Origin of the sequence: Paenibacillus sp. SYP-B3998, assembly GCF_010820665.1 — a bacterium.
Classification (GTDB): domain Bacteria; phylum Bacillota; class Bacilli; order Paenibacillales; family NBRC-103111; genus Paenibacillus_E.
In genome coordinates, this window is sequence record NZ_JAAIKC010000010.1 from 57,672 (window position 1) to 115,342 (window position 57,671).

The following is a 57,671-nucleotide window of genomic DNA, read 5'->3' on the forward strand; positions in this document are numbered from 1 at the left end:
CTGACCAAGATAGCCCAGACACCAAAACTTTTCAACCAATCAACTAACTTGTCCAAATCAAAAAGTAAGTCCATCCAACTGATTACCCTTTCTATTTTCATATATACTACAAATTGTAGTAAATTGCGTATTAGGATGTCAAATCCAAGTTCTAATCTATTAAATATAGTCATAATCTATTAATAGACTAAGGAGGCTTATCATGATGAAAACTACCGTTAATGATCAGAACACCTTCGTGCAACTTGTCCTAAATCATTGTAAACATCTACTTCGTCTATTTTCCTATTTAAGCTTGGCAACTGTACTAGTATTTACCATCATTGGACTTATTGTTTACTTCCAGAATCAAAAAACGCGTTTTCTGCTAATGATACATTTTGCTTGCGTTCAGCAATATACAATTCTACACTAGCACTTCTAACTAAGGTTTGATTATTAACATTCCTCTTAAGAATCACCCCATCAATTTGTTTAGTTTCGATAAATTCATTTAGCCTACTTGAAGAAACACCCATTTTTCCATGATAAGTTTCTGCATTAAGTTGTTTATACAAAATTTCATAAAATTGTCCAAAGTCCTTTTTTAGTCCAACAGCATGTTTTTCAGTTTTTGGGATACCCTTTAGTTCTTCTATAAAGTAAAAAACGAATTTGGCCAATTCTTGAAAATTCTAAAAATATGACTTGTAATTTCATGGATTTTCAATATATCAAGTTGTCTACTAAATGAAAATCTTTCACGATAAAAATACCCGGAAATTCGAATTAATGTCTGTAAAAGTAAATAAATTATTGAAACCAAGTCCATGTCTTTTAATGGGTTATTTTCATAATTGATTATTTTTTTCTGATCAAATTTATCTGAGAGAAGTCTAGATAGTTCTGCTTCACTCTGATTCACGAAAATTACTGGGGAATTTATCAGATTATATCCACATCTGCAATAATGATAACTTGTAGTATCCAGCTTTAGTCTTTTATTACATTTTGGACAATTATGCAACATTAAACAATTATGAATATGACAACATGTATAAAAACCTACTTCCCATCTTTTCCTGATATAACGTTCTTCTTTCAATCATAATGTGCATACTTGATTGTATTTAGTTTTCAAACCAAACCTAAATATTGTATTTACTTCATTAGTTCTATCCTGATAATATCTTCCGAACTCGTTGTAAAATGTTACTTTTTTTAATGAATCAATACTTTTATTAGTCATCCCGCTAAGTTTCTCTAACGAAATGTTCTGATTTTTAATCATAGAAAAGTTCTCTAACCCTTTTCCAGCAGTTAAACCGACGGCTGTACATACATTATATATACTTACTATCATATTTTCGTTTGCTGTACGTATAATGTAACTTTTTAAATTTTCATCTGAAATTGTTTTCAGTCTAATTAAAAAACTGCACATTTTTTGCTCTCCTATCCCTGACGTGTTCTCCTCAAAAAAAACACGTAATAATTTTAGTGCACTTCAACACCTTATCAATTTTAGACATAGTTTCATTGAATTAGACAGAAGGAACATTAGTCACTTCTTTATTCTCTTCTTTTTTCAATGTACCTAAGTATTTACTTAATGAGTCCAATATCAATATTCCGGGACGCCCTAAAGCATAACCCTCTTTTTTACTTTTAAGAATCGTAGACAAGTATAAGGGTTGCATACACAAGAGTAATCTACCACTCTCGTTAAATCATTGCGTTCCGATCATCATAAAGCTTTTCTAACTAAACCTATTTGTTAAACTTAAGTGTTCACATAAAAATAAGCCCGTGCCATAAGACACGGAGCTTCTATAACCACCTACAAAATAATCTATAATGTATAGCCATGCATAATTATGAATTTCTCAATAAATCTGAAATTACTGTCTCACTAATTCCGAAAATTTTCTCAATAATTATGACACCACACAACCACCCAGCTGTGATATTCCAGAATTAATTAGAAAACGGATCCCGCAAACCCGCGTAGCTCCGTTTTTGTTGTTTCAGAATTTGTTAGAAACTGAACTCGCCAGCGGCGAAGATGAGTGTTTGTTGCAGAATTCGTTAGAAAATGTATTTTAGCCGCTTTAAACATGTATGCATAAATATACATTCACACCAACCGACTGACTTTAACTTCTTTGTCATCTTCCTGAAGTCTCTTTACAACGAAGACAAAGTATTATTAGATTATCCGAGCCAGTAGAAGTGATGCTTTTATTTCATTAGTATTTTACTACGATCCTGTGTCAGATATTGCAGAGTCGCACTACATTTGAAGTACTTTTTATCTGGTATCACGTAAATAATTAGTATCAAAATAAGATAAGCATTCTTCATAAACTTCGATAACTCTTCAGTTATTGCTTTATACATCTAAATTCGGCATACTCAAAAGATTAGTGCATGTTTCACAATTCGATCCATTTTCGATTATACTGCTTTTATTACAAATTAAACATTTACGTATATTATGTTGTGTACCACAAGTGGCACATTTACCGACCGGAAAAATATAATCTTCTAGGCTAACTGTGATATTTCCACATTTATGGCATGGGTCGTCACATACAGGGCTATCTTCACCATCTCTAAGTGTACTGGAGGATCTATATTCCAAAAGTTTAACGTAGTTTTTAAATTCTTTTTCAATTGTATCCATAATTATATCAGCTAAAGTATCTAAATCTTTGTCGTATAAGGAATCATAAGTCTTATGAGTAAACCTCCCTCCATCCGAGTCCCATTCAGCATTTCCATTTGTCCATAAAAGATCAATCTCACCTATAAAATAGTCAAATAGTGCTGTTGCTTTAACTAAGAAGGCACTCGTTTCACCAGGGCCTTCATTAATATGTTTTTTCATAGCATGGATTCGTATTATTTTATTACTTATCTTACTTTCAATAGTACAGAATGTAACAAACTCCTCCTCAGGGAATTCAATATTAACACCATAATTGAACTCCAAATCATTTCGCGAGAGTTCCTCCATTATCTGCTGGGAAAATTTATTTAGTCTCCAAATAACTTTCTCAATAATTTCAATTTCAGACAACACACGTACTCCAGCTTGTTCGTACATTCTTTTTTCTAACTTAAATTCAATTATAAGATTCTGTGCTTCTTTTCGTTTTTCATCAGAAATTGTTGACGTACTGAAGCGCTTTATTGCATCATTTAAAATCCCCTCAACTAAATTGACATTATTAAGTATCATCTTAAATGCATGTTCATCTAGAAGTTTATTATGAGCAACGTGATTTCGATAGCTACAATATTCATCCCATGCATTTAGAAAATCAACACCATCTTGTTCCATGTGATCTTTTACTGTTGCGAATTTTCTTTCATTTTCTTCTAACAAATTATTTTCAGTTAAATGTTGTTTAAATAAAGTGTCCCATAAGTTTCTTTCATCTTGAAGTTGGCTCTTTAAGAGAGATATTATACGTCCATTGTCGTTCTGCTGACCTCTTTGAAGTAAAGATTCAATCTCATCATTATAAGTTGGAATCCATTTTTTAGTCGTGTGTGTCATAATATCTTTTAGGTGGTCAGTGTCAACTGCCAACAAAAAATCTTCCACATTCCTAAAATCTTTTGTTACTCTTTTATAGCTTGGTTTTCTAGCATCATATTGTGTTTTAAGTCGCAGTGGGACCATTTTTTCCCACCACTCTATTCCGATTGAAGTAATCATGATATGGTTAATAAAGCTACGTAACAAATTCTCTACATGATACATACGCCCGTATAATTGCTCTGCAAATCGATTTGATTGTTCATCAAAAAGCCAAACACATTTACTCCAGGTTTTCATTAAGAGATTTTTAATTAATACTTTAACCCTATGCAACTCTTCATCAAAATCAGTAGTTTCTTTTTTAGCATCAATGTTAACCACTAACTGGCCCAATTGGTCATAACTATTAAATGCTAGGGTCATAAAATATATTGGACCGCGCTTGCTTATAAGTCTGAAACTCCATTCATTTTCCGATGAATCGTAAATCATAGCTGAAATACCATTATCATTTGTGTTAAGACTTGCTAGTATTGTCTGCTTTATGTAAGTATCATCTACTTCAACTGTAGATTTAACAACCAAAAATCTAATCAATGGGATCTAGCCTCCTGAAGGTTGGTGACGCATGATTTGCTAATTTATATAAAGGTAAGGAGCAATTACTGCAAACTTAATAAATAAGGGCCAAGAATCTGGCCCTGTTTTTCACTTCAAATTTTTATCAATAGGAAGTAGTTAAAGTAGATTGTCCTAAACTACACTCTCACCAATGAATTTTGTAAAATCCCCAATTATCTTGTATGTTATTATATCATGCTAGATAATATTAAGATTCTTCTTGGCATAAAAACAGAATTAATTAGAAAACGGAGCCCCGTATAATCGAGTGAGTCAGTCTTAGTTATGTTAGATATTTGCGGTGTGACGCGGCGGACAAGGAGGTTTGTTGCAGAAATTCGTTAGAAAATAAATATAAACATAAATAGCGTTTATTCATCATTCGCTAAACACCGAAATATTAATCCAAGGTCTAGTTTTTGATTCCCTGACATCCGTTAGAGAAAAAAGCCAATATGAAAACGAGTGAAAGGTCTCTTTCTTCATTTATTCCGAATCTAAATCTTATTTGAAGCATTGTAAAATTGTAATCTTAATTTCTCAATTTGAAAAGGGATCAAATACAGTTGTGTAAAGTAAAGGTTTCTTTTGAACTAAAGAACACAATTCATTAAATTTTGTATACTTCATCAACAGTTGGCTTCCAATTAAATAAGGAATTTTATCGCTATTATTCTCTGTATCTGAGAAGCCTACTTCCCACCTGAAATACTTTAATACTTCTTCACCATCTTCTAAGATCCCAACTATCCCACATCCAGTATCTATCATATTAATACCCAGATTCTGTAATACACCTCCTCTTATGCCAAGATATTGTTTAGTATTGAAAGTAAGATAGGGATCACTATATAGTGAAATATTCGAAGTGAGAAACACTTCCAATTTATTAAAATATCCAGGGAATATTGGAAACTCTTCATTCTCTTCAAGGAAACTGTATTCCTCGCCCAATTTTATAAATGGTACCATCGGGCTCTCCGCTCCAAAACCAACACCCGACAGAACTGTTATCGCTTCAGTATTCTCCCCGAAATTCTCTTTGTATTTTTCAAGTTTGTTAAACCATTTTTCAGAATGTGCGATTCGTACCCAATCAGAGACTTCAACTTCTGTAACTCCTTCTTTAGCGAATTGTGGTAACACCAGATCTTGGGGTCGAGGAATAATTGAAGTTTGTTGAGCAACAATTAATGATATATCATCTAAAGCTATCTTATAGATCTCTCCTTCAATTTCATTAAAGAAAGGAGTTCCAGAATAGTTTTTTAGAAACTTCTCAACTTCCATTCCAATTTGGCTTGTTAATAAATCGTAAAAATATACATTTGGAATAAGTACATGATACATTCTGTTAAACAAGATCTCTCGATATTCTTTAACAAAAGATTCGGTAAAGATTTTATGGGTATAATCTTGTATTACACACTCAACATCTAACCCATATTCCTCCAGTAAGGTCACCTTGGAATCGATTCTCTTAATTCGATCTAGGAAGTAATGAGTTCTTTCGTTATATGAACTATGGTTTTTTCTGTATTCACAATAGATATTCTTTGTTTCTTTGTGAATAACTGCTCGAATTAAAAAGTTAGTCACCATATTTTTTGTTGGGTAGATTTGTTCAAGAGCATCTTTCATAAGCGTTTGGACTAACTCCTCAAACTTATACTGCTTACATATAAGAAATAATAACAAAACCAATGAATAATCGATGTAGTTATCCTTTTCTTGTATGAACTGAACAAAGGGCTTAACAAATTTTTCTCTATTTACTTTATCTTCTAGTAGCAAATTCATTTCACTTATAATCCATTTATATCTATTTGCCTCCCCATATTTAAATCTTGATAGTAGAAGTGAAAAGAGTTTTTCTTCGTTATCAAAAAGCTCAGTCTGACTTTTTACAGCATCCCAGTCATAATCAATTTGTCCCGACAGCCTAAAGTTAATAATATCAAAGAGCCTATCCCAATACTCTAAAATTAGTTTTTTGTCATAATTAATAACTGCTAATGAGTTGATTATCTCCCCCCCTACCGCCAACGAATAATCAACGGTACTTAAATTGTTATAGATATACTCGAAAAAAAGTTCCTTTGCTACATTCGAATTATATTCATGCGCTTTCCTAAAAAACTCAATTTCCGTAAACTTATGATACCAACCATCAGTATGTAATAAAAACATTTGCATATAGAGAAATGCCATGACCTCATCGTTTAAATTAAGGTTATTGACTATCTCCAAAAGTCTGTTACTTGAAGGGTCATTTGTTCTTTTTTCAAAACAAGATTTAACTATTCCACTTAAAAAAGCCTTAGTCTCATAATTAAGATCTTTTATCCTAATACTTAAATAATAAAAGATCCCTTTAGAATCTTCTCTTCTAGCACCATTCTCATTTAAGTAATCTAGCAACTCCGCGTGAGTAAATTCATCAAAATTTTTTCGATGTACATATAGTGAAGGAGTAACAGACACAGAACCATTTAAGCTTCTTTTCCTCTTTGATTGGATCTTCTCATTCCATTCAATGTCAAATGAGTGACATAATTCTTTCAGCCTAACAATCAAATTATGATTCATATAGTTCATTTGGTCTTGAGCATCAAAACGGCTCATAAGTTCTGCTAGTGATCTTCTTGCTGGTAAATATAAATTATTCTCAAACAACCACTCAATATTCTTAACATATGCTTCGATAAAATCTTCTGATATATTATTTGGAATTGTTTTAAATAACACACTTTCTATGATTGGAGCCATTTCACTATTACAAGCGATCAACAGTGATTCCAGGCTATCCTCGAGTATCCAATGATTTACATGTAACGCAAGTTCATTTCTAAGATATGTTACTGCTAAGTCAATTCTCGTTTTTACTAGTAGTTGAAACCATTCATTCTGATATCTTTTCGTACTCTTACCATCAGTATGATGTACAACAGCGTCCGCCAATGGTTTCAACTTCAAAATATTTTTAAGGCCTATTTCATTATCAAGTTTGTAAGTGGTTAGGACACTATCAAGTAGATGACTAAGCGTACGATCCTTACGGAAAGAATATGACAATAAATATTTTACACCTTGCTTAAATTCTTTTTGAGAAATATCCTCTTTACCTGCTTTGGATAAAATAATTGCGTGTTTAAAACTGTAATCAGCCAGATAAGAGTAAAATCTATATTTATCTTCCTTCCCAATCTTTTTACTAATTATCTCCAGAATTATTTCAATATTGTCTTGATTTGCCGAATCCATAAACAAATTCAATAATTTATATGTAGGAAGTGGGCCACCGGTTGATCCCTGTAAAAGAGTAGTTGTTTCTTCTGACATTAATTTAATGGTTTCCAGGATTATTTCCCATGTGTCTTTTGTCTTGATGTAGTTCAACGGTGCCTTAATTGTCGCATATATAATACTTTCGTATTTATAAAGATCACATGTTCTGGGGGTCCCTTTAAAGGGCTCTAAATCATTTGTTAACCATAAATAAGCATTGGACAGTTTTGTATCGAATTCTATATTACCCAAATCAAGAAGAACTCGGTTAACCTCGGCAATATATCTTATCCAATTATAAAACCAATTCCTGTCTTTTATAGTTTCTAGAAATGCATCTAATTCATTACTTCGATTTTCTAGTAACCATTTAATATTTTCTATATAGAATATTAAAGACGACATAGTAGCAACAGAATATGAATCTGCCACTTCCAAACAGGAAAATGTTTTGGTTACAAGATTCTCATCAATTTCTATCCTACCTGTATAAGTAGCAATACTCTTTTTCCAATATTCATTAATGGATATCTCATCAATTAACATAGTTAGTTTATTGAGTTCATTTCTTCTGCTGTATTCTTCAATAACAATCTTACGGTAATCTCCTGCCTCTTCAGCACATATTTTAGATAATCTTTCTACCATTTCCCAATCCAAATCTATGCATGCACAAATATAATATCTGTACAATTCTTTTTCATCATCAGAACTATGATTTTGACTTGAAGTTGTTCTTGCCTGAATTAATTGATCAATATAAGGTTCCCACTCTGGGACAATACTGTTTTTTGAACACAAATAACAGACTCGCAGACCCTGTTTTAAATCAAGTGCCATATTGCCTTCATACATTAATGTCTCTTTTAGACTAGAATACCCATTTATTAATCCAAGTCCCATATAATACAATTCAGAGTTTTCGTCAAATGAATACTCTAAACTATAGATCATATTGCTTAGTTCAGTGCAAACAATTAATGCTCCATAATCTTTCATCATACAAGCAGTCTTAATAAGTAATTCGAAGTTATTTTTTAATGAACTAACATTGTTTCCAAAAAAAATACTATCAACAACAAATTCCTTATTGCAGTACGAAAGAATTTCTTCATATCTTTTTGATTCAAATAGCAAAATAAATAAATTTAGATATGACTTTCTGTTCTGATAAAACCCTTTTCTTTTTAACCATTCAATTAAATCATCATAAATTATCTTTTCTACATTTACTTCTTTCCTTTCAAGTGTTTCTAGTATATATCTTCTAAAACTTTCATGGTAAATTGTATAGCCACCATTGCAGACATTTATTTTGAGTATACTCTGAATTGCTTCGAGACTTTGTCCTACATATTGACCTAAAAAGGTAATTTCGCGCAAGTCTTCTTCAGTTAAATAAAAAGGAGCACCTGCTAATACCTGCGGTACCTTATGACTCTCAGGTATTTGAGTCATTATATAATCGTAATAATTCGATAAATCCCCATTATATGGAGGGAAATTTTCGAAAAGTTCAACCGATAAAAGAAATGAATTATAGCGCTTTATTTCGTTAATTAAATAAGTCAGATACAATGGGTTCCCGTTACTTTTATTAAGTAAAATGTCAGAAAGAGTTGTATCTCTATTTATGGACCGATTCTCTATATTACTTTTTAATAATAACTTTTCTACATCACTTCTATCCCAAGGTTCAATGTTAAATATTTTGTAACCTTGATCAGATAGATTAATCACCTCAGTTACTGGTTGCGATGCTAGTATTACATGAAAATTTTCGGGAAATTCCAATTTCGATAAAACTTTAATGATTTCCGTTTCAACTTCATTTATTAATGTCCTATGAAAATTATAAATTCTACTAATATGATCTAGCCCATCAATAATTAATACAGTATCTTCCTTCACATTGTCTATAAGAGTCTGCAACTCATCAATGTCTACGCCATATTTTGTGCTTTTGTACGTTGATAAAGCAGGGTAGGTATCGATAATATCATTAATTAAATTTGCTAAAAAAACATTTATTGTAATCCTCTCTTTTTCGTAAATATCATCTAAAGCTGTATAACAGTAATGTTGAACCACATTTATATCCTTTTTCTTTAAAAACTTAATGTAATTTTGTATGAACCATGATTTACCCGCACCAGGTTCACCAATTAACATTGTCTTTCTATTGACAAATACAAAATTATAAAAAGAATGATATCGATCTTCATTAATTACATTCATGTCCTCATCAATATCAAAGTTCTGCTGGATATTTCCAAAACCACTCTTAAGCCCCAATTTATACACTATCCTATTAAGACTAACTTCCTCACCGTTTGCCCTTGAACTTTTTATTATATGTGTTAAATTTAATAAAACATCTCCTACAGCTTTCAAATGATTTGGATATTTACCAACGCCGAATTGTTTTAATTTTAGTAAAACTAATTTTTCCAAATCAGCGGGATTTGAAATGTCATGACTAGCTTTAGGTAAATTTGTTTCGATTATTAGATCATTAAGAAACGACGCGAACTCCTCTCTATCAATATTATGATTTTGGCTTCTTAATCTTCTCCATGTAGATATGGGCAATTGCCCATTTGCCCATATCTTGTCGATATCAATTTTCAAAAACTTTACATTGTCGTCGTTATAGATATTTTCACAGTCTATAGTTTTCAAAAAATCTAATTCTTCGTTGCTCTCAATGTATTCCCACGCTAGACAAATCCTCAAGTCGATATTCTTTGACCCAACTGTTTCTTTCCAAGACTTAAATAATATATCCAATGCTAAATCGTAGGTGGCTGATGAGAAATCAGCTTTAGCAAGCACCTTATCTTCACTATATTTAATTTGTCTCTTAATAGTCTTCGATTGAAACATTATTGTAATATCATCGAATTTATCATTAGCACTTTCTTTTTTATCAATTTTTACTGTTGCATTAACATCTTTTAGTAAATGTTCAATTATAAATAATGCTGATAACAAGTCTTGATATTCATATCCTTTATGTGCATGCTCCAAACCCATTATTATCATTCCTTTATTTAGCTATTTATTAATCATACGTTGCGTAAAATTAAGAGCAAATTAAAGCACCGGACTAGTCAATCTGCAAATATAATACAATTACCGTGAATCACCAATAAAATAATACCTATTTCGACAGATACAGAGGAAAATCCTACCTTTTTTTCTTCAATGACAAATTAAGTGCTTGTTTTTTAATTCATTATTCTTTTATACTCAGCATCGATTGGTATTAATAAAATTCTTAAAGGCGTCAACATTACATATCAGATAGATTTTAGTAACGTCTTCTTTCGATAGCTCCTAAGTGATAAGTGACTACTTACAAAGTCAATGACTTCCATTAACCTTGGCTTATATATATTGGTAACTTTTGCGTATTGAGCTCATCTTAAAAATGATTCATTTATTACTTTCATTAATTTTGATCAAGCAGTATTAGATGTATTCTTTTTAATTACCAAAGAGTCAATCGTACTTTTTGCAAATAGGTAACGATTCCGGCCGTCCTTAAGAATCACTACTTGATCTGGGACTAGGATTCCAGCTTCAATCCATTTCCAAGCCTTCTTCTCACTAATTTTTAGAATTGCCATTACATCTTTTAAAAAGTAGCCAACTGCAAGCTGCTTCTCCTTTTTTATGATCTCAATACATTTAGTAAGCTCATCTTCAATATAATAGTTTTGCGTAAAATTTCCATTCTCATTATCAGTCAAAGGATTCAATAGTCCCTCACGTGTGAAATGATTTATTTTTGCAATGCTTAATCCGTTAACTGAATAGGTAATTAAAGCATCATGTAGTCTCAATCCCTTTATATCTCGAGTATCAACGACTTTACCGCGGCATTCATCCATCAACTGTTTGACCTCAGTATGTGACAATAATTCAAAGCGACTCGAACTCTTCCGATATGTTTTCAAAAGACCAGCAGCAATAAGCTTGGGCACGGAATCCTTTTGAATCCCCAGCATAAGAGCAGCTTCTTTTTTTGTTATTAGATACTTCATCGAATCCAACGCATCATTATAGGATCTCTTATTCACGAGATACTTGGTCTTATTACCTTTTTGTGAGATGACCATATCAATCTCATTCAGTTCACTTAATTGTGTCATTTTTGCATAACTCATCCCATTAGTAGTACGAATTTCATCTTTCCTTAAATAATCACGTTGTTCTAATAGTTCGGGGTTCTTTTTAAACACAGAGAAATCCCTCCGTATAGTTCCCTGATTGATCTTATCAAGCCAAAAAACATTATAGGCTTTGGAAACTTCCCTTAATTGTTCAAACTCAAATATTTTTTCGAATTGCCCCTTTTGCTCATACGTTATCGGAGGACGCTTTTAGCACACAATAAAAATTGTGGGGAAAATCTTGATACATCCAAAAAGCATTATTAAAAGCATGGGATTGATTATTGCTACTTCTATGACCGTTCTTTTTTTTGTTAAAGTATGAAATCGCTTGACTATCTCCTAAGTAACTGTGCATTCCTTCAAGTAAGTGATAACTAAAGTCAGCTAGGATTAAGCAGTCATGTAACGTAAGACCGAGCATTGAATGGGTGCTAGCTTGATCAAATAAGTTATGAAATAAATACAATTGAGGGTCTAATATTAATTCATGTAATTCGATCTCTCCTGGACTAGCAGTTGCGTAAACAAAACCACATCTATCACAAAATCCAGCCATAAAGCTGGTTAAAGAAATTGTAGAGTCACATCCGCAACATTTGTCAATGAGAATTATTTTATGCTCGAAACAAACATTGAGCTGCAGCATGTTCCAGGGTAATTTATGGACTATATTTTCTTGAATACATAGCGGACAATATTTAACTCGATTTTTCAAAACAGACTTATTTGTAAGCTCTCGACCAATTGATTGTTCATAAAAATCATTTGAATGAAGCTGAAGTATTTCATTGGGTATTCCTGTTAGATTGCTAATCGAAGTTAATTGATTAGGAGTGAATGAATTATTGTTTAAATATGGAACAGTCATTTTAATATCAGATGCAATAATTGAAATTGATGGGTAGTGATTTATAACAGAAACTTTATGTAAATATCCTGACAAACTTTCCTGATTATCAATATCCGGACGGATACGAACCGGTCTCATGTCTACACACCGCGCTTCTTATTTTTTCGTCTTTTTAATTTCCATTTGCTCTTTAAAACATTAATTACTGAATGATACGCTTCAAGAACGTCTGGATTCAATGGTTTTGAATCCACTTTTTTGTAAGCTGGAACCATCCCAACATGATCAACTAGCAATAACAAGAAATTCGGATCCTCGGGATCGAAACAAACTGATATCCTCCTAACATCATTGTCAACCGAGCGAAAGAACCATTGCTCCTTAATTGCTAAAGGGCAATTATAGATCATTCCATTATAAAGAATACCTTCTGTTGTTATTGTCGCTGTATCCATTGGGAGTAAGTTGGGTAAATTCATTTTCGTCACCACCTACTTAGATTCTATTAAACTCTCTAGCATTATTATTGCCTTAATAGATTTAATTGATACAAATAAATATCAATTATTGTTTTGATATAAAACGACGGATGTTTCTTCATTTTGCGTTTGTCTACACTTCTTTTTAAAGAGGTGTAGTGATGTCCGATAACATTTTAAGATATGTTGGAGCCAGGATAAGGGATCTTCGTAAGGAAAGAGGACTATCACAAGAACAATTAGGTGAGAAAGCCGGTTTCCACTTCTCCTATATCGGCGGGATTGAAAGAGCAGAGAAGAATATTTCGTTAATAAATTTGTCCAAAATAGCGGATGGTCTGGGTGTTGGTATACATGAATTGTTTAGCTACTCTCATAACATAAACTACAGGGTAACTGAGAAGGAAGAGGATATTAAGGAAGTAGTGGAACTGCTTCGCCACGATTCAAAGGATGTAAAAAAGGCGAAGGCGATTATTAAAGAGGTTTTTAAAGATTAGCAGACTGTATAGAGACAAAGGCAAGATTAGAGTGATCATTCACCTAATTATGTCTTTGTCTTCTTTTATGAAACTTGTATCTTGCTATTCCGTTTTTTGGTATTCTATATAAAAACAAATAATAGGCTGGTGACCAAATGTTTCGAAGGTTTGTTCTTATTTTAATTACGATGACTGTATTTTGCTTTACTTATGTCAAAGATGCAAAAGCTGATGAACCTATTCGAGTTTTCATTAACGGCTATCAGATATCATTTACTCAACTTCCAATTGTCGAAGATGGAACTACGCTTGTGCAATTTAGACCTCTATTTGAAAGTCTAAATTATAAGTTAACATGGAATGAAGATAAGCAATCGATTACTGCAAAAAACGGAAAAGCCGATATCGAGCTCAATATTGGAAGCAATAGCGCGTTAGTGAACAATGAATCCAGTGAATTAACTCTTGCACCACGCATTATTAATGGTGATACATTTGTTCCATTAAGGTTTGTAGGAGAAGTGAGTGGCGGAGATGTTACTTGGGAACAAAAGACAAATCATGTTAACATTGTTACGGACAAGGGGTACTATCTCATTCATGCTTGTTTAGACAATGACATTGATAAAGTAAAGTATTGGTTAGATCAAGGGGCGAATCCGAATTATTATAGTCATATGGATAGTATCCCATTAGGGTGGGCTATTCACCATCACAACACTGATATGGCGAAATTACTTCTACAATATAAAGCAGATCCTAATTATGAATACAAGTTCGTTACAAACCTCTTACATACAGCGATTTATTATAAGGACCCTGATATGGTTCAAGCCCTGATTGACGGTGGGGCAGACATTTGGAAGAAAAATTCTGAAGGGAGTGCTGCCCTTGCTTGGACAAATTTTTATTTAGAAACAGCTCAAAACGAAACAGATAAAAACAATCTTTTGAAAATCCAATCAATATTATTAGAGCTAACAAATAAACAAGCAAAAATATGGTCTGAAAAAGCTTCTTTTGATTCACGAATTCTTGAAATTGTGCGTCAAGATTTTAAAGGGGATATCGACCCTTTTAGCAATGAGAAATCGCAAGCTATCTATGGATTGCAGCTTTCTGTGCAACGAGGAATAGTTAAAGAAACGGTCAATCAACTTAGAAGTAAGTTAATTCCATTGGGTTATAAAGTATTTCGTACTGGAGCCATTTCTGAGAAAAAGCTGCCCGAGCAAGTAGTAATTATTAAAGGAACAGATGCTGATTTTTTGAAACAGTTGGGTGAAATCGGTACAAAATATGACTCTAATGCTGTAATTAAACAACTCGATAAGTGGAACACATCCACTAAGTTGGAGGTAGCGAGTGCGAGTTCTAACTGGGTTGTTGTTCAATTATTAGAGAAACCAAAGGACTTTCTGGCATTTGCCAAAGAAGTTTATGCTTTTAACCCCGATTACGTTGATCGTGGTACAGGTTCAGTTGAAACGTTTACAAAGGAAATTGAAAAAGCACAGGGTTTCATATTATGGTGGCCCAATTAATTGAAAAACGAAAGCGTGAGTTTAATGCTCACACTTTCGTTTTTTTGTTTGCCTTCTGTTAGAATTTTTTCTTCGTTTCTTGGATCTTCATTTCAATAATTTGTAACAACTCTTCATTTTTGATGTCATTCTTTATTTCCTCAAGAATAGAGATGCGTCTATAGATATCCCAGGTTTTCCATTCAGATACCAAAAAGTCATCGATTGCTTCACCAGCAAAATTAAACATCATTCTGTAATAACCAATATATTGATCCGAATAATTCATATCCAGAGTCATTTGAACGAACTCACCTCGATAGCTATGAACCATGAGGCTATATGAATCAAGTTTTATTTCTAATTTGCTCTTGTCAAAATCACCGAACATTTGCCTACATTCTTTGGGTTCCTCAATTAGGTAATGATTAAACGATTTCCAGAATCCCTCAATCGTTTTCTTATGTATTTGATTTGTTTCAATCCATTGCTTCAACTCTTCAGTTCTCATCTTTAGTCCCCTGATCAGACTATTGTCTGATATCAACTGTTTTTGTATTTGAGTCCCACGTTACTTTCGCGCCAAATGTCTCACTTACCATTCTTACAGGTACAAAGGTATATCCGTTTAAGACTTGTATTGCTGAGTCTAGTTTTACTTCTTTACCGCTTACAATGGCTTTGTTCGAGCCAATTTGTAATTTTAGAGAGACATCTAATTTTTGTGCAGTCACTGTCTCAGAATAACTATCCCAGGTTACATTGGCACCTAGTGCTTCAAAGATTTTTCTCATGGGAACATGCACAGAACCCGAAATATTTTGCGGAGATTCCTCTTCGGAATAGTCTTGAACTTCTTCATTTATTCTTACATATATTCGATCACCGTAAGATACTGCTGCTCCGTTTAATGCCCTATCTTTGAGTTTGCTAATTGAATCTTCATTTAACGGGTTATTGGCCAAATAAATCTCCCAAAGATTTGTTTGATTATCCAGAGAACTAATATCCTGGATTTCATTATTGACTAATGAGATCTTTCTTGGTGTTAATTGAGATAGTATTGATATATCGGAAAGACCATTACCATCTAGATACAAGACATCTAACTTATTTAGGGATTTAATTGGACTTAGATCGTTAATATGGTTATTGCTTAAATCAAGATGATAAATACCACTCTGAGCTTCTATTCCACGTAAATCGTTAATAGAGTTTCTTTCTAGTGAAAGTAAGACAAGTGGAGGCAAGCTCTTCAGAAACTGAAGTGAAGCAATACCGTTTGAGCCTAAATAAAGTGAACGCAATTTAGGTAAGCTTCCTAACAATTCTGGATCGGATATTGAGTTACCGTTAAGTGATAACAACCACAATTTTGGTAATTTACTGATTGGTTTTATGTCTGAAACCCGATTTTGATTGAATTTTAACGTCTCGAGTTCATTCGCATGAGCCAAGGCTGAAATGTCTGAAATCTGATTATTTGACAAATCTATATCCTTTAGTTTAACAAGCTTTTGAAGGCTGCTTATATCGGAAATTTGATTGTTTTCAAGCTGCAGCCACTTCATTTCTGGAAGACCTTCAAGAAAGCTTATATTTGTTATATGAAGAGAACCGATGCTTAAAGTATCAAGTTTAGGGAAATTCTTAATTACACTTAAATCTTGAATTGGATTTCCAGATATCTCGAGACCCCTCAAGTCAGATAAGCTGTTTAGTGAGCTTATATCTTTAACCCAATTATATTTAAGACCAATGAAATCGAGATTTGATAAATTGCTCAAAGGCGAAACATCTGAGATTTGATTTTCTTGTAAATTAGTAAAGGACAATTTATTAAAATTACGCATTGGAGAAATATCATGGACCTGATTCTTGTAAGCGTTAAAAGTAGTTAAGTTGCCAAGGTTCTTTAAAGGTTCAATATCCTGTATCTGATTTTCAGACAAGTCCAGCTTCTTTAAATTGTTAAGGTTTCTAAGAGGGTCTACGTCAGCAATATGGTTTTGACTAATATTTAGACTTTCCAAAGAGCGGAGATTAGCTAACGCGTTAATGTCACTAATTTCATTTTGCCACAAGTTAATATTTTTCAATTTTTTTAATCCGCTTAGAGCGCTAATATCTTCGATTTTATTTTGTATTAATTTTATCTCCACCAAATTTTTGGCGTACTCTAAGCCATTTAGCGTCTTAATGCCTTGCCAATCTGCTGGACCTATTTTTCTAAGACTCTCCATGTCTCCTACCGTTATAGGGCCATCATTTTTATTAAGTTCTTTTCTAATAACTTTTTCAAGTGCTGCATCCTCAATTTTTACTTCTGGGGAATCTGCTAATATTTTTAAAGGTAAAGATAAATTTAGTAAGAATACCATACTTAATGAGAAAGTAACAAACTTAACCTTTTTCAAAAAATTACCTCCAGTATTTAATAGACTAATTTCTTTTACCTGCTGCAAAATCTCCAGGATGTATATCTAATACGACCCGGTTCGGATGGATCAACGAAACCTCATGCCTACAGCTCCATCTCTTTCCTTCAATCCCCTGTATAGTATTTCCGTCTTCAATAACATCACCGTTTAGAAAGATATAGTCACCGTATGTATAAAGAAGATTTGCAACTTCATTTACATCAAGATCATTAAAGTGTACTTGCAGATCCGGTAATCCCAAAGCAGAGAGTCCTAAAGTATCCATAACGGTTTCACTGAATGTGTTTTCTATATTAAAAAGTCTCACATTCATTAAACCGAGCATGATATCGTAGTTAGGCTGATTTGGTTGGTTGGATAGATAGTCATTTGGTTCAATAAATTGTTCACTCACTCTAAAATGAATCGCCTTACATGAACATGATTCCACAATTGCATAAAGGGCCTTTTGAAATAATTCCATTCTTTTCTGAGATTCTAAACCTGAGGCCATAAAATCAGTAATCAATACAGTATATCTACACTTTGTTACTGTGCTCCGCACATCTCTCCATCGCCAAGATTGAACAAAAGATGATTCTAACCTGCTCATATCTTTAAGCTGTTCACTCGATAACATAATTGCTATTTGTGCAGGCATATCTCCTTCTGCAAAAGAAATTAAATAATCTTTAAAGAAAAATAACAGCACATTTTCTTTATTAGTAGCTAATTCAACATTCCCGCAGTAAACTCTTAATGAATCGAGTATTCTATCCGCTGATAACAAAGGGTAATCTTCAAACAAAAGCTCTACACCATAGGTTCTTGCAAATACATTATCAAGATTGTCTTCAAAATTATCATTATTAATAACCATTTGTTTTCTCTCCTTTATTAGCTTCATTTATTTTCTCATATTCACACATAAATTCCTATAATTCCTTCAAAAACCATTAGACATTTTTTCCATTATTACAGTACATTTATAATTAATTAGTTTCTCATATATCCCGTTAATGAAATCTATCATAGTAAAATACGCTTTTAAGAGAGAGGATAGCATATGATTAATTTTGATTTAATCTCCGATATCCATTTAGATTTCTGGATTAAATATTCAGGCAACTTTTCAAAAATGGAAGAACAAATGGATGAATTTATTAAATCAATTCTACCCGATTCACCTTCAAACATTCTTGTAATTGCAGGTGATTTAGGCCATTTTAATCAGCAGAATTTCATCTTTATTAACAAGATGATGGAAATTTATAAAAACATTCTGATAGTGGCCGGGAACCATGATTATTATTTAGAATCAAAATCCATAAAAAATAAGTACAGGAAAAATTCATTAAATAGATGGAATGAAATGAGGCAATTTATTCAACGTTTTTCCAATGTAATGATTTTAGATGGAACATTGGTAGAAATCGATACAATAAACTTTGGCGGTTGTGGAATGTGGTATGATTTCCAATATGGCTATCAAGTCTTAAAGGCTAGTGAGTTAGAAGTTTTTAATCACTGGAAAAGTGTTTCTAATGATTCGGTTTTAATAGAAGGGAAACCAAGACTAGTAGAATTAATGTTTCAAGAGGAAAAGAAAAAACTTAATCAAGTACTAAATAAATCAAATGTTATAGTGACTCACTTCTCACCTGACTGGGCACATGTTCCAATTGATAGAGCTCACGATTTGGCCACAAGCTTTTATTATTTTGATGGTCAAGAATTCTTCAATGGTATCAAGAATAAAATATGGTGTTTTGGACATGTTCATAAAAGAATGGATTATATGCACTATGATTGTAGATTTATTAATGCTTCATTAGGTTATCCAGGTGAAAATAATGGTCTGCCAAGCAAGATAATTAATGTGAATCATTACGCCTAAAAGGATGATTAAGTAAACCATTTATTTTCGAATTAGTGGAAAAATCACTTAAAAATAATTGATGGTCTTATTCAAATATGAAAGGGAATATTAAATGCTTAAAGAAGTTATTAGATGGATTCATCATAGATGTAATAATAATCAAGGGAGATTGTTTACTTTTTTTATTATATGGCTCTCAGGTGTATCACTTAGCATTAGTATTGTTGAGTCTACATATTTCAATATTAACGGATATTCTGAAAGTTTTAGAAATTGGACGTATCTCTGGATACTATTAGCAGTTGCTGGATTCTTCGTTGGGGTATTAACTTACTACATAAAAGGGGGCATATTCTATTTAGGGATAAAACTATCGTAGGGAATAATTACTTATAGTGTAGCAAGGAGATTTTTACTTTTTTCTGCTCTCCCACTTTATGCAACGTCTATAATTATTGAATTGACTAACATGGTAATATACAAAAAATCATATTTCATTTCAAACACTTCAGTAAGTCTTGATATACTTTGGATCATAATAAAATCAATTTCGATTATAGTTTTCTTCAGTATCATATTGAAAGGTGTAATGCAGGTATTCCATACAAGACTTTTAAGAAGTGCTTTTTTTCTTATACTCTTACCCATCATTTTTAATATTTACTCTCTAGCATTTGATAGCAAATACACTGTGGAGTTGGTAAAACTTTATAAGATAATACCATTAAATTTTTAAGGGTATTTGTTACTTATTGGAAACGATATATACCGAGTTAGGTTCCTTTGCTCGGCCTTACATTCTCCTATTAATGCGAAACATACGTTCAATTCCTAATAGAACATATCAGAATTACTCACTCATACGCTTGTGGTGCTACAAGATGTCAAGACAGCTTTTTTAGAATTTTAAGGTGTGAAAAATTGCACAAGGTGCATTTGATCAATTCCAGTGATGCCAGCTAGTTTTGAGGTCTCAATTTTTTCCTTTCCCAGCAGAAATCCCCGAGTTCTTATTTTATTCACATTTATTCCTAGCAACTCATATGTCCAAGCAATATCATGATTATTAGCATGAGATAGTCTATAAATATAACTGATCAGGCTTTCATCATCATAAACTTTAGGTACAAAAGGCAGAATTTTTCTATCCACAATTCCATCTCCATTTATTCTGCGATTATCAAAAAATAGGCAGACGATAAAACATTATCGCCTGCCTTGTTGTATTATTATTCAAATTCATGCATAAACACTAAAATCTAAGGAATTCTGCAACAAACCGTCTAACGAATTATGGAATTTCACACCAGCCAGCCTGGGGCAAAGCCCCCGGCTCCTTCTCACGAACACCTACTGTACCCACAGTTAGCACAATTCTTACACCCCTCGCTGTTAATCAGCGAGGCGGAGCCGCATGACGGACACAGGTCCTTCGACGCGATGCTAATCGCGCTCGCACTTTGACCGTGGCCGTGATCATTACCCGCACCGTCCCCGGCTTGACTGCTTAGTGCAGACGCTGGTGCTGTCGCGTCCAGCACTTCGCTAGTCGCGGTCACGTAGTTCCGCGCGTCGTCTTGCTCGTTCATCACTTCGTCATGCTGTTCGAGTGCCTTGGCAACCGCGTCCGCAATAGACTCGACACGATTGTTGCCGAACCCAATGGCACCAGAACCGCCAATGCCCTTCAGATGCTTCACGAGCAGTTTCACTTTCTCGCCGTGCTCACCGTAGCGCAGGAATAAGGAGCAAACGCGGCCGAGCGCTTCGGACATCGCGAACACGTCAGAACCGGCTTTACCTACGTTGAGAAAGATCTCGCTCGGCGTTCCGTTCATATCGTTAATCGTAATGTATGCCATACCGAATGGCGTATTCACTTTATACGTCGCGCCGCGTAAAATCTGTGGACGGCGCTTGTACTGCTTGTCAAAAACCTGCTCCGTCTTGGCATCCACAGCTACAGAAAGCTTCCCAGAGAGATTGGCGAAGCTATCTCCTTCATTTGAAGCAACTGCGGCAGCATTTGCTAAAGCTGCTATCTTTTCTTTCTCAGCATTCTCCCCACTCACAGCTTTACTCTCGTTCTCATCCTTCTTATCTGAACTCGTGCTCAACACCTGCACATCGCGGCTGCCATCCCGATAAATCGTAACTCCCTTACAGCCAAGATCAAACGCTAGCTCGTACAACCTCTTTGTCTCTTCTACCGTGAAATCAGCAGGACAGTTCGCTGTTTTGGAAATAGAGCTGTCCACCCAGGTTTGAATTGCCGCCTGCGCTCGGATGTGATCCTCCGCCGTTAGTGTCATTGCCGTTACGAAGTAGTCTGGCAGCTCTTGGCCCGGATGCTGGTCTTTCCATTCCTGCGCGATCGGTACATATTGTTTATCGAAGCCGAGCCGGCTTTGGCGGTAATATTCAAAGGCAAAGTAGGGCTCAATCCCCGTTGATGTACCTACCATCGTGCCTGTGCTTCCCGTTGGCGCTTGGGTAATCACAGTCACATTGCGCATGCCTTTTTGCTGAATCGCGGCGCCAACCTCCGGGTATACCTTCGTCATATTTTTCATAAAGCCGCTCTCTAGAAAGCGGTCAGCAATAAAATGTTGAAATGAGCCTTTCTCTTCGGCAATGCTCGCAGATGCGAGATAAGCTTCTTTGGCCATAAAACCATAGATTTTATCCAAGAACTGCAAAGATTCAGGGCTCCCATAGCGAATTTCAAGCTTAATCATTAGCTCCGCTAGTCCCATTGAGCCTAATCCTACCCGGCGTTCGCCTTGTTGATTGATGCGATTTTCTTCAAAATGATAAGGCGTCTTATCGATCACGTTATCGAGAAAACGAGAAGAATAACGAACAACCTTAGCTAAGTCTTCCCAGTCTACATCATGTTTCTCAGCATCATAAAATTTGGAAAGATTAATCGCGGATAAATTGCATACTCCCCATGCCGGAAGTCCTTGCTCACCGCAAGGATTCGTACAAATAATTGGATTGAAATACCAGCTGTTGGACATTTGATTATAGTATTCCATGAATACGATGCCAGGCTCCGCAGATTTCCAAGCTGATTCAATAATCGTATGCCACACGTCGCGAGCGCGCACGGTGCGGTAAGGTTTGACGGTTTTACCAAGCTTTTTCCACGCGTCTAAATTGCCATCCCATTTGTCGTTATAATCGGGATCTGTCGTATCAGGAAACACAAGCTCCCAGTCGAGATCATCCTTCACAGCCTTCATAAATCCGTTACTCACACAGACAGACAAATTTGCATTGGTGATTTGCCCCATCGTCGATTTCACCGTGATAAAATCAACAAGGTCTGGATGCCAGTCATTAATCATCAGCATCAGTGCGCCGCGACGACTCCCGCCTTGCTCAATCAATCCAGTCGTATAGCTAAACAAGCCGCCCCAAGATACCGCGCCACTCGAAGAGCCGTTTACCCCTTTCACGACGGAACGACGAGGACGAAGCGAAGATAGGTTGATACCGACGCCTCCTCCTCGAGACATAATTTCCGTCATTTCACTAAGCGTATTCATAATCCCGCCACGACTATCATGCGGAGATGGAATGACATAGCAGTTAAATAACGTTAGCTCATCACTAGCATCGGCCCCGGCAGCGATTCGTCCGCCTGGGACAAGCTTCCAATCATCAAGAATATATCTGAATCTATCTGTCCATTCTTTTCTTTTTTCGGGCGTCGCTTCGACGGATGCCATCGCGCTTGCCAAACGGTCCCACATTTCTTCTGGTGTTTTTTCTATATTCAACGTAAGCTTCTCAACCGAGGATTCCACGGTTTCTCCACTGCGTGTGATAACTTTGACCCTATCGCCTTCACGACTAACAATTTCGCCTACTTCTTTCGCTGGAAACTTGGGATCATCTTTCGTTAAAACAAGAACGGTATCGCCAACCTTCGCGAGGCTTGTATCCGCGTTTTTAAGTGCATAACGATCCAAAAAAATCTTCTCGCTCAATCCATCTAATCGCTTCTTATCCTTCATCATTTCCAACAACAACACCCTCCCAGATGGCCTTAGATTCAGCAGCAGCTCTATGAATGTCTGTACATGAAGTTTATGTAAATCACAATATATGGTGTGCGTTTATCATTATACATCACTATATGTTGTGCATCGAATAGATAAGAAACCAAATTGGCCGATTAAGACAAGCTTACTTCTCTCTATCTATGATTTTCTTGTAAATACTCTCTTTCTCAAGCGAATTTCTGTTATGGATTGTTACGATTTTCGACACAACCAATTTCGAACTCCGAAGCATGTTTCGCAGTCATTTGGCTTATTTTGACGATCTACAAATCCTCTGCTACCCTATAGTTAGGATACTGGAGGTGTACATGTTGTATTTTTATAAAAATGAATTTATAAAAAAAGAGGAACTGCGCATCTCACCCGATGATCGTGGTTATTATTTTGGCGATGGTATTTACGAGGTGTTTCGCGTTTATAACGGTCAGATTTACGAACAAGAGGGTCATATGCAGCGGCTGCAAAGAAGTGCAAGTGAAGTGCGAATCGCGCTTCCCTACAAACTTGAAGATATTGAGAGCATTTTAACAAAGCTGGTTCATGAAAACCGACTCATTGAGGGCACGATTTACTTGCAAATCACCAGAGGGGAGGCTCCTAGGGCCCATCCTTTCCCTACGGAAGCTCACCCCATCTTGCTAGCTTATTGCAACGAGGTCAAAAGGCCAATTGCGACCATCCGAAGCGGCATCAGCGCGATTGCCTTGGAAGATATCCGTTGGCTTCGCTGCGACCTCAAAACGCTTAACCTGCTCCCTAATGTTATGGCTAAACAAGCTGCAATCGATCATGGCGTGCAAGAGGTCGTGCTTCATCGCAATGGCATTGCCACCGAATGCAGTGCTTCTAACTTGATGATGATCAAGAATAACGTACTGTACACACACCCTGCTAACAATCTCATCCTGCATGGCATCACGCGCGCAGTCGTTCTGCGGATTGCCAAAGCATTGCAGGTCGAAGTACATGAAGAAGCTTTCACACTGGAGCAACTGCTGCAAGCTGATGAGGCTTTTATCACAGGAACGACAGTAGAAATCACACCAATTATCCAGTTTGATGGCAAGCCGATCGGAGCAGGAGAGCCTGGGCAGCTTACCCTCAAGCTGCAAGAAGAGTTTGAGCGTACTTTTGCCATTTAACTTGCCATCAATTCAATAAACAAAGGCACTGACCTTCCTATATCCGGAGCAGGTCAGTGCCTCTTTTCTTTCAAATGACGCTAGCGTCGCAAATTCCACTCATCTGTACCATATTTCTCTCGGACTAACCTTTCAGTAAGCTCCACTTCGTAAGGGGAAAGCTCATCTTCCACCAATTCGACGCCAAGCCCTAAGCCAATTTCACGGTGAAACGCTTCCTCTACCTGCTCTATCGTGACCTCTTGCTTACCCTGAGCCCTAAGCAGATCATTGATAGCGACTGCTTTTTTCAAAAAGCTAGCCTTCATCCGTTCCGCCACTTTCTCATTGGAGAAGCGAAGCATGCGGAACAGTTGATCCGTATTCATATCAAGAAGTATCGAGCCGTGCTGCAATACTACGTCCTTCTGGCGAACTTGCGCACTGCCGGCAACCTTACGTCCTTCAACAACAAGCTCGTACCAAGAAGGAGAGTCAAAGCACGCAGCCGATCCAGCTGAGGCATATTTCTCTTTCTCTTCATCGCTAGCTAGCTGCACCATCTCAGCACCTAGTCCTAGCGCCCGAAATCCTTGCAAGAGCCCTTCGCTCAGCACGCGATAAGCCTCCGTAACATTTCGCGGAATCCCTGGATAATTCTCAGCCACAATAATGCTATACGTTAACTCCTTATCGTGAAGAACAGCTCTTCCCCCTGTAGGTCTTCGAACAAAACCAATACCTTCTCCAGCTACCGCTTCGCGATCCACTTCCTGCGCTTTTTGAAAATAACCAATCGACAATGTCGCTGGATTCCATCCATAGAATCGAACCGTTGGTGAAACTCTGCCTTCGCTGTGCGCCGTTAGGATCGCTTCATCAATTGCCATATTTTCAGCAGGAGAACGATCTCCTGTATGTATAAATCGCCATGCCGTCATCTTTGTACACGCATCCTTTCGCACCTACTTACCATATCCAAGCTCTATCATAACACATTACAGCCTTAGCTTACGAAGTTCGATTGCCAACAAAACGCTTCATTGCCCAAGAAAACAAGGAGGTGCCTCGCTGTTTCCCGGCTAAATCTACTACTGAAGCAAGTATATCCGGAATTGCGACAATCCCCGAATGGAAAAGTTATGAAAGCCCCCAGATTGGACATACTATCACGTATTCCAACGATCAACATGCGCTAACGAAGCCAGTATTCTGGCGAAAATTGTTAGGAGGCACATCTATGCGTCAACATGAACAGCAAGCGAACATTCGCCCCATACATGACCAGCTTCATATGCATTTTGACAGGGAATGGTTTACCGAGCTGGATCACCGCGTGCATGAGGGTGGCCCCTGGGATGATTGGACATTGTACCAGCTTGCCTATGAATCGGAGGAATCTGGTCTTATCGCGAGCTTCGATGAAATGCAGTGCCTCGTGCATCTTGGGCAGCTAGAGCCCATGGCTCATCAGCTAGATACAGCCAGACGCGTGCTGAACGAGATGCGGGGGCGCGCTATTTTGGCCGACGAAGTTGGACTTGGAAAGACGATTGAGGCGGGTTTAATTTTAAAAGAATACATGATTCGAGGTCTGGTCCGTAAAACATTAATCCTAGTCCCCGCTTCCCTTGTCCTTCAATGGGTTCGTGAGTTGAACACCAAATTTGGTATTCCAGCTGTTGCCCAGAAGAAAGCGTATATGTGGCAGCAAAGCGATGTTATCGTTGCCTCTATGGATACAGCAAAGCGCGAACCGCATCGCGAAATCGTGATGGGGCTTGAATATGACATGCTGATCGTGGACGAGGCTCACAAACTGAAAAATAAAAAGACGACCAACTACACTTTCGTGAACGAGCTCCGCAAAAAGTATTGTCTCCTGCTCACAGCAACACCTGTGCAGAACGACTTAAAAGAGCTGTACAACCTAATAACCCTGCTCAAACCTGGTCAATTAGGCATTCAGAGCAATTTCAAGACCAATTATGTTGTTGGCAAGCGGACGCCCAAAAACGAAGCCATGCTCCAGCAGGAACTCTCTAAGGTAATGATTCGCAATCGGCGCGGCGACGGTGGTGTGCACTATACAAAGCGCGTGGTCAAAAATATACCGCTCACGCTCTCTCCGGATGAGCAAGCGCTTTACGATGGCGTAACCAATTTCGTTCGCACACGCTATCAGGAGAGCAACGGCGATTTATCCAGCGTGCTTTCGCTAATCACGCTGCAGCGTGAAGTTTGTAGCTCACGTGATGCCGTGTTCATTACACTCGTAAATTTATTTAAGAAAATGCCTGAAGACTCGCCTATGCGAGCAAAAGTATGGGAACTGGTCGAACTTATCCGCAGCATTAAAGCCAACACCAAAGCAGAAACAACCATGCGGCTTGTTCAGGAAATTAATGATAAAGTAATTATCTTCACAGAGTATCGAGCTTCCCAAGAATATTTGATGACCTACTTGAAAGAACACAAAATAAGTGCGGTTCCTTATCGCGGGGGCATGAATCGTGGCAAAAAGGATTGGATGATGGATCTGTTCCGCAATCGCGCACAAGTGCTTGTCGCGACGGAAGCTGGCGGAGAAGGAATTAATTTGCAATTTTGCCATAACATGATTAATTTTGATTTGCCGTGGAATCCAATGCGCGTGGAACAACGAATTGGCCGCGTGCATCGTCTCGGTCAGACGCACGACGTGAATATTTATAACTTATCCACAAGGAATACCATTGAAGAACATATCCTTTCCTTGCTGCACGAGAAAATCAATATGTTTGAATTGGTTATCGGACAGTTGGATACGATTCTCGAAAGAATCGAAAAGAAGGGATCGCTCGAATCTTCCCTCTTTCGAATGGTCATGGAGTCAGGTTCAAGCGATGATATTCGCAAGAAGTTAGACGAGTTGGGGGATACGTTCTCTGAAGTTCAGACTGAGGTTGAACAAGAACCTTCCCCAGACGCCATTTACCGTGGGATCTTAGATGCTGTCGGCAGCGATCATAATACCGAGGTACGTCCATGAACAAACGGAACATCCATACGTTCGTTATGCGATTCCTAGAAGCTTACGACTGTACGATTCTCGAGAAAACTCCTGTGTATGTGACAGCTAAGCTTTCCCCAGAAGCGGACAAAGAGATGACTGGGCGGCCTTACTATTGGAGCTTTGTTGAGCGCACAGGTGCTGCTGCCGAGACGATGACCTACAAATTCATCTTTGACCCTGAACAGATGAAAGCGGAAGCAAAACCGAAAGCGGCCCCACCCCTAGTCAAAAACCCACTGGATCAAGGCAACCAAGGATACGGACAACTACAGCCTCAAAGGCCAAATCATAATCAAGCTCAACCCCAGCTGCCGCCAGACGGCAATCCGGACAGCATCCTTGGTCGTTATTTCGGTTTCGTCCCAACAACCGTGATCGCTCGCGTCCCGCAGGATGATGTCACCTTCGGTAGTCGGCGGCTGGAACAGATCTTCAGCATCGTACGTGGGCGTGGTCGATTCGTTCACTTATTCGAAGAACCGTTCCCTATAGGGGCTGCGTTGCACCATCCCTTGGTGTATGACACATGGTTTAGTGTCAACTACAAGGTTGAACTGGCTTGCGACCGCAAGCGAAGCGAGATACATTCTCTTGCCATTCAGCTGAATAACGGAGAAATCCGGGAGCATTTTCATAAACACTTGTTAACCAAGAGCTTATCTCCCAAGCTGCTGGCGAACAGCCATATTCTACCAGACAACCTTTCGCTACCAAAGGCTATTAACGCCCTTGAAATGACACTAGAACGCAAAATCAGCGTCTATGATCACAGTTGGGCCGATGAAGCGAATGAGCAGCACCGGAGTGAGCTCAATCGGGTAGAAGCCTACTACAACGGCCTTCTAATGAGTGCTGAGCCTGATAAAAGAGATGAAATTGAATCCCAGTGCCGCAATCGGTTGCAGGAAATTGATTGGCAGTATAAGCCACGAATCGTGGTTTCTGTCATCAATTGCGGGCTGTTCCATTTGAACGCAGGCAGAGCGCCTAGAAATGACGGAAGTCGCTAAAACATCGCAAATATGTCGCTACAGGTTCTAACATTCTTTTTAAGGCATAAGAATTACAATAAGAACATACCAAATGAGAGGCTACACGATAGGTAGGTGAAAGATGATGATGAAATGGACAACCTGGACAGCAGCATGTTTGATCAGTGTAAGTGCGTTCCTGCTAGCGCCTATCCATACGTCAGCCCTTGATACTGAAGTGGGGACAAGCCAAGTGCAGCAAGGGCCGACTGAAGTTATTGCTTTAGGTGAACCAAGACCCTCAATGAACACGCAAAGCGAAGCGTCCTTCGCAGATACAGTCAATCAGTGGAAAATAACCTTGTCCCACGAGCGCGGCTTCGAAAGGTGGCAGCAAGCGGCATGGAACAGCTATCCGCTAGGACCTGGCACACATGGTTGGGTCGTTATCCTAAACGCTAAGGGTCAAGACGTCGGTTACATGATTGTAAATGCCGCAGAAAACGGCTCCTTGCGCTTAAGCGAATATGGAACGGGAGACTACCCTTTGTTCAGCTTGACTACGCTGTATCGATCCTTGGTACAGCAGGAACTCATTTCCTCTACTACCTCATTAACCGAGTTTGCACAAAATGAAAAGATAATCAAAGAACGATTGTATATGGACTCCCTTACCGCCATTTGGAAAATTAAGCTCCAAGATCAAACGTACTATTTGGATGCGAAATCTGGCGAACTGCTTCCGCTTCACCAAGATCCAATCCCTAAACAAGCCGTCACATCCGGAGAAGAAACCGAACTATCAGGCAAGCTTGATGACCTGCTGCTGACTGCCTTTGACCCTTACGATCGTCTTCACTGGGTGCAAGGTAAACCGCTTTCCGTGACAGACATGCCTACGCTCAAGGCAGCGTTGAAGCAGAAAAACAAGCTTACCTATGTAGCCGAACTATATAATAATCAAGTGACTCTTCCGTTAGCTGTAATCGGATATAAGATGTGGAATGGCGGAGAGCCTTATCTTGCTGTAGATCATGTCGGGACGAGATATATACTGCTTAAAGAGGCACTTGAGCAGGGCCATCTCTATGCGTAAAAAAGCCTTAGACCGCTATTCTAGAGGTCTAAGGCTTTTGGTATCATTTCCACTGAAAATCGATTGCCTGTAAAAAGGCTTTGGCTAAAACGGCATGGCCGACGTTATTGGGATGCACCCGATCCCAAGCGATGTACGCAGGGTAATACTCTTTGAGCAGAGGCTCGAAAGCTTTCTGTGTATCCACAAAGAGCACACCTGTCTCTTCTGCGATTTGTTTCACCGCTTGCCCGTACTGGTCCATCTTCTGCCGCATAGCGTCCTGTGGATTTGGCTCTATGTAGAAGGGGGTCATCAGTACAATCCCTTTGACATGCGGAAGTGTTTTTGTGACTAATTTTCGCAAAGTGCGTTCATATGTTTCCAGCTCTACATGCTTTTCCTTGACTTTGGGATGATCGAAGTGACGCCAGACATCGTTGATTCCGATCATGACCGACAACCAATCGGGCTTCAAATCCAAGACATCGGTTTGCCACCTTGCCTTCAAATCAAGCACCGTATCACCGTTGTTACCTACGTTAACCGTCCTAATTTGCAGCTCAGGGTAAACCGTGTTCAGCAATCCATCCACGAGGGACACATATCCTTTCCCTATAGCTCCGAATAGACCTTCTCCGACCGGCCTTGCGCGCTCACAATCAGTGACGGAATCCCCAATCATAACTAACTTATCATTCAGTTCCAGCTTCACGCTCGATCCTTCCTTTCTCCACTAAAATCTACCATTTGTATTCGCTATTAGAAACAAAAAAACCTCCTATAGATTTACAATCAAGTAACTTTCACCTGACCATTTCACAGAGGCATTCTTTTATTTTTTTATTTTTGTCCGTTCAATAATCATCCGTGCAGCCAAGGGCAGCATACCGAACCAACGCGTCTGCCAATTTTCCCTCTGCTCTTTGCTGTTTGCTTTGGTTTGCTTACGAATATCTTTAGGCGTTTCAATATAGGTGACAACCTGCTGCGTTATGTATTTGACCAGTTCATCGCTTTTTGCCATACTTCCACCTGCCTTCTTCCCTATTTTACCCATACAGGCAAATGCCTAAACGGAATAGACAGGCGGAAGAAATCCTTGTTCTAAACGACTTTCCCTCCGCTCTCGGCAACAATTCTATCCGCGAACGTCTTGATCGTTCCGCATCCGAGCAGCATCGGCTTATTTACACATTGCAATAACAACGTTTGACTTTTTGTATCCCAAGCATACTGGAAGCCGACATTCATCCCTGCGACCGAAATGTTGAAATTCCCAGAAGCTGTATTCGGAATCGTAAAGCCTTGTTTTCTGCCCGTATTCTGCAACGCTTTAAAAACCGAAGACGAAACCCCTCTATACGTCCAAGTACTGCAAGCCGCCATAGGTCATCTCCCCCTCATCCAAATAAGATCATTAAATTGTATGAAGGAACCAAGGAAATCGTGCTTGTTTCTCCCTATTATAGTTAATGCCTCTTTCAAACCTGCTTCTATTCTTTTTTTTCATGCATATACTAGAACAATTAGAGAGAGAGAAAGAGGTGCTTCCAAGGATGTGGAAACAGATGCTCAATACGGAGCTTCTAGAAATCCAGATGGATGAGTCAAATCAGTTTTTTGAACTAAGGCTGAACAGCAATAAACGGAATGATCGGGCTGTCGTTCGCCTTAACCATGCCGACCTCATCCAACTTATGCACACCTTATTGGAAATCAATCGAACATTCCGAGGAGATATTCCTTATTTTGCTTCTACGGAGCGAGTCATAGCGTACTCTACTTCCTAGTTTTATAGCAAAACAGGTGCAGTTAAAACAGATAAATAAAAGCACCTCCGAGTCACACGGCGTTATCGTGTAACTCGAAAGTGCTTGCTATTCTTAAAACTCATCTATTTTTCCTCTAATCGCGATTAAGACCGACAATAGATGCCAAGAATTTGAGAATGTACATGAATAAATTAATGAAATCCAAATAAATGTTTAATGCCGCCAGCGGAACTTCTTCCGAATTAACGCCATCACGGTATTGAGCCACGTCGTACAGAACCCATCCACTGAAAATCAGAATACCGATCATGGACCAGACCAAGTTCATTACAGAACCAAAAGATACGAACATGCCAATTACGCTCATGAGCACAAGACCGATGGTTCCCGCGAATAAGAAGCCGCCGAGGAAACTGAAATCACGTTTGGAGCGGTGCGCATAAAAGGCAAGTCCGCCGAAGATTACTGCTGTGGCAAGGAACGCGCCCGATACAACTTTAGCCCCCAACAGTCCTCCGTAAGCCATAATCACTGGGTATAAGGTTACGCCGGAGATTGCTGTAAAAGCGTAAAGAAAACCGTAACCAATATTCTTGCCCCTCATTCGGATCACAATAGCTGCTATTAACATAACGACTTCTGCAACAACGAAGAGCATAACCATCGATCGTGGGACAACCATCGCGCCGACCAACGTGCCTATGAAGGAAACCAAAAGTGAGATAGCAAACGTCTGAAGCACATGCGCAAAACTACCTGTGTGTGAAACTGTAACTGATCTTTCCATGGACATTTCATCCCCTTTATTTTAAATAAGTACAATCTATACTATATATTATACCCAATTTTCATGTAAGCTGCCATATCCTGTGGCCCAATCGTTTAAGAACGGTTGATATTCCTGTCGTCGCTTATGCGGGTCTACCCTTATTTGTCCCATTTCGAGCGTGTCATTAACCTGCTTCAAGCATATTTCCGTCCATCGCTACTTCGGCATAAAGCGATTCCTTGCGCAACGAAAAAGAGGCTCTGTACTTTAAACGCCTACTTGTAATCATAGCTACCGTTGAGTGCGACGCTTCCATGTATGATCCACTTCTTTCCTAATGGAGTTCGATACCATATACGTTCCCCAATAGCAAACAAGGAATTCGTCGTCCAGTAAAGGCCTATGGCCACAGGGGATGACCATATAATCACCGCCATCACAAGGACTATCAATGCGGGCACCGACACTCGAGACAAGATAGACCCGGTCGCAGCGATTTCATTGGTGAGCGGAACCACCATGCTGATGAATGTAACAGCCGCATATGCAAGCGGTACTATGTGCATAGGATCACTTTGTCCTAAAGTTGCTATCCAAGGCACGAAGTGAGATGTCATGGTTGTGCCATGCGTGGTGAACACTCGATACAGGCTAAGAAATAAGGGAGCTTGAACGAGAGACACTGCAATCATAGAAAGCGGCTTGACGCCAAATTGCTTGTAAACTTTGCTTGTTTCTTGCAACAGTTTAGTCTGATCTTTGGCAAAACTCAACCGTATTTCGGTCAATATCGGCTGCATCTTTGCTTGTCTAAACTGTTGTCTAGCAATCCGTAGGTTCAGAGGAAATAACAGCGCTCTAACAAGCAGAGTTAGTAAGATAATGGCGATGCCCCAATCTGAGGTTAAGCCATGAAACCAAGATAAGCCAGTGAACAAAAGTGTAATAATTGGATGTAATAACGTGTCCATTTATGCAATTCCTCCTCATTTTCATGCCTACCGCTTGATCAAATGAAGGAGGAGGAGGGCGCTTCTTCGCCGCGTTCGCTTCGGAACGATTTCAATCCAATTATTTTTCTTCGCACACGAAGTAAACGACTCTTCGTTGGAGGTTGAATCTGCCTTGCGATCGGCAGAACGACCCGTTCATAAGTAAACTTATGTCGAAGGGGGACTTGATGAAAATAGCGGTAATAGCCTACAATTACCCCGCTTAAACTAAGCATGATTACAAGCAGTGACATATCAAGGGACCATTCCATCTAACGAATCACCTCCTTCACGGGTCTTGATCACGATTATGTCTGAATCTGCAAGCTTTGTTTCACCATATCCACACCATCTTAAAGTCCTATATTTAGATTTACGTCTAAGACTAATTTTCGTTTCACCAAAAACAACAAACCACTCAGAAACATCTGAGAGGTTTGTTGTCGAACATGTAATACGATCAAGAGGACTCGAACCTCCACGGGGGGGTTAGCCCACACGGGCCTGAATTTGGTGGGATACCAAGAGGTGAAAATTTTCCCAAAAAACCCGATAAGCCTTGATACATTTAGCGTTAGCCCAAATCGGCCTGGAATCAATATTCGCAAGCATCGGCTGTAGAAAACCTTTCAGTTTCAAAGCTTGGGCAGGTTCTTACTTCATGATATCTAATTACAATGCCTGGCTTGCATTAAGAACTAAATTGCGAATTTGGCAAGAGCTGCTTCGCTCGTCCCGTGCGAAAGCTGACCACTAAGACACTAAGCCCTGCAGAAATGATGATGAACATCAGCAGGCTCAACGATGCAGCGCCGATTCCGTATCCCCCGAATAGTAGGTCCATGCTCCCTTCGACTGCGTGAGAAGCTGGAAGGCATTCGCCTAGCCGCAGATAGAACCTAGACAGCAGTTCGCGAGGCATCATCGCGCCGGAGGTAACAAGCTGAATCGAAAGGAGCAGAATATTCACCAGCATGCCACTCATGCCAAACAGAAGCATGAAAAGCTGGGACAAAAGGATAAAAGACAGCACGAACAGAGACTGAAATCCCCACAGCAACAGAAAGCCATGTTCTGCCTGACCTCCAAGCGCGATCAAAAGCGAAGTACCGACGAGAGAAACGAATACAGCTGCCGCCGCATTGATCATGTTCCGAGCGGCGAAAAGCCGCCAGCGGCCAATCCCCATCGCCGCTAATGCCATCGACGATTGTGCCATGTTCATACTCATAATCATCGTGCCGACATACGAGGCGAGCAGCAACATCATAGGCGCCATTTGGTTGTTCATTCCTTTGACGATATTCGTATTCGCAAATTCGGACGTTACCCGTTCGGACATCGACTTCGCTGCGGCAGCCGACTGCTCTTCCGGCAATTTCATCTGCTCCAACGCGGCTTGCAACCCCTGTTCGACCGCTTCTTTGTTTACCGCAGCAGTCACCTGTGCAGCAATCGTACGCATCAGATTTGCCGTCAATATCGGATTCGACTCATTGACGCTATATCGAATGGCAGCGGTACGGTTCGGATCCTTCAAAGAATCATTAAAGCCCTCTGGAATGGTGATGACCATCTGCAGCTTCCGCTCATTTAGCAGACGCTCCGCTTCCGTTTCGGCAGCAATCAGCCGCGTACTGACGGGCAGCTCACCAGCCAATTTTTCCGTAATCGCCTGACCGACCGCTTGATCGGACACGACAATGCCCACTCCCAACTGTTTCAGCCTGTCCGCCCCCGTAACGCCGTCATAAGCCGTCATCCAAACGATGGCAAAAATAATCTGGAACATTACAGCCGTCACGATCCCGACGATTGTAGAAGGCCGCTTCAAGTATGCCTGCAACGCGTATACCATTTCCAATCACTCCTTTCTCCGGGTTGCCACCCAGGCATCAATAAGATAAGAGCCAAAGAACGAAGTAGCCTGCTCAAAGCCCGCCTCGTTCAACAGTTCCAGAACTTGCGCCGCGGGAATCGTATCGTACGCGGAGCCGAAAGAGGCCGCGTACCTCTCGGTCTCCTCCGGGGATACCCCGTTATCCCGCATATGCTTCAACCAGGCAAGCATTTGCAGATCAAAAGCTGGTGTACCCGGCTCCCCGTTGATCGAGGCCAGAAACAGCGGCGCTCCCGGCTTCAGCCGCTCTGCAATAAGATGCAGCATATTCCGTTTGGCAGGCATCCCTCGTATGAAATGAAGCACAAGCATGCAGGTCGCCGCATCGTAAAGCCTGCCACATGGCAGGCTTTCGATCGACCCCTGAATGAGCGTCACCTGCTGTTTCATTCCGGCTTCCTCCACCCTTCGCGCGGCAATCTCCAGCATTCGCGCAGAAGGATCGACTCCTGTGAACGTCCTCTCGCCATAAGATGCGCCGAGCGCTACACACTCCTGACCCCCGCCTGCGCCAACGATCAGAATGTCCGCTGCTGCGCTTTTCCCCTCCCTTTGCGCGTTCAGCAGGCGATTCGTTATCTCGTACAGGCGCTCGTAGCCTGGAATTTTCAACGGAATCGTTTGTTCATATCGGTACACGGCCGGATGCTCCCAATCGAGGGGCGTCTTCTCTTTTTCATGATTCATCTACTGATCTCCTCCATGTGACGAACAGTCTGTCCGTCTATATGTTGTTTTAATTGCGCAAGCTCAAGTGTTGAATATTTCGGTTCGCAAGCATGATTCGCCGCTTTTAGATCGAGCCCGATCTGGGCAGGCGTCCCGGTAAGCAGAACGATACGGGAGCTTAACACCGTCGCTTCTTCCCGATCGTGTGTCGCCAACATAACCGTCGGCTTATCCATGCGCCACAAGTTCAACAGCAGGTCGTGCATGCTCCTTCTTGAAAAGGCGTCCAGACTCTGAAACGGTTCATCCATAAGCAGCAGCGTCGGACGGTAAGCGAATGCTCGAACAAGCGCAACCCGCTGCCTCATGCCGCCGCTTAATTGCTCCGGATAGCAATGAATCGCATCGCCCAGTCCTGCCTCCTCCAGCATGGATTGCGCTTCCCGGATCGAATTCGCCATTACGTCCGGTTCAGCGATCCAGAGCACATTATCCAAAGCAGTCTTGTGCGACAGAAGACGGGGTTCCTGAAATACCATGCCGATACGCTCTAATTCATTGCGGTCGATACGCCCGGCTATCGGCTGCTCCAGACCTGCGATCAAGCGCAACAGCGTTGTCTTGCCGGTGCCGGAAGCCCCCATGATACACGTGATTTGACTTGCTTGCAGTTCCAGCGAGAAATCTTCAAATACGCGCCGACCTCCGTTATACATCATGCTGATTCGTTCGAAACGCATATGGTTTTCCCCTCCTTCCCCTGGTCGATGCACGCACCAATCCTTCCAACCCCTTCCCGAATAGCACTACTAGCAGCGTCCAACCCATGACCTCCTCCGTCTTCAAATAGACTCTGGCCGTGTTCATCGCCGCGCCAATCCCGGTCTCGCCGCTGATCAGCTCGGACATGACGACGGTTTTCCACCCCGTACCGACATTGATAGCGAGCGCGGCGGACCAGAAAGGTGCCAGTGCAGGCCAGAAAATATCACGGATCTGTTTTGCACGCCTGACACGGAATACCGACGCCATCTCCAGCAGTTCCCACGGCACCCTCCGGATGCCCTGTACCGAATTAAAGAAAAAGACCGGGAAGAGCGCAAGAGTCACGACGAACACTTGCGTTCCGCCGTTTGTCCCCAGCCACAAGATAGCCAGCAACATCCATGAGACAGGCGGCACTGCTTGTAGTAGGGACACGGCCGGATGAATCAGCTTGTACACGTACTGCTGTGATCCCGCCCATAATCCCAGGCCGCCCCCCAGCACAAAAGCGACGGCAAACCCCACAGCAAAACGGAGAAAGGTAAGCGCAAGCGGCGACCATAGTTGTCCTGCTGCGGCGAGAGTGCACAGCGCGCGCAGTGATTCAAGAGGACCCGGAACCAGGACGGGCGAATAGACGCCGGCGATCCCGATCCAGAGAGCGATCAACAACAGATACGTATAGCAACCTGGCCATTTTTTATAAATGATAGTAAAAATCTTCATCCGGCAGCTTGCCTCCAATCGAATCCGGCGCCATCTTGAGCAGAATATCAAAGTACCGCTCCACTTCGGGCCGGGCTTCTGCCGCGTCCTTATCATTCAAGGTGATCTTCGGCAGCGCGAGTTGTAGCGACTTCTCGGACAGGCCAAGCTTCTCCGCAGCTGGCTTCAACACCTCATCCGAGCCATCCTTGGTACGAGCCAGCGCTTCCCTGTACAATTTGCGGAATTGCGCGATTTCTTCCTTATGACTCTTTGCCCAGCCGCTGTGAACGAAAATGTCCGACTGAGGCAGATCCTCGCCGAATATGCCTCGCCAAACCTGCTGAAAGTCGACCGCTTCATGCAGTGCCTCTCCCAGTTTCTCGCGCAATCCGCCAATGACAGGCTCGGGCAGGACGGCATGACGAATCTTACCTGCCGCCAGTTGCTGCATGATGTCTGGCACAGTCCCGGCTGCCAGCTTGACACGCTGCTCTAATCCTTCCTTTCTCAGCAGGAAGCGAGTCAATATTTCAGCCGGCCCGCCCTGCCCGGGAACATACACCGTCTCGCCCTGCAAATCGGCCAGGTTGTGGACTTTCGAATCGAGCGAGACCAGGTACATCGAGCCCCATGTATCGACCTCCAGCAACTGAAGCGGCAGACCCTTGGCGTGCATATTGGCGCCGACGCTCAGGGCGGCAACAACAAACGGTGCATCACCCTGCTGAACACGAGCAAGCAATTGCTCGAACGTGTCCCACAATTCGACCTTGATCTTCACTTGCGCATCAGCCTGCTGCGCGACGAACATAGCCGGTATGATCGCAGGAACGCGAGGACTTAGCAGCACGATGCTCTCCGGTTTTGCAGCATCTCCAGTTGCGGCATTCTCTCCAGACCCCTTTATGCTGCTATTAGAGCAGCCCGCCACCAACATGCACGCCACTAAACCCATGATCCATCCAATCCGAGTGCGGCGATAGAAAGCCAATAAACCCAACATCCACTTCCCAACTCCCTGCTTTTCATTTATAATGAGAATCATTATCAATTATAAAGAAAATAAGCATGAGCGCCATCCCTCATATCTGGGATTTATTAATATAGCCCGCGATGAGAGGCGCAAGGAGGCCGAATATGCATGCAAAAATGGAACCCGTCAAAGCCGAACTGTTGAGGCTTTCCGAGAGCACAGACTGTTCATATGTTTACAGGAGAGCGCTTGTGAAGTTGTTACGGCAAGTTGTCCCATTTGATGCCGCTTGCTGCACCACCGTCGATCCCGAAACGTTGCTGTCCACGGGTTCTGTGACGGATGAGGATGTTGAAATCATCCACGACCGCTTGTTCGAATACGATTACTTAAGAACGGATTATATTCCTTATCGGGAGTTGGTGCAGGCGGTCGATTCGACCGCGACATTAAGCGGAGCGACGGAAGGCGAGCTGACGAGAAGCGCACGTTACAGGAATGTGCTCTCCCCTGCCGGCTTCAGCGATGAATTGAGGGCGGCACTGAACTACAAAGGGGTATGCTGGGGATATTTGACGTTATTTCGCCGTGTCGGGCACCCGTCATTTTCAGAAGAAGAGCGTGTCTTCATCTCTTCTCTCGCGCCGGCCATTGCATTACGCTTACGCGAATCGGGCTTTGCAGCGCCTGCTGAAATCGAATTGGAACCAGAGTTGGAGCCTGGTATTCTAGTGCTGGGCGAAAGCCTCGTCACGCTATCGACTAACGCGATTGCAGACCGCTGGCTGTCAAGGTTGCGAGAACGGGAAGGCATCGACGATACCGTACTCCCAAGACCCGTCAGAACAGCCTGCTTCCGGGCATTGTCGGCCTTACCAGATGCGCCGTCGTCGGCAAAAACTTGTGTCCGTATACCTGGGTATCGCTATCTGACGATTAGGGCGAGTAAATTGTACGGATTGGAGGACTCTCCACGTCTTGGCGTAACGTTTGAACCGGCCGGATCGGCAGATACGCTGCGCCTCATGGCTGAAACCTGCGGGCTGAGCGAACGCGAGAAACAGATTCTCGATGCGCTCGTCAGGGGCATGTCCACGAAGGAGCTCGCGCTTTCATTTCATATTTCCGCCTATACGGTGCAAGACCATTTAAAATCCATCTTTGTCAAAACCAAAGTATCAAGTCGCAGAGAGCTCGTCTGGCGTTTGTTCTCCCGCTTAGGTGTCGTATAAGTTTCTTCTACTCAAAGCAGACCAACAAGAATACCCATTCAACGAACATTAGAATGGTCAATATACATCCAATTGGTGCAACTGGCAGTACGAAATTTTTGTGGAACAACCGGATGATGGCCCGCAACTTGCACATTTCCCTGCTCGCAGAGGAACGCCTTTGGGTCGAGCCTCGATCATCCAAATGCTTCGGCATTACTGCCGCAATGCCAAGCTGATTGGCGTTCGCGGATCGGCGCATACGTTTTGCCACACGATGGCGAAAAAGTTTCTGCTGAACGACGGCAGCGTCTACGCTCTGCAACGTATTTTGAGACACTATATGCTCGAAATAACCCGGCATTACGTGAATCTGCTTCAAATTAACCTTCATGCACAGCACGAAAAATGGAGTCCCAACCCTATCAACAAAAAATAAACTCTTCGAATTAATCGAAGAGTTTCGCTTTAAGTATGGTGCGGTCAAGAGGACTCGAACCTCCACGGGGGGTTAGCCCACACGGACCTGAACCGTGCGCGTCTGCCAATTCCGCCATGACCGCGAGCTGACTCATAAGCAAATCATCATAAGCGGCGACAAAAATAAATATAGCATGCGATTTCCAGTCCAGTCAATCAGATTTTTCACGCAAGTCTGCATATTTCAATACGATTTTCCGCAAGTTAAACCCAAAGGAGGGATCATTCATGGATCAAGAAGAAATCGATGCATTAGAACCTAAGTATACAGGCAATAAACGAGATCTTACCGAAGGAGAGGCCCAAGCCATTGTGCATGATCCTAATCATCAAAATGAAGACGAGGATAAAACGGATCTAGGAAGTCTTGCGGCCGCGACGGCTTTCGGCGTTTTTCGCAGAACTTGAATTTATCGCTCCACACTGCGCAGCAAATCAAGAAGCCTTACTGTGTCCACCTATCGGATCAGCAAGGCTTTTTTTCATACAACTGCGCTGACTGCATGATAGCTTCATAAACAGTCCTTCCAATCAGGTACCCTAATTGGGTAGCCGTACCGGCATAGCTATGTAATCGGCCTCTGCCCGTCGCGGCAATGAGAACGGCATCGGTTGTTGTGCCCGTAGCGGGTAGCCCATCGACCTCAATCCCTAGAGCTTGAAGCGCGGCAGACTTCGCTTCCGTGGCTGTGATGATGCTATTCACCATGGCTGCATCGGTTAAAATTCCATTGATAATCACGATACAATTAATCGTGCCGGGGTAGAGAGAAGCTGCTGGAAGCTCCGCGCCTGCTCTTGCTTTGTTCCCTAACCCTACGGTGACCCAGGCGTTAACTTGAAGCTGCTTTTGCTTTTGCTTTTGCTTTTGCTCTTGATCTTGATCTTGATCTTGTGCTTGCTCTTGCTCTTGTGATTGCCCTTGATCCTGTCCTATTGGAGATTGAAGCTCAATTTGGTCCAAAGAAAGAAAGCTGCACCCAACATCCTTCACAATAGCAGCAGTAAGCATACCAGCGATCTCAGAGGGAGACATTCCTTCTCTAGTGATGAATTCATTCATCTCCGTAATGGGGTCAGCCGCCTGATAATGCTTGTCTACTTGCCGATTCATCAGACTTGTGTGAGAACCAAAGCCTCCGCCCCATGGCGAGGAATTCAACGTGCGTAGCGGTTGCTCGCTTCGAATCAGCAGGTACGTTCCCTTGCGGGATTCAACGATTTGCATCGTGAGGCCAGTGATCGACACCCCCTCCCCCCTTACCCCTTATCTTATTTGAAATCCCACCATCTATTTATTTATCATCTTGTTATTCATCATCATCTTGATCTGGTTCCACAGGTTCTTGGGGGAGCATATATTCAGGCGGTCTTTCATCGCCATAAGGTTGATACACATATCCGCGACGAAGCTTAACCACTCTGCGGTTTTTTTTCCTGATTAATACACTCTCATCGTCCCAAGCGACAACAATACCTCTTACATCATTAGTTGGACTTACATCACGGATAACGCGAAGCAGCGTACCCTCTACCCTATATTGATCTAATTGTTCTTCCGTTATCATCTGTCCTACCTCCTGCTTGTTATTTACATAAATTAGCCTTATTTATCCCTTTAGCATACACCAATTTCAGAACAGTTGAAACTTACATAAATCATGACTACTCAGGTTAACTTAGTAATAAGGAACTCAGATTTTCATAAGATCTTATCCTGGGAGGCTCACTTCGTGGAAAAAAAACCATATTTTATTAACGTCGGTACGGGAGAAGTCCTTGAAGATAAAAAAGCATTAAATTTCGAATTTGAAATCTTGGCCAGTGAGGAAGACATCGACAAACTTCAAGAACTACTGGAAGAAACGGACAATTCCTCACAAGGCAGCTATGCAAGCTCTTGGTTACCTTGGAAAGTATACTATTCCAACGAAGCTAATCAAGAATATGATTATTACTTGACAGAAGTTTATCGCACTCTACATCAGTTAGGAACCGAAGAGACAAAACGTCACATCGAAAGCATGCATATACTGGAAAACGGAGTTTAAGCCCAAATGTATAGCACACTAGCTTTTTGAAAATAAGGCGAACTGAGAAAAAGGCCAATGAATCTAAGGATTCATTGGCCTTATATTATATGGGAATGCAATTAGCTTACATGTTCCTTGGAATCGTTCGTTTCGAACCACAAATCAAGGACCTTGCTGGACATTACGCGCTTCTGAATATATTCCGCTTGCGCCACGGAGAATTGCTCTTCCCATTCAATCGAAAGCTCTGTGCATAGCTTTACAACTGTCAATAATTCAGACCAAGCCACATAGCGTTTGTACCAGAAGAATTGAGGATGTTCGATCATATAGGGATAAAGATCATCAAACTCTGTATGCTTACAATCAAGAGCACGTTCAAAGTGAGTTTTCGCTTCTCCCAGCTTCGTCATAAAATATTCAGATGAACCATTTTCAATACCCATAGATGTCAGCCTCCTTCCTTACCTAGTAATCATTATAAAGGATAAATCGCTTTCAGGGAAGGCGTAGCACAGATGAAAAATCAATCAAAAGTAACTTGACCATTTGCCAGAGAAGCAATACGTGCCAAGGATTCTACGCGAATACCGCGTTCGCGGATCGATCTGCCTCCCGATTGGAAAAGCTTCTCCACCGCTATCCCGCATCCAACAAGCTCAGCTTCCGCTTTCTCAATAATCCTGATCAGACCGCGAGCAGCATCCCCATTGGCGATAAAATCATCGATTAGCAGCACGCGCTCCCCTTTCTTCAATAAGTGTGAGGATACCATAATATCCGTTACAATACCTTTGGTAAATGAAGGGACTCGTTCGCTATATGTGTCCTGATCCATTGTAAGCGTCTTTTTACGACGTGCGAAGACCATTGGAACATTCAACTCTAAGGCTGTAGTTAAGGCAATTGGAATGCCTGAGGATTCCACTGTCAATACTTTGTCAGGTTTCGTCTCTCTGAACAATCTGGCAAACTCTTTACCCATCTCCATGATGAGCACCGGATCCACCTGATGATTCAGAATGGCGTCCAGCTTAAGCACTTGATCCGATACGACGACACCCACTTCTAAGATCCGCTGCTTCAAAAATTCCATTTTGATGACCTCCACGCCTATGTATTATGAGTAAGTTACCATATTGCTCAAGTAGGTTTCAAGTCCCAATTTGTTGATTTAGGTCTTTTGGAGTGAAACTTTTTTGAGGAAAGCGATGTCTATATACATGTAATGCTTAAAAAAGGCCGCCTTTGCCACATAAGAATGGACTTCCGAAGAAATTTCGTCCCTTTTCATGAAAAATGCCCACATTTGCTCACATTTAAGCATTGAGATTGACAACCATAAAGGATTATGATTAGTAATGTTGCGTTTTCACTCTAAACTTATTCAGCAGAAAGGAAAGATGACGATGAACAAACCTTTTAAACTTATCGTTCTTGGCTGTGTACCAGTCGCGTTCGCTTCACTTCTGGTAGTTGGCTGCCAAAAGTCATCTGTTCCATCCGCACATTCTCCTATAGAGTCACCTGCCTATGAGCAGTCAATGACACAAGAAAGCCGTCTGCCCGTAGCGGTATCGCCAACGTCAGTACCAACAGCGACACCAGATGACAAGGCCAAGCATGAAGCGCAAGTGGCAGGTTCTGCGAAGTCAGATTACTCGGATATCCCGAAATCCGCTGCAAGTGCAAAGCCAACAGCTAAGCCAAAAATTAAAGCCGAGGATACCTACAAACAAGAGAATCCGACACTAATGGGTCTCAAGCTTGGCGCGGCAAAGACTACGGTATTAGATAGCTTTGGCAAAGCGAAGAAGCAATTTGTGATGGACGAAGATGAAGATGCAATTCAAGTCTATGACTATTCTGACTTTTCTGTTGGCTTCAACAAGAAGGATCAACTCGAGTTCGTCGATGTTCATTCTGTTGATATCGATCCTGGACTTCGTGGACTAAAACTCGGACAAAATATGCAAGATGTCATCACAATACTGGGCAAGCCGGATGCCAATACAACATACGTGCTTTCTTATAAGTCACAAAACACGATTCTTAAGATCGACATTGATCCCAAAGAAAGTACGATCCAATCTATTAAGCTGTTCGCCGATCGTTAAAATGAAGCGGAAAGACCCTGTAAATCTCTAATTTAGAGATATGCCAGGGTCTTTTTTTCATACGTTAAGGAATTGCTCTGCGTTTCCTAACCCGCATATAGATCATGACCCCAACAATAGCCAAAGCAGCCAAAATCAATAAGCTCAACCCCATATATTTATGGATAAATGCGAACATCTCCTCCAAATTGCTTCCGATAAAATGACCTAATGTCAAGAATGTTGTACACCATAACAAGGCACCCGTACCCGCAAAAAATAAATACTTATAAAACTTGACCCCGCTGACACCTGACAAATAACAAGTGAAATGCCGTACTCCTGGAACGAAATAGCCAAAGAAAACCGCCCAAAGGCCGTACTTTTTAAACCAGCCCTCAGCCCGCTCGATGCGGCTAGGCGTGAGCTTGAACCATTTTCCAAAGCGATAAAGGAAAGGTTTGCCAACTCGATGCCCCAGCACATAGCTCACAATCATTCCTGTCATCGTTCCCGCATAAATAACAATCAACGTTGTCGTGAAAGTAAACGGACCCCCAGGCACTGTTAAAGATCCGACAAAGGCCATTAAAGTCTCATCGGGGACAGGCACGCCCACAATACCTGCAGATAACAAAATGTACAGCGCAATATATCCATAATGATTAATGAAATCATAAAGTGCTTCCTGCACGTAAGACACACTCCCAAATAAACATAATCCTATATCTACTATTTTACCAAAAAAAAGAGCTTGCCCCAAGTTCCTGTCATGCGCTTGTCAACGGTAACATACCTTGTACTATATCAAACGACAGAGAGAGGGGCAAACTATGCGAACAGGATCACAGATTGTCCGTGTCGCCTTTACCTATATTGGTACAGTCGTCGGAGCGGGATTCGCTTCTGGACAGGAAATCCTGCAATTTTTCACACGGTACGGCTGGATGGCCACCCTGACAATCGCGCTTTCCTGTCTGTTGTTCGTGTGGATCGGGATCAAGCTCATGCTGATGGCTCATGATCTTAAGGCAACGTCATATGAAGATTTAAATAAAGCGCTATTCGGTAAAAAAATGGGGAACTGGATCAGCCTGTTTATGATGATTGTACTCTTCGGCATCACAACGGTTATGCTTGCCGGAGGCGGCACCGTTTTCGAAGAGCAGCTTCACCTCAATTATCAGACGGGACTTCTGGTAACTTTGTTGCTTGCTTACCTTGTTTTAGCCCGGGGAATCGGGGCGATAATGACCGTAAATTCCATCATTGTGCCCATTATGCTTTTATTTAGCTCCGTCATTGTTATCTACACCTGGCACTTGCCAGGAGCAGGAAACTGGCTGCGAATCACGACCGATTATTCGATTGGAAAAATATGGTTCGCACCATTCCTTTATACAGCCTTCAACCTTGCCATGGCCCAAGCGGTGCTTGTTCCTGTGGGCGCCTCCATTCAGAATCGAGCTGATCTCTATTGGGGGGGACTGCTAGGAGGTGCTGGCATCGGTCTCCTCTTGTTGTCTGCACACTACGCACTGTCCGCGCAAATGCCGGGTATTGCTCAATATGAGATCCCGATGGGAAACATTATTACCCGACTTGGTTCCGTGCCTCAATTCACTTATCTGATCGTCATTTATGGCGAAATTTTCACTACTTTTATTGCCAATGCTTATGGATTATCCGTTCAACTGCAGCAGCGCTCCAAACTGCATCCCAAGGTTCTCCTAATCAACATCCTCGGGCTGAGCTATGTGGTAAGCCTTATTGGCTTCAAAGTGCTGTTGTCCGCCTTATATCCTCTATTTGGCGTTGTCAGCATCGCTTGGCTCGTACTGATGGTTTGGCGAAACCGTGCGCTGTAACGCACTCGATTGTATAAATCCTAGCACAACAATCAAGCGCACGAACAGCAAGAGCATGCCCATGGCCGAAATAATAATGCCGGTTAAAAGATAGGAAAAATGAAAATTCCCCACAATCGTTTTATCACGTAAAACAGCGAATAATTCAGCTAACAGCAGCAAAAGTCCAATTAAGAATAACCCTACGACCGCACAATCCATTAACGTCCATTTCGCAAAATAGCTCGCTGCAATCTGTGACTGGCTGGACGGCTTTGGCCCCGCTGCCTGCTGCTTCCAAAGCTGATGCACCATCCAAGCCGTGTAAACCGCTACGCCTGTCACAAAAATGCCTACTAGGCCTCCGAATATGGCTAAAATCAAATTCATGAGGGACTCCCTTCTCACCTGCTATGAGGTTGGATACGTTAAAAGCGTAAACTGTATACGAGAACAAGGGTCAACATAAAACAGACAAGGGGAAGCCCATATAAGAGTGGCAAAAGCAAACCGTTTGGAAGTGTGGGGACTGCTTGCCAGAGGAACCTCAAGAAAGCTTGTCCTTTCACAGACGTTGATTCTTCCAAGGCATGAGATTTGACGAGGATTTCCGCCGCTCCCCCTTCATTCAAAGCAATCTTTCCTTTTTTCCAACCTACTTGATAGGTAATCTCGCGCTGCCCTTTCTTCTTACTGCTTTCGGAATACATCCAGGCTCCTCCTTTTCTGGTTCCTCCTTTTAATAAAATCACTGTCATACAGTCTTTATAACTCAATGAGCCTATGACCAGGGAGGATTCGCGATGCCGCATCCCGTACATGACTATGACATGTAAATAAAAGCACCTGATGCCTACTGCTTACATCCGCAATAACCCGTAAACAGCTCTCCATCCGTTCCTCATCGAAATTAACGAGGATATCATCCATAACAAGCGGTAAGATTGCCTTTCCTGCGTACTCTTCTACAAGTGCGAATCGCATGGATAAATAGAGCTGCTCGGCAGTACCTCGGCTGAGCGAATTCGTATCGAGCGATTGCCCATTCGCTCTTATCGCAACGAGTCGTTGTTCGCCAAACGGCGCACGAATTTGAACCCATTTTCCATTTGTCATTTTCTCGAAATAAGAAGACGCTTTGAGGAGAACGCCCGGTTGGCGCTCTCGCTCATACACATCGCGAGCCTTCCTCAAAAGTTGAGTGGCAAAAGAAGCAATCGCGTATTGATCAACTTGCTTTTTGATCGATGCCTTAAAAGCTTCTGCTTGAAGCAGTTGGTCCGCATGTTCGAAGCCCAGCTCTAGCTTTTCAATTTCACCAGTAAGCTTACCCACCTCTGTGCGAAGTCCATTTGCCTCCTCAGCTGCCTTTAGCCTTTCGTCCTCTAAGGACTGCAAGCTCAGAGCCATATCCTCCTCACCCTGCACGTCTAAGATTTCCAAAAAACTAGCTAGTGAGCTGCTTCCGATAAGCGACTCAAGCGAAGCTTGAAGCACCTTTTGCTCTTCGATCAGCCTCATCCGCCGTTCCTGTTGGCTTTGATTCTGCCGAAGGACTTCACCATCCGGCGCAGATGCCTCGACGAATAACTCGGACAAACGAGTTTGTATACGCTGCTTGGCTTCCTGGAGAACAAGCAGTTCCTGCTCCCCATCGCGAGAAAGCTGCTCGCAATGCTGCTGTTCAGCAAGTAGGAGCAATTGCTTCTGTTCTTGCTCCTTCCAGCGTTTAAGCGCAAGGAGCGGTTCATTGCCCTTCTGCGTATCCATCCCAAGAAGGTCCGCGATCCGCTTCTCGAACAGATCGATACTCGCTTCTAGAGTTACCAATTTCGTTGCTAGTTTATGAAGCTGTCGCAGCCATTCATGCCCCTTTTCAACGGCTTGTATCGTTTCCAGAGCTGCATCTGGCGATAGTTGGGTGCTTAATTCTAGCGTATGCAGCCAAACGCGCCACTCTGTTTGAAGCTGTTCTAATTCGCCTCTTTTCTCTTGCAGAACCTCATTCTGTTCATCTTCTTGATCTTGTAGGATTTGCCGGGTTTCCTTAGCATCCAAAAGCTTTTCTAGCTTGCGTTGGAGCTCACCCCGCTGCTGCTTCCACAGCTCGGCTTCTCGCAGCCAAACATCTAGCTGAGACTGAAGTTCCTGTAACGGAAATGTATGCCCGCGCTTGTGCAGCTCCGAAGCTGCCGCAGTTTCCCGGAAAGCCTGCTGTTCACGAACAAATTGCTCCTCTACTTGTTGCTGCAATACGCGTTCCAACTGCTGCAGTTCCTCTTCTACTCGCAAAAGCTCGGAAGAGAAATTGACCGCTCCACGAGTAACTGTCTCGGAAGTTAAAGCGCGCGCTGACCGTTTCACTGAAGTTTGGCGACCTGACAATAAGATATACAAAGAAACCCCAGCAAGCAGCACAAAAGTGAGCAGCGCTGCCCCCCCATTTTTTTGCCAAAGGAGCCATGCAGGCCCAATGACCGTTAAGAGCGAGGTTATCACGACTAGACGCTGTTGATTCCTTCGCGATGTGCGTCTGCTTTGAGCAGCTGCCTCGTCAAGCAGCAGCTGATGCTGTCGCTGTTCAGCCTGTCGCTCCTTGTAGTGCTGCGCATCGCGCAAGAGCAGCTGCCAACGCGCGTAGTTTCTGGCTACATGCTGGAGTGCACCACCATCGGCTTCGCCTTCCTTAATTGTTCTTATCGTATCTGTTCTTATGCCTTTTCTATGTAAATCCAGCTCTAAGGATTGTACGTTATCTTGGACACGCACCCGCTGCTGTCGTAAGCTTTCCAGCTCCGTGCGGGCTCGAAGCTCCTCCACACGACAGTCCTGAAACTTGTCTTTATAGGACCGTACCTGCTCGCGCAGCGAAATCGATACGGGGAATGCAGCTAGCGTACGCTCCTCCCAACGCTCATCAATCTGACTCAGCAGCTTGTCCAGCTCCACGCGCAAGTGGTCTTGCTCCACGCGCAGCTCGACAACGCTGCGCTTATTCTCTTCATAGCTGGAGGCTTGCTCCAGCATGTCATTCAGCTCGATTTGACGCGCAAGCACCTCAGGCGCCAGATCGAGTGCTTGCAGTTGGCTCCGCAAGCCTAACTGCTTGATCGTTAGGCGCGTACGTTCCGCTTCCGCGCGCTCCAGCTCCGCTTCCAGCGCTTCAAGTCTCGCCGAGGCATGCTCGGGGAAGCTCGCTAGCGCTGGAAGCGCGGCCAGTTCCTGGCCGACCTGCCGCAAGCGGATCCATCCGCTTCGCGCCTTTCCGGCCAAGCTTAGCTTATGCAGTTCTGCGCGCAGCGCATCCTGCCGCTGCTCCAATGCAGCAACACGCTCCTCGGCAGAGCAGCGCTCCTCCTGCAGCCGATCGTAGTCGGCAGCGTGATCTTTGCTGCGGCGCAGCGACTGCTCAAGCCCCTCTAGCTCCTTCAGGAGACGATTGATCTCCTGATTGCGCCCGCGGGGCTTGTACAAGCCCTCGGCCTGCGCCGCCAGCTTCCGCTCAGCCTCCATGATGGCAGAGCCGCTCACCCCAAGCCCAGCGCTATACAGATAGCCGCTGATCTCATCCGTCTGCAGGGTACGCAGCTCCTGCAGCTCGGTAAGACCGAATGCGAACAAGCTACGAAAGAGGTCGGCCGATAGGCCACCCAGCAGCGTGTTCAGCAGTTCCTCGCCGCCAGTTGTACCATCACCGAGAGTAACCTTGACGAGCCCCGCAGAGGCTCGTCTGCCGCCTACACCGCTCGCGTCATAACGTTCGACGCGAATGCAATGTCCCTGTTCATCCCTTAGAAGTAAAGCCCCGCCGTGTACGCCCCCACTCACCGGATCGTAGCGATCAACTCGACTCGAGCGAGTCGGAAAGCCGAATAATACCGCACGCACGAAGCCCATTAACGTGCTTTTCCCCGCCTCATTTGCGCCATAAAACAGCGTAATCGAGCTGTCTGTGTCAACTAGCCTCTCGCGAAGACTACCGAAGCCTTCTACGTGAATGGATGTGATTCTCATTCCTTCCACCCTCCATCGCCAACTAGGAGATCTGCAGCCAATTCTTCCGCTGCGCGAAGCCACTCCCGCAACTGATCGGGATTTAATTCAGATGGCAATCCGGCGGCCGCCTTAGGCAAGTTCTGCAACGGGGCAAGTGCCTCGCTTACAAAGGTGGCTAGCGCTATATCGTCCTCTTGCAACGCCTGCGAATAGCGCAGCAAATCGCCAAGGAAACTCTTCTCTTGCAGATAAGCTTCAAAATCAATTTCACTACCTGTTCGGTCTTCAATCCCCTCGATCCAAACAAATGGGCTACGTTCCGATTCGTCCTCCCGAAACTGCGCAATCAGTTCGTCAAGCGCTCGTCCTTTGCGTAAGAGAGCGTGCACCTTGCTTCGCCCTTCTAATACGAACCGGACAACGGCGTCACGTCCATTCACATCCTGACGGAGTCGCTCCATCTCTTCGCCTAATCGATCTTTCAGTTCCTGCTCTGTCTGTAGACCTGCGACAGGAATCTGCTCATGAAACCAGCGAACCTGATCAAGTGCGTGAAAAGTCAGTTCCGCCCTCCCGTCTTCGTGAACATCTACCACATAACAGCCTCGGGCTCCCGTCTCGCGGATACTTCTACCTTGAACATTACCCGGGTAAACAATTGTCGGATGCTGTTCATGAAGGACCTTTCGCGTATGAACATGACCTAAGGCCCAATAATGCATGCCAGCGGCTATCAAATCTTGCTTCGTGCAAGGTGCGTAATTGTCGTGTCCGAGATCACCATCAACGTTAGTGTGCAGCAGACCGATTTGATAAATGCTTGTGTTATCTGCTGTGAATTGTCGCGCTAAATTTTCAGTAACCGCAGAAGTCCGATATGAAATCCCGTGAATCTGCGCAATAACGCCTCGATTCGCCTTCTCCACTTGAAATGTTTGGACCTGATCACACGCAAAAAAATGGACTGCTGCCGGCCAATCCAGCTTTGCCGCACGTCCATCCTCCGGGTCATGATTCCCATGTATGATAAAGACGGGGATGTCTCGCGCCGCCAATTGCTCCATCGCTTTCTGGAATCGAATTTGCGCGCGCAAAGACCGATCTGACAAATCGTACACATCCCCGCTGATGAGCACGAAATCTACTTGAGCTTCTATAGCTACTGTGACGAGCTCCTTAAGCGCACCATAGGTTGATTCCCTGATACGCTCACGAATCCGCTCCGGCAACGCCGACATGCCTCTGAACGGACTATCCACGTGCAAATCCGCTGCATGCACAAACCGAAGTCGTTTCATCTTTTCATGCTCCTATGCTTGATAACTTTCATAAACGCTTTTCAATTGACGCAGGACACGATTGAGGGAATAGGTCTTTTTTGCCTTCTCCCATGCCGTGCGTGCCAAATTGTATCGGAACGTTGGATCAATGATTACTTTCTCCAATGCATGACTCAACGCAAGCGAATCGCCAACAGGAACAAGCAATCCATTATGACCATGTTCGATCTGCTCTGGAATCCCCCCTACATTCGTTCCCACAAGCGCTAGCCAACACAAGGCCGCCTCTGCAAATACAGAGCCGAAAGCCTCGGCACGAGAGGGCAGCACGAACACATCGAAAAACGGCATGAATTCTTCCGGATGCAGCATGTAGCCATAAAATATCGTGTCTTCATAAATATTTTGCTCGACAGCGAGCTTCTCAAGCTCTTCTCTGCTTGGTCCGTCGCCTATAATATGTAGGACGAAGGGGAGCCCTCGTTTCTTCAAATCTCCACATGCCTCGAGCAGCGTATCCAAACCTTTGGCCGGGACTAAACGGCAGACGGTAATGAACTGTGTAACTTGATTTTCATGTGAAATCGGACGGAACCTTTTTTCATCAAAACCATTCGGAATGACTCCGATGCGCTCATTGTCTTGCACATAATCAGCTAAGTACTGTTTAAACGCATTAGACACTGTAATCATCTGATCTACTCTCGACTCAAGCTCGCTATAAATTAACGTCAGAAACTGATGCTCGATCCCATTCTCTTGAATGCGGCCATTTAAAATCAGCTCTTTCTCAAAACTGGAATGAATCGTTAAAATGACAGGCGTATCCGGGTATAATTGCTTCATAACAAGTCCTGCTATCGGATGATGCGTATGTATAATATCGTATTTCTTTGTTAGCCTAAGCTTCGTCCACCACACATAATCCTTGTAGGTCTGGATGTATTTATCTACAATCGGGTTTCCGGCATATTTCCGCCAATCGAATGTGGTAAATTCCACTTCCTCAGTCCCTTTGCCACGAATGCGCTTAGGCAGCGAAAACAATTCCATCTCCCAGCCCTTTTTATTAAATCGGTCCAATATATAGGGAACCATGGATGACACTCCACCTGGCTGTTCAGGTGGAAAAAACAATGCTTGCAATATGTTCATTGCATGAGCCCCTCTCCCAAAAACCTTGAGCTTACCTTCTTATTGTAACTGGTGTACGCTGAATAGAAAAGAGAACAGCGTTAGTCCTATCAACTCGATTCTATCCCTCGTTCACTTTTTCCTTTATAATAGAATCCATACTTGTCGAAAAATATACATCTGGAGGAGCGTATGAAAGTTGTTGATCTACTTTTCGGTGAAATGGCTTCCATTTTATCGAATATAATCGTTCTTGTCATTCTAGCTCTAATGGTTGTCGTTTCGATTCGATTATTTCTCGATCGTCGCAAAAAAGGCTACCTGTCAATGACGATTTCACTTTTAATTGTCAGTATTACTTATGTGCTGCAGCTTTATCTGAAACTAAGTGCTATTGATACCAGCCTTACCGCCTACATCCTGCTCATGCTCAAAATTATTTCCTTTATACTGGTCAATATGGGCATTTATCAATTGTACAACCGGACTAAGCGCAGACAATATGTATTTTTCTATGGATTAATCATTATGGGCTTTGTCGTATCAATCGTGCATTTCTACGTCCCTCAGCTGTATAGTGGCCCGAATCAGCAGGTTAGACTGCTGCAGGATATCGGCTTGGAGCTTTATGTTTTCGTGCTCATCTTTCTCTGCTTTTATATGATACCACCCTTTATTGCCCAGCAAATCAAGTATCAGCTAGCGCTGACTGTCTATTTTTTTATGCAAGCCGCACATCTAATAAATGCTTATATGTACAATAATTCGCAGCTCTGGTTCTCCCTAGCGGATAATATATTGCCGATTATTTATTATTTCCTGCTCTTTATGCTGCTTTTCGATCGAGTCGTAGAACTCATGCAGGCCATCTATAACTCTTCCATCACAGACGGACTGACCCGATTATTTAATCGTAAATTTTTCTACAACCGAGTTACCCAATATGTGCAGCGCCACCTCCCTATTTACATTTTATTCAGTGATATCGATAATTTTAAAAAATTGAACGATACCCAAGGACATCAAATGGGGGACGATGTGCTGAAGCAAGTGGCCCAAATCATGAAGGATGAAGCTGAGGAATGTGGAATTGCAGGCCGATACGGCGGAGAAGAGATGGTCATCATGGTAACTGATCCTAGCGTCAAAATGGATGCTTTTGCAGAGCGTGTCCGCATGAGGATTGAAACGGAAACGATTGTAACCGCAAGTATCGGCTATAGCAAGTATAAGAACGGTCTTAGCGCAGAGGAGCTCATCAAACAAGCGGATGAAGCCATGTACAAAGCTAAGACGTCAGGTAAAAACAGGGTGGTGAAGTACGCTTAATATGCAGAAATATCGCGCGGCTATATTATGGTTGCTTTTCCCCCTCGTCGGTGTGCTATTGTCTATTTTCTTGTTTCCGTTGGCTATTGAAAACAGTAAAAAACCTCATGCTTATACCTACGCAAAATATCAAGCAGCCAATGGGGTCGAGCTTCATACCTTAAAAACAAAGCCTAGCAATATTGCGCTTAAAGCAATTGATAAAAATGTCACACAAACGGGCTTGTATGGCATTAATGGTGGTTTTTTTTACAACAGCGATCTGCTTAGCATCGCTGTAACCAATGACCAGCCTGCCAAAGGCGAGGCCAATGATTATGGAACTGGTTGGTACAATACCGATGTGGCGCGCGGCACACTAATTTGGGATGAAGCGCTTCGCGCCATGTATATTCAAGTTGTGAAGCATGCAGGCGAGCTTCAGGTCACAGATCGTCATCACTATTGGGCACAGGGCGGAGTTAGTATGAAGCTTGGTGACCCCGTAGGATGGGAAGCTCAAATGATTGCCGAAGAAATGCCCGCTTATGATGAGAATCGACTCCGATCTGCTACAGCCTATGACAGCTTGGGGAATGTATGGCTCATCGTCACGCCCACGCCTTGTACTATCGAACAGTTCCGCAGCGCCATTTTGCAGAAAATAGTGCCTGGACAGCTTGTCGACGGCATTTTCCTCGATGGAGATGGTTCTTCCCAGCTTAAGAGTCGAGAAGACAAGCTGAAAGGCGATGGTCGTGAAGTGTATCAAATCCTTCAGGTTGTGAAATAAAACAAAGAGTTAATCAAGATGAGAACCCTCTTGAATAACTCTTTGTTTTTTTGCTTGCGCTTAACGACAGCTATTCGGAAGTATCTTGGAAATGTTCCTTACAAAACGCAGCAACAACGGCTACCTCATCCTCTTCTAAATCATAATCAAGATATAATTGTGTCGTTTTTTCATAGAGCTCGTAGTTCAACAGCTTTTCGCTGCCTGCTTCCACATTATAGATCGCCCTAATGTACAGGCCGCTGTCCGTGTAGAGCTCGTCATCTTCCTCAACCTCAATATCAAGCATGAATTCGTATCTCTGCCCTGTCAAAATGCCGAACGGATCTTTCACCAATTCCACCGTGTAACTCGTAATCGTAATCATCGTATTCCCCCCTTTTTTAACTGCTCCCACAAAAAAACAAACCAATTTAGGTCAGATTCTATGTTTATATGCTTCTTATCCATCTCACCATTGAAATATACTTGAACTGCCGCACTTGTGCAAATTTATATTTAGTATTGAATGGACCTCACTGGGGTCTGCTCCAATCTTCCTAGGACAGTGGCTAACCAATTCCCCATCGCTACCTTGACGTTCATTGGTTGGTTATTCCTTCTTATAAGCACTATCCCATCAACTCAGCTCCGCCATAAATGCACCAAAGATCAGATAAGTTTTTCCTTTTTCGATAAAATGTGGTAGACTTAAACATGAAAGTATAAGCGTTTTAACTTTAATGGATGAAAGGGGGATTATCAGACTAGCAAGGTATCATAAAACCTAAAAAAGGATGTGTATGGATGATTACACGAAGAAAGATAGCTGCTTTAAGTGTCTGTATTTGTTTGGTTATCACCTTATTGCCTACGTTAGGATTTGCTAAGGCTGGAGCTATGCCAAGTCCCTGGAGCCAACAAAATATCGGATCGCCCGCATTAGCAGGCAACGCAACCTATGATCCGAGCAGCGACCAATTCTCAATTAGCGGAGCAGGAAAAGATATTTGGGGAACATCTGATCAATTTAATTACGCGTATCAGCCCTGGACAGGGGATGGCTCCATTATTGCGCTTATTTCCTCACAGTCCAATTCAGACAATTTTGCCAAAGCAGGTGTGATGATTCGTGAAACTCTGCAGGCTGACTCCAAGCATGTTGATTTGCTGCTAACACCATCCAACGGGTTTACTTTTCAATACCGAACAACTACAGGCGGAGCTTCACAGAGTGTAAAAATCGCCTCAACGAGCCCTAACTGGGTGAAATTAGAACGCAAAGGCAATGTAATCAAAGGTTATGTGTCCAATAACGGACTCAATTGGGGCGACTTAGGTAATATTACCCTGAACATGAATGCCTCGCTGTACGTTGGTTTGGCGGTCACAAGCCATAATACTTCGCAATTAAGTACGGCTACCTTTGATAAAGTGAAAGTAAATGCCACTGGCGATGTATTTCCACCAACGGAACCTACAAGTCTACATGCAAATGGTGTAACTAGTACGACTGCTACGATTTCTTGGACGGCATCGCTAGATGATGTAGGGGTTACTGGTTATGACGTTTTCAAAGACGACGTATTAGTTAAAGCTAATGTGTCCGCCACTACTTATACGTATACGGGCTTAACAGCGAATACCACGTATACTTTCACAGTGAAAGCTAGGGACGCCGCTGGCAATGTTTCCAAGGCAAGCAGCCCGCTTGAGGTGAAAACGTCGAATCAAACGGATACGCAAGCTCCTACTGTCCCATCAGGATTAACAAGCCCGAGTAAAACATCCTCTACTGTGAGCTTGACTTGGGCAGCATCGACCGACAATGTAGGTGTGTTCGAATACGATGTGTACACAAACGGCGCACTGTCAAACAGCACATCGACAACCGCTGCTAATATTACGGGCTTAACAGCCAACACCACGTATAACTTTACTGTCAAAGCAAGAGATTTGGCCGGTAATGTCTCAGCCTCCAGCACTGCGCTTTCCGTTAAAACAAGCCCAGCTTCTTCCGACCCTTATACGCCGCAAGTCATTGCCAACAACTTGGAAACGCCATGGGCGATCGCTTTTGCACCCGATGGAAGACTTTTCTTTACGGAACGCAATAGCGGTAGAATCCGTGTAGTTATTAACGGGCAATTAAAATCCACGCCGGTAATGACACTCGGATCCCCCTTCTATTACATGCCAAAAAGCGAAGGCGGATTACTCGGCATTGCGATTGATCCCAATTTCGCAACCAATCATTATATCTACATCTACCATTCCTACAAAACTTCCGACAATAAGGTAGCCAATCGTGTCGTACGACTCATTGAAAATAACAATACAGCTACGCTCGATAAGGTGCTTATCACGGATCTCCCTGGCGCTGTCTATCACAACGGAGGACGCCTCAAAATCGGTCCTGATAACAAGCTTTATTTCGGGGATGGCAACTACGGCAATAAAGATGATACACTCAATTATTTAGGTGGTAAGACGTTTCGTTTGAATTTGGATGGGACGATTCCAAGCGATAATCCCTTCGGAGCCTCCTCTCCAATATACAGCAGAGGGCACAGGAATCCACAGGGCTTCGCTTGGCAGCCTGGCACGAATCGACTGTTCGAATCCGAGCATGGGGAAGCCTCCCATGATGAAATTAACTTCATCCAGCCAGGAGCTAATTACGGTTGGCCCAAATATGAGGGCGGCGACCAAAACCATACCGGTATCACGCCTCCACTCATTTATGCGAGCGGCACAACATGGGCACCATCGGGCATTGCTTTTGTAACCAAAGGGCCTTGGGCCGGAAACTTGCTCATAACTAACTTAAAAAGCAAACAAATCATTCGGGCAGTTGTCGGTGAACAAAATGGCAAACCAACGATAACTAGCAACAATCTGAGCTACCTCTACGTCAACAAGTATGGTCGTATTCGCGATATTGTCGAGGCACCAGACGGTTCCCTTTATTTTGTTACCAGCAATAATGGTGATAAAAATGGAGATGGCACTCCAGATAAATTAGTTCGTCTAGCACCTAATTTTTAATACGTAGGCAGTGAAGATAGAGGGGACGAAAAATTTCGTCCCTCTTCTTTATTTGTCATTGGAAAAAGGAGTGTACACAAAATGAAAAAGACGTTAGTTACGGGTGCAATTGGATTAAGCCTCCTCTCATTCACCGCTATCATTCCATTACAATTTTCAACGCAAGTCGCTTATGCAGCATCTGCTCCCATCGATCTTATCCAAGGACACGATTGGAGTCATTTCTCTGGTGCAACAGTTTCAGGCAATACGGTTGTCATTCAAGGGATAGGCCGCGCCATTGTTCCTGAATCCGATAACGATGATCAAACAACGATCAAGAACCCACCGATCAATCTCAGAGGCACTTATTTAAAGGTGTCTGGTGA

At 42.2% G+C, this 57,671-nt stretch carries 54 protein-coding genes and 1 tRNA gene (2 of these 55 cut by a window edge); 17 read left to right on the forward strand and 38 right to left on the reverse strand.

The window, feature by feature from the left end:
• The 8 genes from GK047_RS21690 to GK047_RS21725 form a co-directional block, all read right to left on the reverse strand.
• A protein-coding gene (locus tag GK047_RS21690; protein WP_163951652.1) for a TVP38/TMEM64 family protein crosses the window boundary here: on the reverse strand, positions 1-74 show its beginning. 493 nt of this gene lie to the left of the window's left edge; 74 of the gene's 567 nt are visible here — the first part of the coding sequence; the start codon lies at positions 72-74; its stop codon lies off the left edge, out of view.
• Positions 75-329: 255 nt separating this feature from the next.
• The gene (locus GK047_RS21695; protein WP_163951654.1) at positions 330-662 is read right to left on the reverse strand and encodes a hypothetical protein; all 333 of its coding nucleotides are present in this window, start codon (positions 660-662) and stop codon (positions 330-332) included.
• A gap of 422 nt (positions 663-1,084) precedes the next feature.
• Positions 1,085-1,423 (reverse strand): TniQ family protein, encoded by a 339-nt coding sequence (locus GK047_RS21700; protein WP_163951656.1) that lies wholly within the window; start codon positions 1,421-1,423, stop codon positions 1,085-1,087.
• Positions 1,424-2,371: 948 nt separating this feature from the next.
• Positions 2,372-4,126 carry an LIM domain-containing protein gene (locus GK047_RS21705; protein ID WP_163951658.1) on the reverse strand — a complete coding sequence of 585 codons (1,755 nt, stop codon included), beginning with the start codon at positions 4,124-4,126 and terminating at the stop codon, positions 2,372-2,374.
• 564 nt (positions 4,127-4,690) lie between these two features.
• Entirely contained in the window at positions 4,691-10,474 is a 5,784-nt protein-coding gene (locus tag GK047_RS21710; RefSeq protein ID WP_163951660.1) for a P-loop domain-containing protein, read from the reverse strand.
• A 428-nt stretch (positions 10,475-10,902) separates the two neighbouring features.
• Entirely contained in the window at positions 10,903-11,685 is a 783-nt protein-coding gene (locus GK047_RS21715; protein ID WP_163951661.1) for a MerR family transcriptional regulator, read from the reverse strand.
• A gap of 118 nt (positions 11,686-11,803) precedes the next feature.
• On the reverse strand, positions 11,804-12,607 hold the full coding sequence (locus GK047_RS21720; protein ID WP_163951663.1) for a TniQ family protein: 804 nt from the start codon (positions 12,605-12,607) through the stop codon (positions 11,804-11,806).
• Between the two features lie 2 nt (positions 12,608-12,609).
• Positions 12,610-12,924, reverse strand: a complete 315-nt coding sequence (locus tag GK047_RS21725; protein WP_163951665.1) for a hypothetical protein — start codon at positions 12,922-12,924, stop codon at positions 12,610-12,612.
• A gap of 185 nt (positions 12,925-13,109) precedes the next feature.
• Between GK047_RS21725 and GK047_RS21730 the strand changes: the two genes are divergently transcribed.
• Together GK047_RS21730 and GK047_RS21735 are read left to right on the forward strand one after the other, a co-directional pair.
• Positions 13,110-13,448 carry a helix-turn-helix domain-containing protein gene (locus GK047_RS21730; RefSeq protein WP_163951667.1) on the forward strand — a complete coding sequence of 113 codons (339 nt, stop codon included), beginning with the start codon at positions 13,110-13,112 and terminating at the stop codon, positions 13,446-13,448.
• 170 nt (positions 13,449-13,618) lie between these two features.
• Positions 13,619-14,974: a stalk domain-containing protein gene (locus tag GK047_RS21735; RefSeq protein WP_205516911.1), complete on the forward strand. Its 1,356-nt coding sequence runs from the start codon at positions 13,619-13,621 to the stop codon at positions 14,972-14,974.
• Between the two features lie 58 nt (positions 14,975-15,032).
• Here GK047_RS21735 and GK047_RS21740 read toward each other — a convergent pair whose 3' ends face one another.
• From GK047_RS21740 to GK047_RS21750, 3 genes are read right to left on the reverse strand one after another with little or no spacing between them, the layout of a single operon-like run.
• Positions 15,033-15,464: a hypothetical protein gene (locus GK047_RS21740; protein ID WP_163951670.1), complete on the reverse strand. Its 432-nt coding sequence runs from the start codon at positions 15,462-15,464 to the stop codon at positions 15,033-15,035.
• 19 nt (positions 15,465-15,483) lie between these two features.
• Positions 15,484-17,370: a leucine-rich repeat domain-containing protein gene (locus GK047_RS21745; protein ID WP_163951672.1), complete on the reverse strand. Its 1,887-nt coding sequence runs from the start codon at positions 17,368-17,370 to the stop codon at positions 15,484-15,486.
• Between the two features lie 25 nt (positions 17,371-17,395).
• On the reverse strand, positions 17,396-18,253 hold the full coding sequence (locus GK047_RS21750) for a DUF4261 domain-containing protein (protein WP_163951674.1): 858 nt from the start codon (positions 18,251-18,253) through the stop codon (positions 17,396-17,398).
• 186 nt (positions 18,254-18,439) lie between these two features.
• Here GK047_RS21750 and GK047_RS21755 point away from each other — a divergent pair, with 186 nt between their 5' ends.
• Complete coding sequence (locus GK047_RS21755; protein ID WP_163951676.1) at positions 18,440-19,270, forward strand: metallophosphoesterase family protein; 831 nt, start codon at positions 18,440-18,442, stop codon at positions 19,268-19,270.
• An 888-nt stretch (positions 19,271-20,158) separates the two neighbouring features.
• On the opposite strand, the gene GK047_RS21760 is transcribed toward GK047_RS21755, so the two are convergent.
• Both GK047_RS21760 and GK047_RS21765 read right to left on the reverse strand, forming a co-directional pair.
• Positions 20,159-20,404 (reverse strand): TniQ family protein, encoded by a 246-nt coding sequence (locus GK047_RS21760; protein ID WP_163951678.1) that lies wholly within the window; start codon positions 20,402-20,404, stop codon positions 20,159-20,161.
• A 188-nt stretch (positions 20,405-20,592) separates the two neighbouring features.
• On the reverse strand, positions 20,593-23,280 hold the full coding sequence (locus tag GK047_RS21765) for an adenosylcobalamin-dependent ribonucleoside-diphosphate reductase (RefSeq protein ID WP_481856037.1): 2,688 nt from the start codon (positions 23,278-23,280) through the stop codon (positions 20,593-20,595).
• Between the two features lie 353 nt (positions 23,281-23,633).
• On the opposite strand from GK047_RS21765, the gene dat reads away from it, so the two are divergent.
• On the forward strand, positions 23,634-24,467 hold the full coding sequence (gene dat / locus GK047_RS21770) for a D-amino-acid transaminase (protein WP_163951680.1): 834 nt from the start codon (positions 23,634-23,636) through the stop codon (positions 24,465-24,467).
• A gap of 80 nt (positions 24,468-24,547) precedes the next feature.
• On the opposite strand, the gene GK047_RS21775 is transcribed toward dat, so the two are convergent.
• Positions 24,548-25,387: a lipoate--protein ligase family protein gene (locus tag GK047_RS21775; protein ID WP_163951682.1), complete on the reverse strand. Its 840-nt coding sequence runs from the start codon at positions 25,385-25,387 to the stop codon at positions 24,548-24,550.
• 299 nt (positions 25,388-25,686) lie between these two features.
• Here GK047_RS21775 and GK047_RS21780 point away from each other — a divergent pair, with 299 nt between their 5' ends.
• The 3 genes from GK047_RS21780 (at position 25,687) to GK047_RS21790 (ending at position 29,568) form a co-directional block, all read left to right on the forward strand.
• Positions 25,687-27,477: a DEAD/DEAH box helicase gene (locus GK047_RS21780; RefSeq protein WP_163951684.1), complete on the forward strand. Its 1,791-nt coding sequence runs from the start codon at positions 25,687-25,689 to the stop codon at positions 27,475-27,477.
• Positions 27,474-28,511: a YqhG family protein gene (locus GK047_RS21785; protein ID WP_163951686.1), complete on the forward strand. Its 1,038-nt coding sequence runs from the start codon at positions 27,474-27,476 to the stop codon at positions 28,509-28,511. The genes GK047_RS21780 and GK047_RS21785 overlap by 4 nt, the downstream gene beginning before the upstream one ends.
• A gap of 103 nt (positions 28,512-28,614) precedes the next feature.
• Positions 28,615-29,568: a hypothetical protein gene (locus GK047_RS21790; RefSeq protein WP_163951688.1), complete on the forward strand. Its 954-nt coding sequence runs from the start codon at positions 28,615-28,617 to the stop codon at positions 29,566-29,568.
• Between the two features lie 43 nt (positions 29,569-29,611).
• Here GK047_RS21790 and GK047_RS21795 read toward each other — a convergent pair whose 3' ends face one another.
• The 3 genes from GK047_RS21795 to GK047_RS21805 form a co-directional block, all read right to left on the reverse strand.
• A complete protein-coding gene (locus GK047_RS21795) occupies positions 29,612-30,262 on the reverse strand; it encodes an SGNH/GDSL hydrolase family protein (RefSeq protein ID WP_346010375.1) in 651 nt (216 codons plus the stop codon).
• A 120-nt stretch (positions 30,263-30,382) separates the two neighbouring features.
• Positions 30,383-30,574: a YqzE family protein gene (locus GK047_RS21800; RefSeq protein ID WP_163951690.1), complete on the reverse strand. Its 192-nt coding sequence runs from the start codon at positions 30,572-30,574 to the stop codon at positions 30,383-30,385.
• Between the two features lie 80 nt (positions 30,575-30,654).
• Positions 30,655-30,936, reverse strand: coding sequence for a hypothetical protein (locus GK047_RS21805; RefSeq protein WP_163951692.1), 282 nt, complete (start codon positions 30,934-30,936; stop codon positions 30,655-30,657).
• A 170-nt stretch (positions 30,937-31,106) separates the two neighbouring features.
• Here GK047_RS21805 and GK047_RS21810 point away from each other — a divergent pair, with 170 nt between their 5' ends.
• Positions 31,107-31,340, forward strand: a complete 234-nt coding sequence (locus GK047_RS21810) for a hypothetical protein (RefSeq protein ID WP_163951694.1) — start codon at positions 31,107-31,109, stop codon at positions 31,338-31,340.
• Positions 31,341-31,455: 115 nt separating this feature from the next.
• Here the strand turns inward: GK047_RS21810 and GK047_RS21815 are convergent, their stop codons facing one another.
• From GK047_RS21815 to GK047_RS21850, 8 genes are all read right to left on the reverse strand, one after another.
• Complete coding sequence (locus GK047_RS21815) at positions 31,456-32,109, reverse strand: Bax inhibitor-1/YccA family protein (RefSeq protein ID WP_163951695.1); 654 nt, start codon at positions 32,107-32,109, stop codon at positions 31,456-31,458.
• A 257-nt stretch (positions 32,110-32,366) separates the two neighbouring features.
• Positions 32,367-33,062, reverse strand: coding sequence for a YidC/Oxa1 family membrane protein insertase (locus GK047_RS21820; protein WP_163951697.1), 696 nt, complete (start codon positions 33,060-33,062; stop codon positions 32,367-32,369).
• A gap of 38 nt (positions 33,063-33,100) precedes the next feature.
• The gene (locus GK047_RS21825; protein ID WP_163951699.1) at positions 33,101-33,355 is read right to left on the reverse strand and encodes a hypothetical protein; all 255 of its coding nucleotides are present in this window, start codon (positions 33,353-33,355) and stop codon (positions 33,101-33,103) included.
• A 419-nt stretch (positions 33,356-33,774) separates the two neighbouring features.
• A complete protein-coding gene (locus GK047_RS21830) occupies positions 33,775-34,941 on the reverse strand; it encodes a YhgE/Pip domain-containing protein (protein ID WP_163951701.1) in 1,167 nt (388 codons plus the stop codon).
• 6 nt (positions 34,942-34,947) lie between these two features.
• Positions 34,948-35,622, reverse strand: coding sequence for a class I SAM-dependent methyltransferase (locus GK047_RS21835; RefSeq protein ID WP_346010376.1), 675 nt, complete (start codon positions 35,620-35,622; stop codon positions 34,948-34,950).
• A 44-nt stretch (positions 35,623-35,666) separates the two neighbouring features.
• Positions 35,667-36,425, reverse strand: a complete 759-nt coding sequence (locus GK047_RS21840; protein WP_163951704.1) for an ATP-binding cassette domain-containing protein — start codon at positions 36,423-36,425, stop codon at positions 35,667-35,669.
• On the reverse strand, positions 36,361-37,143 hold the full coding sequence (locus GK047_RS21845) for an ABC transporter permease (RefSeq protein ID WP_163951706.1): 783 nt from the start codon (positions 37,141-37,143) through the stop codon (positions 36,361-36,363). Before GK047_RS21845 ends, GK047_RS21840 begins: the two co-directional genes overlap by 65 nt.
• Positions 37,118-38,128 carry an ABC transporter substrate-binding protein gene (locus GK047_RS21850; protein ID WP_163951707.1) on the reverse strand — a complete coding sequence of 337 codons (1,011 nt, stop codon included), beginning with the start codon at positions 38,126-38,128 and terminating at the stop codon, positions 37,118-37,120. Before GK047_RS21850 ends, GK047_RS21845 begins: the two co-directional genes overlap by 26 nt.
• Positions 38,129-38,262: 134 nt before the next feature.
• Here GK047_RS21850 and GK047_RS21855 point away from each other — a divergent pair, with 134 nt between their 5' ends.
• A complete protein-coding gene (locus GK047_RS21855; RefSeq protein WP_163951709.1) occupies positions 38,263-39,330 on the forward strand; it encodes a helix-turn-helix transcriptional regulator in 1,068 nt (355 codons plus the stop codon).
• 7 nt (positions 39,331-39,337) lie between these two features.
• Here GK047_RS21855 and GK047_RS21860 read toward each other — a convergent pair whose 3' ends face one another.
• Together GK047_RS21860 and GK047_RS21865 are read right to left on the reverse strand one after the other, a co-directional pair.
• Positions 39,338-39,703, reverse strand: coding sequence for a hypothetical protein (locus GK047_RS21860; protein WP_163951711.1), 366 nt, complete (start codon positions 39,701-39,703; stop codon positions 39,338-39,340).
• Positions 39,704-39,784: 81 nt separating this feature from the next.
• Positions 39,785-39,872: transfer RNA gene (locus tag GK047_RS21865), tRNA-Leu, on the reverse strand.
• A 145-nt stretch (positions 39,873-40,017) separates the two neighbouring features.
• On the opposite strand from GK047_RS21865, the gene GK047_RS21870 reads away from it, so the two are divergent.
• Positions 40,018-40,197 (forward strand): hypothetical protein, encoded by a 180-nt coding sequence (locus GK047_RS21870; protein ID WP_163951713.1) that lies wholly within the window; start codon positions 40,018-40,020, stop codon positions 40,195-40,197.
• A gap of 58 nt (positions 40,198-40,255) precedes the next feature.
• Here GK047_RS21870 and GK047_RS21875 read toward each other — a convergent pair whose 3' ends face one another.
• Both GK047_RS21875 and GK047_RS21880 read right to left on the reverse strand, forming a co-directional pair.
• Entirely contained in the window at positions 40,256-41,038 is a 783-nt protein-coding gene (locus GK047_RS21875) for an adenosylcobinamide amidohydrolase (protein ID WP_346010377.1), read from the reverse strand.
• Between the two features lie 61 nt (positions 41,039-41,099).
• Positions 41,100-41,357: a hypothetical protein gene (locus GK047_RS21880; RefSeq protein WP_163951715.1), complete on the reverse strand. Its 258-nt coding sequence runs from the start codon at positions 41,355-41,357 to the stop codon at positions 41,100-41,102.
• 165 nt (positions 41,358-41,522) lie between these two features.
• Between GK047_RS21880 and GK047_RS21885 the strand changes: the two genes are divergently transcribed.
• Positions 41,523-41,840: a hypothetical protein gene (locus GK047_RS21885; protein ID WP_163951717.1), complete on the forward strand. Its 318-nt coding sequence runs from the start codon at positions 41,523-41,525 to the stop codon at positions 41,838-41,840.
• A gap of 101 nt (positions 41,841-41,941) precedes the next feature.
• Here the strand turns inward: GK047_RS21885 and GK047_RS21890 are convergent, their stop codons facing one another.
• Entirely contained in the window at positions 41,942-42,268 is a 327-nt protein-coding gene (locus GK047_RS21890) for a hypothetical protein (RefSeq protein ID WP_163951719.1), read from the reverse strand.
• An 80-nt stretch (positions 42,269-42,348) separates the two neighbouring features.
• Positions 42,349-42,918 (reverse strand): xanthine phosphoribosyltransferase, encoded by a 570-nt coding sequence (locus tag GK047_RS21895; RefSeq protein WP_163951721.1) that lies wholly within the window; start codon positions 42,916-42,918, stop codon positions 42,349-42,351.
• Positions 42,919-43,231: 313 nt separating this feature from the next.
• Here GK047_RS21895 and GK047_RS21900 point away from each other — a divergent pair, with 313 nt between their 5' ends.
• The gene (locus GK047_RS21900) at positions 43,232-43,939 is read left to right on the forward strand and encodes a DUF4309 domain-containing protein (protein WP_163951724.1); all 708 of its coding nucleotides are present in this window, start codon (positions 43,232-43,234) and stop codon (positions 43,937-43,939) included.
• Between the two features lie 64 nt (positions 43,940-44,003).
• Here the strand turns inward: GK047_RS21900 and GK047_RS21905 are convergent, their stop codons facing one another.
• On the reverse strand, positions 44,004-44,612 hold the full coding sequence (locus GK047_RS21905) for a VTT domain-containing protein (protein ID WP_163951726.1): 609 nt from the start codon (positions 44,610-44,612) through the stop codon (positions 44,004-44,006).
• Between the two features lie 139 nt (positions 44,613-44,751).
• Between GK047_RS21905 and GK047_RS21910 the strand changes: the two genes are divergently transcribed.
• The gene (locus tag GK047_RS21910; protein ID WP_163951728.1) at positions 44,752-45,786 is read left to right on the forward strand and encodes a YkvI family membrane protein; all 1,035 of its coding nucleotides are present in this window, start codon (positions 44,752-44,754) and stop codon (positions 45,784-45,786) included.
• Here the strand turns inward: GK047_RS21910 and GK047_RS21915 are convergent.
• The 5 genes from GK047_RS21915 to GK047_RS21935 are packed head-to-tail and all read right to left on the reverse strand — an operon-like array spanning position 45,724 to position 52,196.
• Positions 45,724-46,155, reverse strand: coding sequence for a hypothetical protein (locus tag GK047_RS21915; RefSeq protein ID WP_163951730.1), 432 nt, complete (start codon positions 46,153-46,155; stop codon positions 45,724-45,726). The two genes, GK047_RS21910 and GK047_RS21915, sit on opposite strands and share 63 nt — an antisense overlap.
• Before the next feature lie 38 nt (positions 46,156-46,193).
• Positions 46,194-46,475: a hypothetical protein gene (locus GK047_RS21920; protein ID WP_163951732.1), complete on the reverse strand. Its 282-nt coding sequence runs from the start codon at positions 46,473-46,475 to the stop codon at positions 46,194-46,196.
• A 55-nt stretch (positions 46,476-46,530) separates the two neighbouring features.
• A complete protein-coding gene (locus GK047_RS21925; protein WP_163951735.1) occupies positions 46,531-49,779 on the reverse strand; it encodes an AAA family ATPase in 3,249 nt (1,082 codons plus the stop codon).
• Positions 49,776-51,059, reverse strand: coding sequence for a metallophosphoesterase family protein (locus GK047_RS21930; protein ID WP_163951737.1), 1,284 nt, complete (start codon positions 51,057-51,059; stop codon positions 49,776-49,778). The genes GK047_RS21925 and GK047_RS21930 overlap by 4 nt, the downstream gene beginning before the upstream one ends.
• A gap of 12 nt (positions 51,060-51,071) precedes the next feature.
• Positions 51,072-52,196 (reverse strand): glycosyltransferase family 4 protein, encoded by a 1,125-nt coding sequence (locus GK047_RS21935; protein WP_163951739.1) that lies wholly within the window; start codon positions 52,194-52,196, stop codon positions 51,072-51,074.
• A 171-nt stretch (positions 52,197-52,367) separates the two neighbouring features.
• Here GK047_RS21935 and GK047_RS21940 point away from each other — a divergent pair, with 171 nt between their 5' ends.
• Together GK047_RS21940 and GK047_RS21945 are read left to right on the forward strand one after the other, a co-directional pair.
• Positions 52,368-53,504 carry a GGDEF domain-containing protein gene (locus tag GK047_RS21940; protein ID WP_205516913.1) on the forward strand — a complete coding sequence of 379 codons (1,137 nt, stop codon included), beginning with the start codon at positions 52,368-52,370 and terminating at the stop codon, positions 53,502-53,504.
• Position 53,505: 1 nt separating this feature from the next.
• The gene (locus tag GK047_RS21945; protein ID WP_163951741.1) at positions 53,506-54,276 is read left to right on the forward strand and encodes a hypothetical protein; all 771 of its coding nucleotides are present in this window, start codon (positions 53,506-53,508) and stop codon (positions 54,274-54,276) included.
• Positions 54,277-54,346: 70 nt separating this feature from the next.
• Here the strand turns inward: GK047_RS21945 and GK047_RS21950 are convergent, their stop codons facing one another.
• A complete protein-coding gene (locus tag GK047_RS21950) occupies positions 54,347-54,643 on the reverse strand; it encodes a DUF6509 family protein (protein ID WP_163951743.1) in 297 nt (98 codons plus the stop codon).
• Positions 54,644-55,062: 419 nt separating this feature from the next.
• On the opposite strand from GK047_RS21950, the gene GK047_RS21955 reads away from it, so the two are divergent.
• Positions 55,063-57,303 carry a PQQ-dependent sugar dehydrogenase gene (locus GK047_RS21955; RefSeq protein WP_163951745.1) on the forward strand — a complete coding sequence of 747 codons (2,241 nt, stop codon included), beginning with the start codon at positions 55,063-55,065 and terminating at the stop codon, positions 57,301-57,303.
• A gap of 81 nt (positions 57,304-57,384) precedes the next feature.
• Positions 57,385-57,671, forward strand: the beginning of a protein-coding gene (locus tag GK047_RS21960; protein WP_163951747.1) for an endo-1,4-beta-xylanase. It continues 1,423 nt past the right edge of the window; 287 of the gene's 1,710 nt are visible here — the first part of the coding sequence; the start codon lies at positions 57,385-57,387; its stop codon lies off the right edge, out of view.

Bases quoted from the DNA above. Each gene is read 5' to 3' on its own strand.
- GK047_RS21950 (WP_163951743.1), bottom strand. From the start codon at position 54,643: ATGATTACGATTACGAGTTACACGGTGGAATTGGTGAAAGATCCGTTC.
- GK047_RS21700 (WP_163951656.1), bottom strand. From the start codon at position 1,423: ATGTGCAGTTTTTTAATTAGACTGAAAACAATTTCAGATGAAAATTTA.
- GK047_RS21780 (WP_163951684.1), top strand. From the start codon at position 25,687: ATGCGTCAACATGAACAGCAAGCGAACATTCGCCCCATACATGACCAG.
- GK047_RS21890 (WP_163951719.1), bottom strand. From the start codon at position 42,268: ATGGGTATTGAAAATGGTTCATCTGAATATTTTATGACGAAGCTGGGA.
- GK047_RS21735 (WP_205516911.1), top strand. From the start codon at position 13,619: ATGACTGTATTTTGCTTTACTTATGTCAAAGATGCAAAAGCTGATGAA.
- GK047_RS21910 (WP_163951728.1), top strand. From the start codon at position 44,752: ATGCGAACAGGATCACAGATTGTCCGTGTCGCCTTTACCTATATTGGT.
- GK047_RS21785 (WP_163951686.1), top strand. From the start codon at position 27,474: ATGAACAAACGGAACATCCATACGTTCGTTATGCGATTCCTAGAAGCT.
- GK047_RS21725 (WP_163951665.1), bottom strand. From the start codon at position 12,924: ATGGATACAGCGACAATAACAACAGAAGGTATTCTTTATAATGGAATG.
- GK047_RS21825 (WP_163951699.1), bottom strand. From the start codon at position 33,355: ATGGAATGGTCCCTTGATATGTCACTGCTTGTAATCATGCTTAGTTTA.
- GK047_RS21815 (WP_163951695.1), bottom strand. From the start codon at position 32,109: ATGGAAAGATCAGTTACAGTTTCACACACAGGTAGTTTTGCGCATGTG.
- GK047_RS21930 (WP_163951737.1), bottom strand. From the start codon at position 51,059: ATGAAACGACTTCGGTTTGTGCATGCAGCGGATTTGCACGTGGATAGT.
- GK047_RS21830 (WP_163951701.1), bottom strand. From the start codon at position 34,941: ATGGTATACGCGTTGCAGGCATACTTGAAGCGGCCTTCTACAATCGTC.
- GK047_RS21790 (WP_163951688.1), top strand. From the start codon at position 28,615: ATGATGATGAAATGGACAACCTGGACAGCAGCATGTTTGATCAGTGTA.
- GK047_RS21915 (WP_163951730.1), bottom strand. From the start codon at position 46,155: ATGAATTTGATTTTAGCCATATTCGGAGGCCTAGTAGGCATTTTTGTG.
- GK047_RS21920 (WP_163951732.1), bottom strand. From the start codon at position 46,475: ATGTATTCCGAAAGCAGTAAGAAGAAAGGGCAGCGCGAGATTACCTAT.
- GK047_RS21765 (WP_481856037.1), bottom strand. From the start codon at position 23,280: ATGATGAAGGATAAGAAGCGATTAGATGGATTGAGCGAGAAGATTTTT.
- GK047_RS21750 (WP_163951674.1), bottom strand. From the start codon at position 18,253: ATGGTTATTAATAATGATAATTTTGAAGACAATCTTGATAATGTATTT.
- GK047_RS21870 (WP_163951713.1), top strand. From the start codon at position 40,018: ATGGATCAAGAAGAAATCGATGCATTAGAACCTAAGTATACAGGCAAT.
- GK047_RS21800 (WP_163951690.1), bottom strand. From the start codon at position 30,574: ATGGCAAAAAGCGATGAACTGGTCAAATACATAACGCAGCAGGTTGTC.
- GK047_RS21935 (WP_163951739.1), bottom strand. From the start codon at position 52,196: ATGAACATATTGCAAGCATTGTTTTTTCCACCTGAACAGCCAGGTGGA.
- GK047_RS21810 (WP_163951694.1), top strand. From the start codon at position 31,107: ATGTGGAAACAGATGCTCAATACGGAGCTTCTAGAAATCCAGATGGAT.
- GK047_RS21730 (WP_163951667.1), top strand. From the start codon at position 13,110: ATGTCCGATAACATTTTAAGATATGTTGGAGCCAGGATAAGGGATCTT.
- GK047_RS21860 (WP_163951711.1), bottom strand. From the start codon at position 39,703: ATGAAGGTTAATTTGAAGCAGATTCACGTAATGCCGGGTTATTTCGAG.
- GK047_RS21955 (WP_163951745.1), top strand. From the start codon at position 55,063: ATGATTACACGAAGAAAGATAGCTGCTTTAAGTGTCTGTATTTGTTTG.
- GK047_RS21925 (WP_163951735.1), bottom strand. From the start codon at position 49,779: ATGAGAATCACATCCATTCACGTAGAAGGCTTCGGTAGTCTTCGCGAG.
- GK047_RS21775 (WP_163951682.1), bottom strand. From the start codon at position 25,387: ATGACGGCATGGCGATTTATACATACAGGAGATCGTTCTCCTGCTGAA.
- GK047_RS21855 (WP_163951709.1), top strand. From the start codon at position 38,263: ATGCATGCAAAAATGGAACCCGTCAAAGCCGAACTGTTGAGGCTTTCC.
- GK047_RS21900 (WP_163951724.1), top strand. From the start codon at position 43,232: ATGAACAAACCTTTTAAACTTATCGTTCTTGGCTGTGTACCAGTCGCG.
- GK047_RS21740 (WP_163951670.1), bottom strand. From the start codon at position 15,464: ATGAGAACTGAAGAGTTGAAGCAATGGATTGAAACAAATCAAATACAT.
- GK047_RS21805 (WP_163951692.1), bottom strand. From the start codon at position 30,936: ATGGCGGCTTGCAGTACTTGGACGTATAGAGGGGTTTCGTCTTCGGTT.
- GK047_RS21895 (WP_163951721.1), bottom strand. From the start codon at position 42,918: ATGGAATTTTTGAAGCAGCGGATCTTAGAAGTGGGTGTCGTCGTATCG.
- dat (WP_163951680.1), top strand. From the start codon at position 23,634: ATGTTGTATTTTTATAAAAATGAATTTATAAAAAAAGAGGAACTGCGC.
- GK047_RS21720 (WP_163951663.1), bottom strand. From the start codon at position 12,607: ATGAGACCGGTTCGTATCCGTCCGGATATTGATAATCAGGAAAGTTTG.
- GK047_RS21845 (WP_163951706.1), bottom strand. From the start codon at position 37,143: ATGAAGATTTTTACTATCATTTATAAAAAATGGCCAGGTTGCTATACG.
- GK047_RS21710 (WP_163951660.1), bottom strand. From the start codon at position 10,474: ATGGGTTTGGAGCATGCACATAAAGGATATGAATATCAAGACTTGTTA.
- GK047_RS21820 (WP_163951697.1), bottom strand. From the start codon at position 33,062: ATGGACACGTTATTACATCCAATTATTACACTTTTGTTCACTGGCTTA.
- GK047_RS21945 (WP_163951741.1), top strand. From the start codon at position 53,506: ATGCAGAAATATCGCGCGGCTATATTATGGTTGCTTTTCCCCCTCGTC.
- GK047_RS21850 (WP_163951707.1), bottom strand. From the start codon at position 38,128: ATGTTGGGTTTATTGGCTTTCTATCGCCGCACTCGGATTGGATGGATC.
- GK047_RS21755 (WP_163951676.1), top strand. From the start codon at position 18,440: ATGATTAATTTTGATTTAATCTCCGATATCCATTTAGATTTCTGGATT.
- GK047_RS21940 (WP_205516913.1), top strand. From the start codon at position 52,368: ATGAAAGTTGTTGATCTACTTTTCGGTGAAATGGCTTCCATTTTATCG.
- GK047_RS21880 (WP_163951715.1), bottom strand. From the start codon at position 41,357: ATGATAACGGAAGAACAATTAGATCAATATAGGGTAGAGGGTACGCTG.